At 73.3% G+C, this 56337-nt stretch carries 55 protein-coding genes and 1 pseudogene (2 of these 56 cut by a window edge); 36 read left to right on the top strand and 20 right to left on the bottom strand.

What is annotated here, in order from left to right:
* Both E4P39_RS13385 and fabG read left to right on the top strand, forming a co-directional pair.
* Positions 1–857, top strand: the 3' portion of a protein-coding gene (locus E4P39_RS13385) for an acetyl-CoA C-acetyltransferase (protein ID WP_135137070.1). It extends 358 nt beyond the left edge of the window; 857 of the gene's 1215 nt are visible here — the last part of the coding sequence; the start codon falls outside the window, past its left edge; its stop codon occupies positions 855–857.
* Positions 854–1606 (top strand): 3-oxoacyl-ACP reductase FabG, encoded by a 753-nt coding sequence (fabG, locus tag E4P39_RS13380; protein ID WP_135137069.1) that lies wholly within the window; start codon positions 854–856, stop codon positions 1604–1606. The genes E4P39_RS13385 and fabG overlap by 4 nt, the downstream gene beginning before the upstream one ends.
* A gap of 1 nt (position 1607) precedes the next feature.
* On the opposite strand, the gene E4P39_RS13375 is transcribed toward fabG, so the two are convergent.
* Complete coding sequence (locus tag E4P39_RS13375; protein WP_135137068.1) at positions 1608–2477, bottom strand: DUF1206 domain-containing protein; 870 nt, start codon at positions 2475–2477, stop codon at positions 1608–1610.
* Between the two features lie 4 nt (positions 2478–2481).
* Complete coding sequence (locus E4P39_RS13370; RefSeq protein ID WP_135137067.1) at positions 2482–3312, bottom strand: DUF1206 domain-containing protein; 831 nt, start codon at positions 3310–3312, stop codon at positions 2482–2484.
* A 101-nt stretch (positions 3313–3413) separates the two neighbouring features.
* On the opposite strand from E4P39_RS13370, the gene E4P39_RS13365 reads away from it, so the two are divergent.
* Both E4P39_RS13365 and E4P39_RS13360 read left to right on the top strand, forming a co-directional pair.
* Complete coding sequence (locus E4P39_RS13365) at positions 3414–4061, top strand: hypothetical protein (RefSeq protein WP_135137066.1); 648 nt, start codon at positions 3414–3416, stop codon at positions 4059–4061.
* A 44-nt stretch (positions 4062–4105) separates the two neighbouring features.
* Entirely contained in the window at positions 4106–4408 is a 303-nt protein-coding gene (locus E4P39_RS13360; RefSeq protein ID WP_135137065.1) for a DUF6191 domain-containing protein, read from the top strand.
* Here the strand turns inward: E4P39_RS13360 and E4P39_RS13355 are convergent.
* Positions 4390–5073, bottom strand: coding sequence for an alpha/beta fold hydrolase (locus E4P39_RS13355; protein WP_135137064.1), 684 nt, complete (start codon positions 5071–5073; stop codon positions 4390–4392). The two genes, E4P39_RS13360 and E4P39_RS13355, sit on opposite strands and share 19 nt — an antisense overlap.
* A 133-nt stretch (positions 5074–5206) precedes the next feature.
* Between E4P39_RS13355 and E4P39_RS23235 the strand changes: the two genes are divergently transcribed.
* Positions 5207–5329, top strand: coding sequence for a hypothetical protein (locus E4P39_RS23235; RefSeq protein ID WP_280790857.1), 123 nt, complete (start codon positions 5207–5209; stop codon positions 5327–5329).
* Positions 5330–5339: 10 nt separating this feature from the next.
* On the opposite strand, the gene E4P39_RS13350 is transcribed toward E4P39_RS23235, so the two are convergent.
* Positions 5340–6113 (bottom strand): hemerythrin domain-containing protein, encoded by a 774-nt coding sequence (locus E4P39_RS13350; protein WP_135137063.1) that lies wholly within the window; start codon positions 6111–6113, stop codon positions 5340–5342.
* A gap of 231 nt (positions 6114–6344) precedes the next feature.
* Here E4P39_RS13350 and E4P39_RS13345 point away from each other — a divergent pair, with 231 nt between their 5' ends.
* From E4P39_RS13345 to E4P39_RS13320, 6 genes are all read left to right on the top strand, one after another.
* Positions 6345–7145 carry an alpha/beta hydrolase gene (locus tag E4P39_RS13345; protein WP_135137062.1) on the top strand — a complete coding sequence of 267 codons (801 nt, stop codon included), beginning with the start codon at positions 6345–6347 and terminating at the stop codon, positions 7143–7145.
* On the top strand, positions 7142–9409 hold the full coding sequence (locus E4P39_RS13340) for a SpoIIE family protein phosphatase (protein ID WP_245159809.1): 2268 nt from the start codon (positions 7142–7144) through the stop codon (positions 9407–9409). The genes E4P39_RS13345 and E4P39_RS13340 overlap by 4 nt, the downstream gene beginning before the upstream one ends.
* A gap of 73 nt (positions 9410–9482) precedes the next feature.
* On the top strand, positions 9483–9788 hold the full coding sequence (locus tag E4P39_RS13335) for a hypothetical protein (RefSeq protein ID WP_135137061.1): 306 nt from the start codon (positions 9483–9485) through the stop codon (positions 9786–9788).
* 219 nt (positions 9789–10007) lie between these two features.
* Positions 10008–11168, top strand: coding sequence for an acyl-CoA dehydrogenase family protein (locus E4P39_RS13330; RefSeq protein ID WP_135137060.1), 1161 nt, complete (start codon positions 10008–10010; stop codon positions 11166–11168).
* Positions 11168–12241 (top strand): acyl-CoA dehydrogenase family protein, encoded by a 1074-nt coding sequence (locus E4P39_RS13325; RefSeq protein ID WP_135137059.1) that lies wholly within the window; start codon positions 11168–11170, stop codon positions 12239–12241. The genes E4P39_RS13330 and E4P39_RS13325 overlap by 1 nt, the downstream gene beginning before the upstream one ends.
* A 3-nt stretch (positions 12242–12244) precedes the next feature.
* Positions 12245–13465 carry a CoA transferase gene (locus E4P39_RS13320; protein ID WP_135137058.1) on the top strand — a complete coding sequence of 407 codons (1221 nt, stop codon included), beginning with the start codon at positions 12245–12247 and terminating at the stop codon, positions 13463–13465.
* Between the two features lie 4 nt (positions 13466–13469).
* Here E4P39_RS13320 and E4P39_RS13315 read toward each other — a convergent pair whose 3' ends face one another.
* The 3 genes from E4P39_RS13315 to E4P39_RS13305 are packed head-to-tail and all read right to left on the bottom strand — an operon-like array spanning position 13470 to position 16348.
* Positions 13470–14804 carry an MFS transporter gene (locus E4P39_RS13315; protein WP_245159808.1) on the bottom strand — a complete coding sequence of 445 codons (1335 nt, stop codon included), beginning with the start codon at positions 14802–14804 and terminating at the stop codon, positions 13470–13472.
* Between the two features lie 13 nt (positions 14805–14817).
* On the bottom strand, positions 14818–15573 hold the full coding sequence (locus E4P39_RS13310; protein ID WP_135137057.1) for an SDR family NAD(P)-dependent oxidoreductase: 756 nt from the start codon (positions 15571–15573) through the stop codon (positions 14818–14820).
* A gap of 46 nt (positions 15574–15619) precedes the next feature.
* A complete protein-coding gene (locus tag E4P39_RS13305; RefSeq protein ID WP_135137056.1) occupies positions 15620–16348 on the bottom strand; it encodes a GntR family transcriptional regulator in 729 nt (242 codons plus the stop codon).
* A gap of 206 nt (positions 16349–16554) precedes the next feature.
* Here E4P39_RS13305 and E4P39_RS13300 point away from each other — a divergent pair, with 206 nt between their 5' ends.
* From E4P39_RS13300 to E4P39_RS13265, 8 genes are all read left to right on the top strand, one after another.
* A complete protein-coding gene (locus E4P39_RS13300) occupies positions 16555–17574 on the top strand; it encodes a TAXI family TRAP transporter solute-binding subunit (RefSeq protein ID WP_135137055.1) in 1020 nt (339 codons plus the stop codon).
* A 191-nt stretch (positions 17575–17765) separates the two neighbouring features.
* Complete coding sequence (locus tag E4P39_RS13295; RefSeq protein ID WP_245159807.1) at positions 17766–18176, top strand: YggN family protein; 411 nt, start codon at positions 17766–17768, stop codon at positions 18174–18176.
* On the top strand, positions 18173–20422 hold the full coding sequence (locus E4P39_RS13290; RefSeq protein ID WP_135137053.1) for a TRAP transporter fused permease subunit: 2250 nt from the start codon (positions 18173–18175) through the stop codon (positions 20420–20422). Before E4P39_RS13295 ends, E4P39_RS13290 begins: the two co-directional genes overlap by 4 nt.
* A 30-nt stretch (positions 20423–20452) precedes the next feature.
* Positions 20453–21292 (top strand): DUF6282 family protein, encoded by an 840-nt coding sequence (locus tag E4P39_RS13285; protein ID WP_135137052.1) that lies wholly within the window; start codon positions 20453–20455, stop codon positions 21290–21292.
* Positions 21289–23496: an Ldh family oxidoreductase gene (locus E4P39_RS13280; RefSeq protein ID WP_167761844.1), complete on the top strand. Its 2208-nt coding sequence runs from the start codon at positions 21289–21291 to the stop codon at positions 23494–23496. The genes E4P39_RS13285 and E4P39_RS13280 overlap by 4 nt, the downstream gene beginning before the upstream one ends.
* Complete coding sequence (locus E4P39_RS13275; protein ID WP_135137050.1) at positions 23489–24745, top strand: MFS transporter; 1257 nt, start codon at positions 23489–23491, stop codon at positions 24743–24745. Before E4P39_RS13280 ends, E4P39_RS13275 begins: the two co-directional genes overlap by 8 nt.
* A 37-nt stretch (positions 24746–24782) precedes the next feature.
* On the top strand, positions 24783–25466 hold the full coding sequence (locus E4P39_RS13270) for a dimethylmenaquinone methyltransferase (RefSeq protein ID WP_135137049.1): 684 nt from the start codon (positions 24783–24785) through the stop codon (positions 25464–25466).
* Positions 25463–26356 carry an NAD(P)-dependent oxidoreductase gene (locus E4P39_RS13265; RefSeq protein WP_135137048.1) on the top strand — a complete coding sequence of 298 codons (894 nt, stop codon included), beginning with the start codon at positions 25463–25465 and terminating at the stop codon, positions 26354–26356. Before E4P39_RS13270 ends, E4P39_RS13265 begins: the two co-directional genes overlap by 4 nt.
* A gap of 6 nt (positions 26357–26362) precedes the next feature.
* Here the strand turns inward: E4P39_RS13265 and E4P39_RS13260 are convergent, their stop codons facing one another.
* Both E4P39_RS13260 and lhgO read right to left on the bottom strand, forming a co-directional pair.
* Positions 26363–27586 (bottom strand): MFS transporter, encoded by a 1224-nt coding sequence (locus E4P39_RS13260; protein WP_135137047.1) that lies wholly within the window; start codon positions 27584–27586, stop codon positions 26363–26365.
* 88 nt (positions 27587–27674) lie between these two features.
* A pseudogene (gene lhgO / locus E4P39_RS13255) lies at positions 27675–28899 on the bottom strand (L-2-hydroxyglutarate oxidase).
* A 135-nt stretch (positions 28900–29034) separates the two neighbouring features.
* Here lhgO and E4P39_RS13250 point away from each other — a divergent pair.
* The 4 genes from E4P39_RS13250 to E4P39_RS13235 are packed head-to-tail and all read left to right on the top strand — an operon-like array spanning position 29035 to position 32362.
* Positions 29035–29922 carry a dihydrodipicolinate synthase family protein gene (locus E4P39_RS13250; RefSeq protein ID WP_135137046.1) on the top strand — a complete coding sequence of 296 codons (888 nt, stop codon included), beginning with the start codon at positions 29035–29037 and terminating at the stop codon, positions 29920–29922.
* Between the two features lie 28 nt (positions 29923–29950).
* A complete protein-coding gene (locus E4P39_RS13245) occupies positions 29951–30805 on the top strand; it encodes a fumarylacetoacetate hydrolase family protein (RefSeq protein WP_135137045.1) in 855 nt (284 codons plus the stop codon).
* 4 nt (positions 30806–30809) lie between these two features.
* Positions 30810–31598 (top strand): SDR family oxidoreductase, encoded by a 789-nt coding sequence (locus E4P39_RS13240; protein ID WP_135137044.1) that lies wholly within the window; start codon positions 30810–30812, stop codon positions 31596–31598.
* A complete protein-coding gene (locus tag E4P39_RS13235; protein WP_135137043.1) occupies positions 31598–32362 on the top strand; it encodes a fumarylacetoacetate hydrolase family protein in 765 nt (254 codons plus the stop codon). Before E4P39_RS13240 ends, E4P39_RS13235 begins: the two co-directional genes overlap by 1 nt.
* A gap of 24 nt (positions 32363–32386) precedes the next feature.
* On the opposite strand, the gene E4P39_RS13230 is transcribed toward E4P39_RS13235, so the two are convergent.
* Positions 32387–33154: an IclR family transcriptional regulator gene (locus tag E4P39_RS13230; RefSeq protein WP_209306523.1), complete on the bottom strand. Its 768-nt coding sequence runs from the start codon at positions 33152–33154 to the stop codon at positions 32387–32389.
* Positions 33155–33165: 11 nt separating this feature from the next.
* Between E4P39_RS13230 and E4P39_RS13225 the strand changes: the two genes are divergently transcribed.
* Positions 33166–34488 carry a tripartite tricarboxylate transporter permease gene (locus tag E4P39_RS13225; protein ID WP_280790856.1) on the top strand — a complete coding sequence of 441 codons (1323 nt, stop codon included), beginning with the start codon at positions 33166–33168 and terminating at the stop codon, positions 34486–34488.
* Between the two features lie 46 nt (positions 34489–34534).
* Here the strand turns inward: E4P39_RS13225 and E4P39_RS13220 are convergent, their stop codons facing one another.
* Entirely contained in the window at positions 34535–35227 is a 693-nt protein-coding gene (locus E4P39_RS13220; protein ID WP_245159806.1) for a TetR/AcrR family transcriptional regulator, read from the bottom strand.
* Positions 35228–35345: 118 nt separating this feature from the next.
* Here E4P39_RS13220 and E4P39_RS13215 point away from each other — a divergent pair, with 118 nt between their 5' ends.
* From E4P39_RS13215 to E4P39_RS13175, 9 genes are read left to right on the top strand one after another with little or no spacing between them, the layout of a single operon-like run.
* On the top strand, positions 35346–37514 hold the full coding sequence (locus E4P39_RS13215) for an acetate--CoA ligase (RefSeq protein ID WP_135137040.1): 2169 nt from the start codon (positions 35346–35348) through the stop codon (positions 37512–37514).
* Between the two features lie 52 nt (positions 37515–37566).
* The gene (locus E4P39_RS13210) at positions 37567–38304 is read left to right on the top strand and encodes an enoyl-CoA hydratase-related protein (protein WP_135137039.1); all 738 of its coding nucleotides are present in this window, start codon (positions 37567–37569) and stop codon (positions 38302–38304) included.
* Positions 38305–38330: 26 nt separating this feature from the next.
* A complete protein-coding gene (locus E4P39_RS13205; RefSeq protein ID WP_135137038.1) occupies positions 38331–39470 on the top strand; it encodes an acyl-CoA dehydrogenase family protein in 1140 nt (379 codons plus the stop codon).
* Complete coding sequence (locus E4P39_RS13200) at positions 39467–40546, top strand: acyl-CoA dehydrogenase family protein (RefSeq protein ID WP_135137037.1); 1080 nt, start codon at positions 39467–39469, stop codon at positions 40544–40546. The genes E4P39_RS13205 and E4P39_RS13200 overlap by 4 nt, the downstream gene beginning before the upstream one ends.
* The gene (locus E4P39_RS13195) at positions 40543–41751 is read left to right on the top strand and encodes an NAD(P)/FAD-dependent oxidoreductase (RefSeq protein WP_135137036.1); all 1209 of its coding nucleotides are present in this window, start codon (positions 40543–40545) and stop codon (positions 41749–41751) included. The genes E4P39_RS13200 and E4P39_RS13195 overlap by 4 nt, the downstream gene beginning before the upstream one ends.
* 57 nt (positions 41752–41808) lie before the next feature.
* The gene (locus tag E4P39_RS13190; RefSeq protein WP_135137035.1) at positions 41809–42003 is read left to right on the top strand and encodes a hypothetical protein; all 195 of its coding nucleotides are present in this window, start codon (positions 41809–41811) and stop codon (positions 42001–42003) included.
* Positions 42000–43043, top strand: a complete 1044-nt coding sequence (locus E4P39_RS13185) for a hypothetical protein (protein WP_135137034.1) — start codon at positions 42000–42002, stop codon at positions 43041–43043. Before E4P39_RS13190 ends, E4P39_RS13185 begins: the two co-directional genes overlap by 4 nt.
* Positions 43044–43089: 46 nt before the next feature.
* Positions 43090–44298: an MFS transporter gene (locus tag E4P39_RS13180; protein ID WP_209306521.1), complete on the top strand. Its 1209-nt coding sequence runs from the start codon at positions 43090–43092 to the stop codon at positions 44296–44298.
* Positions 44295–45323 carry a hypothetical protein gene (locus E4P39_RS13175; RefSeq protein ID WP_135137033.1) on the top strand — a complete coding sequence of 343 codons (1029 nt, stop codon included), beginning with the start codon at positions 44295–44297 and terminating at the stop codon, positions 45321–45323. Before E4P39_RS13180 ends, E4P39_RS13175 begins: the two co-directional genes overlap by 4 nt.
* Positions 45324–45371: 48 nt before the next feature.
* Here E4P39_RS13175 and E4P39_RS13170 read toward each other — a convergent pair whose 3' ends face one another.
* From E4P39_RS13170 to E4P39_RS13160, 3 genes are all read right to left on the bottom strand, one after another.
* Positions 45372–45992 carry an antibiotic biosynthesis monooxygenase gene (locus E4P39_RS13170; RefSeq protein WP_135137032.1) on the bottom strand — a complete coding sequence of 207 codons (621 nt, stop codon included), beginning with the start codon at positions 45990–45992 and terminating at the stop codon, positions 45372–45374.
* Positions 45993–46151: 159 nt separating this feature from the next.
* Positions 46152–47396 (bottom strand): polyhydroxyalkanoate depolymerase, encoded by a 1245-nt coding sequence (gene phaZ, locus E4P39_RS13165; RefSeq protein WP_135137031.1) that lies wholly within the window; start codon positions 47394–47396, stop codon positions 46152–46154.
* A 232-nt stretch (positions 47397–47628) separates the two neighbouring features.
* Positions 47629–49182: an HNH endonuclease signature motif containing protein gene (locus tag E4P39_RS13160; RefSeq protein WP_135137030.1), complete on the bottom strand. Its 1554-nt coding sequence runs from the start codon at positions 49180–49182 to the stop codon at positions 47629–47631.
* Positions 49183–49240: 58 nt separating this feature from the next.
* On the opposite strand from E4P39_RS13160, the gene E4P39_RS13155 reads away from it, so the two are divergent.
* A complete protein-coding gene (locus E4P39_RS13155) occupies positions 49241–49981 on the top strand; it encodes an alanyl-tRNA editing protein (protein ID WP_135137029.1) in 741 nt (246 codons plus the stop codon).
* 129 nt (positions 49982–50110) lie between these two features.
* Positions 50111–50983 (top strand): GDSL-type esterase/lipase family protein, encoded by an 873-nt coding sequence (locus E4P39_RS13150; protein ID WP_167761842.1) that lies wholly within the window; start codon positions 50111–50113, stop codon positions 50981–50983.
* 35 nt (positions 50984–51018) lie between these two features.
* Here E4P39_RS13150 and E4P39_RS13145 read toward each other — a convergent pair whose 3' ends face one another.
* From E4P39_RS13145 to E4P39_RS13125, 5 genes are all read right to left on the bottom strand, one after another.
* Positions 51019–52203, bottom strand: a complete 1185-nt coding sequence (locus E4P39_RS13145) for an LLM class flavin-dependent oxidoreductase (RefSeq protein WP_135137027.1) — start codon at positions 52201–52203, stop codon at positions 51019–51021.
* Between the two features lie 206 nt (positions 52204–52409).
* Complete coding sequence (locus tag E4P39_RS13140; RefSeq protein WP_135137026.1) at positions 52410–53303, bottom strand: hypothetical protein; 894 nt, start codon at positions 53301–53303, stop codon at positions 52410–52412.
* Positions 53300–53851: a hypothetical protein gene (locus tag E4P39_RS13135; RefSeq protein ID WP_135137025.1), complete on the bottom strand. Its 552-nt coding sequence runs from the start codon at positions 53849–53851 to the stop codon at positions 53300–53302. Before E4P39_RS13135 ends, E4P39_RS13140 begins: the two co-directional genes overlap by 4 nt.
* Before the next feature lie 116 nt (positions 53852–53967).
* Positions 53968–54405, bottom strand: a complete 438-nt coding sequence (locus E4P39_RS13130; RefSeq protein WP_135137024.1) for a hypothetical protein — start codon at positions 54403–54405, stop codon at positions 53968–53970.
* A 52-nt stretch (positions 54406–54457) separates the two neighbouring features.
* Positions 54458–55492, bottom strand: coding sequence for a glutathione S-transferase C-terminal domain-containing protein (locus E4P39_RS13125; RefSeq protein ID WP_209306520.1), 1035 nt, complete (start codon positions 55490–55492; stop codon positions 54458–54460).
* 109 nt (positions 55493–55601) lie between these two features.
* Between E4P39_RS13125 and E4P39_RS13120 the strand changes: the two genes are divergently transcribed.
* On the top strand, positions 55602–56267 hold the full coding sequence (locus E4P39_RS13120) for a hemerythrin domain-containing protein (protein WP_135137022.1): 666 nt from the start codon (positions 55602–55604) through the stop codon (positions 56265–56267).
* Here the strand turns inward: E4P39_RS13120 and E4P39_RS13115 are convergent.
* Positions 56242–56337 carry the final stretch of a helix-turn-helix domain-containing protein gene (locus tag E4P39_RS13115; protein ID WP_167761840.1) on the bottom strand. It continues 2184 nt past the right edge of the window, so only the last 96 of its 2280 coding nucleotides appear in the window; the start codon falls outside the window, past its right edge — the gene reads right to left on this strand; the stop codon is at positions 56242–56244. The two genes, E4P39_RS13120 and E4P39_RS13115, sit on opposite strands and share 26 nt — an antisense overlap.

Genomic DNA, 56337 nt, shown 5'->3' with positions numbered 1-56337 from the left:
ACGCGCCGTTCTACTCGACCGCGATGCGCTGGGGCGTCAAGGCCGGCCCGGGTGTGCTGCTGCAGGACGGGCTGGCCCGCGGCCGGGTCACCGCCGGGGGCCAGCACCACCCGGTGCCCGGCGGCATGCTCGAGACGGCGGAGAACCTGCGCCGCGAGTACGGGATCGGTCGCGAGGAGCAGGACGAGTACGCCGTCCGCAGCCACCAGCGCGCGGCCGCTGCCGTCGAGGCGGGGCGGTTCGCCGACGAGATCGTCCCGGTGACCGTGAAGGGCCGGAAGGCCGACACCGTCGTCGACCGCGACGAGCACATCCGGCCCGATTCCAGCGTGGAGACGCTCGCCAGGCTGCGCCCGATCATGGGCCGGGACGACCCCGAGGCGACCGTCACGGCCGGCAACGCCAGCGGCCAGAACGACGGCGCCGCGATCGCGATCGTCACCCACCCCGACAAGGCCGCCGAGCTGGGCCTGCGCCCGCTGGCCCGGCTCGTGTCCTGGGGCGTGGGCGGCGTCCCGCCGAAGACCATGGGCATCGGGCCGGTGGCGGCCACGGCGAAGGCGCTGGCGCTGGCCGACGTCAAGCTCGCCGACGTCGACCTCATCGAGCTCAACGAGGCGTTCGCCAGCCAGGTGCTCGCGGTGGCCCGCGAGTGGGGCTTCACCGAGGCCGACTGGGAGCGGACCAACGTCAACGGCTCCGGCATCTCCCTGGGGCACCCGGTCGGCGCGACCGGTGGGCGCATCCTGGCCACCCTGCTGCGCGAGATGGACCGCCGCGGGGCCCGCTACGGCCTGGAGACGATGTGCATCGGCGGCGGCCAGGGCCTGGCCGCGCTGTTCGAGCGGGTCTCATGACGGGCCGCGTCGCGATCGTCACCGGGGCGGCCCGGGGCATCGGGGCCGCCACCGCGCAGCGGCTGGCCGCGGACGGCTTCGCCGTCGCCGTGCTCGACCTGAGCGAGTCGGACGCCAAGGACACCGTCACCGCGATCGAGGCCGCCGGCGGGCGCGCGCTGGCGGTCGGGGCGGACGTCGGCGACGCGGAGCAGGTGCAGGCCGTGGTCGACCGGATCGCGGCCGAGCTCGGTCCGCCCGTGGTGCTGGTCAACAACGCCGGCGTCACCCGCGACAACCTGCTGTTCAAGATGACCGACGAGGACTGGGACCTCGTGATGCACGTGCACCTGCGGGGTTCCTTCCTCATGACCCGCGCGGCGCAGAAGCACATGATCGAGGCGCAGTGGGGCCGGATCGTCAACCTGTCCAGCACCTCGGCGCTGGGCAACCGCGGCCAGGCCAACTACGCCACCGCGAAGGCCGGCCTGCAGGGCTTCACCAAGACCCTGGCCATCGAACTCGGGAAGTTCGGCGTCACGGCCAACGCGATCGCCCCCGGCTTCATCGTCACCGACATGACGAAGGCGACCGCCGCGCGGATCGGCCAGGAGTGGGAGCCCTACGTCGCGGCCCGCGCCGCCGCGATCCCGGTCGCCCGCGCGGGCCGTCCCGAGGACATCGCGCACACCGTCTCGTTCCTGGTGAGCGAGGGAGCCGGCTTCGTGTCGGGCCAGGTCCTCTACGTCGCCGGCGGCCCGAGAGCCTGAGTCAGGACGACGGGTCGCGGTCGGGGTAGCGGGCGCGCGCGAGCGCGTAGAGGCCGAACGCGGCGAAGCCGACCGCGACGCCGGTGAGCAGCCAGGGCCCCGCCGCGGCCACCCCCGCGATCGCGGTCATGGCGCCCTCGAGGCCGGTCGCCGTCGACACGTCGGCGGAGGTGGCCGCACGCCACAGCAGCACACCGACCAGTCCGAACGCGATGCCCTTGGCGACGTAGCCCACGCGCCCGAGCGTCTCGATCAGCGGCTCCCACCGGTCGGGGGCGGCCGGCAGGTCGATGTCCTTCATGAAGCCGCCGGTGACGCCGCGGATCAGGGTGTAGATCCCGACGGCGACCACCCCTCCGGCCACGGCGCCCACCAGCAGGGCACCACCGGGGACGCCGAGGGTGGTGTCGGTCAGCTCCCGCAGCCGTTCGTCGGCCTCGTACTCGATGCCCACCGCGAAGAGCAGCGCCGTGATCCCGAGGACGGCGTAGACCAGCGCCTTGGCCAGGCACTTGGCGCAGACGAGCGCGGTGCGCTGCCGGTGCTCGGGGTCGAGCAGTCCGTGCCACCAGAGCAGCACCTCGCCGGCCTGCCAGAGCGCGAGGGCGAGCATGCCCAGCCCGATCGCCCAGAGCAGGGTCGAGCCGCCGGGGCCGTCGGCGACGGTCTGCAGGGCGCCGGTCTGGTCGGCGTCGGCCCCGCGGGCGCCCCAGGCCAGCCGCGCGGCCAGGTAGCCGATGAGCAGGTGCATCACGCCGTAGGCGATGAGACCGACCCGCGCGACGTGGGTGAGGACCGGGTGGTCGGTGACCTCGCGGGCCCGGCGGACGACGCCGTGCACGCGGTCGAGCAGGGAGCGGGAGGCGACCACCGGCCTAGGTGCGCTCGGGATAGCGGGCGCGGACGAAGCAGAAGGCGCCGAAAGCGGCGATGCCCACCGCGACGAGCGTGAGCAGGATCCGGCCGAACGGCAGCTCGAGCACCCCGCGCAGGGCACCGTCGAGCCCTTGGGCCTTGGACGGGTCGAAGGTGACGGCGGCCCAGATCAGCAGCCCCCCGACGCCCGCGAGCCCGATCCCCTTGCCCGGGAAGCCGATCTGCCCGAGGCGCGTGACCAGGCGGACCGCGCCCGGGTCGCAGCCGGAGGTGTCGATCTGCTTGAGGAAGTGCTTGTTGAAGCCCTTGCGGACGTGCCAGACGCCCACGCCGATCAGGATCAGCCCGGCGGCCCCGACGAGGAACTGCCCGCCCGGCCAGCCGAACACGCCGGCCGTCGTCTCCTGCTGGGACGAGGAGCTCGACTTCCCGGTGCCGGTGGCGTAGCGGATGGCCAGCACCGCGAGGACGACGTAGATGACCGCCTTGACCAGCGAGTTCCCCGACTTCCGGAGCGCCTTGGTGCGCGCCTTGCCCGACGCCGACCAATCGCTCCGCCAGCGCAGCACCTCGGCCGCCTGCCACACGGCGAGCGCGATCAGCCCGATGGCCACGACCCACAGCACCGGTTTGCCGACGGGCGACTCGGCGAGGGTGGCCATCGCGCCGGACTGGTCGGCGGACTCCCCGCCACCAGGGAACCAGGCCAGCTGGATCGCCAGCCAGGCCACCAGCAGATGGACGACGCCGTAGGCGATCAGCCCGACCCGCGCCAGGTGCTCGAGGGCATCGCTGTTGCCGGCCCGTCGGGCGGCGTCCTGCGCACTCACGAGCGGCTCCTTCGACAGTGGGACGGTCAGCGGTTCAGCGTCGCACGCCTCGCCACCGCGGCGCCTGCGGAGCCGCCGCGCGGGTGAGGGAGAATGGCCGCGTGGCGAACGGCGGAATCGGCATCCTGACGGCGCAGGCGACCCCGGAGACGGCCCGGCGCATCTGGCCGTGGTGGCTCGCGCTCGGGTTCGGCGCGATCGCCGTCGCCGTGGCCGCGCTCTTCCTGGTCGGCGACGGCGCCCGCCTGCTGCTCGGGGCGGCCGGTCTGGCACTGACCGTCCGTGGTGCGCTGCTCCTGCGTGCGGCCACCGCGAAGACCCTGGCGCCGGAGCTGGTCGCCCGGGCCCGCGGCCTCGGAACCGCGGCTCTCGCGGCGGGTGTGGTGGCCGGCGTCGCCGCGCTCGCCTCCTCCGCCGCCGACCGCGTGCTGCTGGTCGCCGTCCCGCTGGTGCTGCTGGCGGCCGGCGCCGGGCAGCTGTCCGGCGGCCGCGACGGACGCCGCGGCGGCCGGTCGCTGCTGGTCGTGGCGGTGCTGGTGACCGGTCTGCTCGTCGCCCTGGGGATCGCGCAGGACTGGGACCGGGCGGCGGACACCGCCACGGTCCTCACGGCCCTGATGCTGGCCGGCCTGGGCGTTCCGCTGCTGGTCGCCGCCCTCCACCTCCGGACCATCGCCGCACGCCCGCTCCCGGCCGCTCCTGCCGGGTGCGCGGGCTGCGCCTGCGGCGCCGGGGGCTGCGGCAGCTGACCCGTTCTCCCCGTCCGGAGCTGATGCGGCGCTACGGTCGGCGGATGGGTCCGGGTGTCCTGTTCGCGTTGACCTTGCCGGGGCTGGTCGTGCTCCTGGTGGGCGTGGCGGCGGCCGAGCACCTCTGGTCGCGCTTCGGCCGGCGCAGTCCGCTGTACCGGCGGGAGCGGCATGCGCTCTCCGCGGGTGGGATGGACGTGTTCTCCGCGGCCCTCTTCCCTGGGAAGTCGATCGACCTGGAGCAGCAGCGGGTGCGCGAGCTCACCCGGGACGACGTCGAGAGCGGGGCGCCGCCCAACACCCGCATCGACCTCGACTCCGGCGTCGTCTACGTCGAGCGCAGGTAGCCCTCCAGCCGGTCGGCCAGCTCGACCGGGCGGCTCAGGGCCACCAGGTGGCCGCCCGGTACCTCGTCGACTCCCACGCCGAGCCGCCCGGCGGCCACCTTCCGCTGGAAGTCCGCGGGGAAGAACCGGTCGTCGCGCCCGGCCACCACCCCGGTGGGGACGTCGGGCCAGCGGCGGAGCGGCCACGGATCGGCGAACGGGCGGTCGGCCTGGGCGAAGGGCTGCGACTGCGCCGCGGCGGCGACGTCGGCCGGGACGTCGTGGAAGAACGCGGCGGACAGGTCCCCCGGCTCGTGGGGCAGGCCGTGCCGCTCCGCGTGGTCGGCCATGGCGCGGGCCTGCCCGGTCACCGACCACCAGTCGCCGCCGGTCTCGCCGGGCAGCGGGACCATCGCGTTGACCAGCACCAGCAGCGCGACCGGCACCCGCGCGCACACCAGCGGCGCGGTGAGACCGCCCATCGACTGGGCGACCAGGACGACCGGGCCCCGGTTCCCGATGGCCGCGACCACCGTGTCCGCATACGCGGCCAGCCCGGCGGACTCGTCGTCGGCCGGCAGGTCCACGGCCACGGCCTCGTGACCCCGGCGTTCGAGCTCGGCCACCAGCCGGTGCCAGTACCAGGCCTGCCCGCCGGCGCCGGGCACCAGCACGAACGTCGTCATGGTGCGTCCGACCGGAGCGGCGTCCCGAACTGAGCGGTCCAGGCCGTTCCGGAAATGCAACTCTCAGGACACCTTCGCGTCATCGGCGCTTCCTACCGTCGGACGCGAGGGATCGACGAAGGGGGAGCGAGCCATGAGCACCAGCACGCAGGAACGCCCGGCGCGCGAGCGGGCCACCTGGGTCTGCGACAACTGCCACAGCCGTACGGCCGGGCTGCGCAAGCGCTGCGCGGACTGCGGCACCTCCCGCTACTGATCCGAGCCGGTCAGCGCGCCGGCGGCGCACCCCGCAGCCGGACGACGGCCGCCCGGTAGCGCCGGCCGCCGAACAGCCGCCAGGCGGAACGGGTGGCGGGTGACAGCCCGTCGAGCAGCCGCGCCCGATCGGCGGCGGAGGAGTCCTCCATGGCGAGGCCGAGCACGAGGAGTTGTTCCCGGGCGCTGAGCCGGCAGTCGGCGGACTGCGCGATCGCCGCCCAGTCCTCGGGCTCGAGGTGGGTCTCCAGCAGCGGCAGGAGGGTGTTCTCCTCGTCGTCGGTCTGGGCGTCGACGGCGTCGGCGAGCGCGCGGCACGCGGTCGCGAACGCCCGCCGCGCCGGGGGAGTGGCAGCGACGCCCCACTGCCGGGCGGCCGTGGCGACGTCACGCAGCATCTGGTCGATCCGCGCGCAGCGCGCGGTGCACTCGGCCAGCTCGGCGCGCACGTCCTCGAGTGCGGCGTCCGGCACGGTGCGCAGGAGTGCCGGCCAGACGGCGTCGCGCTCGACCCGATGGTGGTGCAGCAGCACCTTGCCGACGAGTTCGGCGTGCCGGGCGAGCGTGGCGGTGCGCTCCGCCTCGTCGTCCGGCGCCCAGGCAGCCAGATCGGCCAGCAGGCGCAGTTCACGCCGGACCAGCCGGTGCACCACGCGCTGGTAGGCGACGGCCCGGCAGGTCGTCCCGTCACGGAGCGACGGCGTCGTTCCGGAGCCGGGGGCGTCGTCGCCCGCTGGGCGCGGGGCAGGGATGAGGGCGGTCGAACGGACCGCGGCTGCGGTCATGCGTACACCTCGTTCGGCGGTCGTGCCGGGGGACACCGGCGGTCCTGCCGGAGCTGATGCCGGGCAGGGTAGGGCTGACCGGAGGAGGCGCGACAGGGGTTTTCGGATACCGTCCGGGTGCCGGATCGCCCGGCGCCCGGCGAGTCGTACCCCGCTGTGTGCGGCCGAGCCGGACCAGTTCGTGATCTTCGGACCGGCGACAGGCGGGCGGGCGTCCCCTAGGGTCTTCGCGTGGGAACAGTGCTCGAGCGCAATGCCGTACGGGTCACCGGCGTGCCGGGCGGGCGGCCCATCGTCTTCGCCCACGGATTCGGGTGTGACCAGGGCATGTGGCGCTTCGTGGCCCCCGACTTCGAGGTGGACCACCGCGTCGTCCTCTTCGACCAGGTGGGTTCGGGCAACTCCGACCTGTCCGCCTACGACCCGGAGAAGTACGGATCCCTGAGCGGCTACGCCTCCGACCTCGTCGAGATCTGCCGCGAGCTCGAGCTCTCCGACGTCGTGTTCGTCGGCCACTCGGTGAGCGCGATGATCGGCGTCCTCGCCGTGCAGCAGGCCCCTGAGCTGTTCGGCGTGCTCGTGATGGTCGGGCCCAGCCCCCGCTACGTGAACGACGGCGACTACACCGGCGGCTTCTCCCGTACCGACATCGCGGGGCTGCTGGACTCGCTGGAGAGCAACCACCTCGGCTGGTCGGCCCAGATGGCGCCGGTGATCATGGGCAACCCGGACCGGCCGGAGCTCGGCGAGGAGCTGACCAACAGCTTCTGCCGCACCGATCCCGGCATCGCCAGCCAGTTCGCGCGGGTCACCTTCCTGTCGGACAACCGCAAGGACCTCTCCGCCGTCACGATCCCGACGCTGGTGCTCCAGTGCAGCGACGACGTCATCGCCCCTGAGGTCGTCGGCCGGTACGTGCACGAGGCCATCCCCGGCAGCGTGTTCACCAAGCTGGCCGCCACCGGGCACTGCCCGAACCTGAGCGCCCCGGAGGAGACCACCGCCGCCATCCGGGCCTTCCTCTCGCCGTGAGCTCCGCGGGGACCGACCCGTCCGGAGTCGACCCGCCGGGACCCCTCGACCGGCTCCTCGACGAAGATCCGGCCGACCTGTACGAGAACGCGCCGATGGGGTACCTCTCGACGCTGCCCGACGGCCGGATCGTCAAGGTCAACCGCACCTTCTGCGCCTGGACCGGCCGGTCGCCGGACGACCTCCTCGGGGCGCGGTTCCGGGACCTGCTGACCGTCGGCGGCAAGGTCTTCCACGACACCCATCTGGCTCCGTTGCTGCGCATGCAGGGAGCGGTGCGGGAGGTCGCGCTCGACGTGCTGCGCGCCGACGGCTCGATGCTGCCGTGCCTGGTCAACGCCGTCGAGCTGCGCGACGAGGACGGATCGGCCGTGCTCGTGCGGGCGACCCTGTTCGAGGCGACGGCGCGACGGCGCTACGAGCGCGAGCTGCTGGCCGCGCAGCGGGCCGCCCAGGAGTCGGAGGCACGGTCGCGGACCCTGCAGCAGGTGGTGTCCGACCTCGCGGCGGCGTCGTCCGCGGAGGACGTCGCGACGGTGATCGTGGAGCGCAGCCGGGCGGCGCTCGACGCGCGCGGGGCGGCCCTCGTGCAGGTCGACGAGGCGCCCGACGGCACGGACGGGCTCCCCGGACTGCGTCCCGTGCGCTCTCTGGGCCTGCCCGCTGCCCTGCTGGCGGCGCTGCGGGAGGCAGCGAGCGGGCAGCTCGCGCTGGAGCTGGCGCAGGGCGTCCGATCGGTGCCGCTGGACGAGCGACTGCGTGCCGCGCAGCCCGGGGTCGCCGAGGCGATGGCGGCGGCCGGGTTGGTGTCCCTGGTGATCGTGCCGGTGACGGCCGACAGCCGACGGCTGGGCGTGCTGATCCTGGGCCTGGGTCACGGGGGGCCGGGCGACCTGATCAGCCTGACCGAGCCGGACGCGCGCCTCGGCCTCACGGCCGCCGAGATCGACCTGCTCTGGACCTTGGGCCGCCAGGCCGGGCAGGCGCTGGAGCGGGCCCGGCTGCACGAGCAGACCGTCCGGCAGGCCGAGCGCGCCGCCTTCCTGCTGGACGCCGCCCGGCTGCTCGCCGCCGCCTCGGACGTCACCGACACGGTGGAGCGGGTGGCCGAGCTCGCCGTCGACCGGCTCGCCGACCTCTGCGTCCTCGACCTGGAGTCCGAGCAGGGCCCGCACCGGGCCGCCGCCCGGCACCGGGACCCGGCGCGCCAGCACCTGGCCGACGAGGTGCGGGAGCGGCACCTGCCGCAGCGCGCGGCGACGCATCCGAGCACGCGGGCGCTGCAGCAGGGCGGCACGCAGTGGGTCCGGGTGGTGGACGAGGCGTTCCTGGCGGGGGTGACGTCCGACGAGCGGCACCTCGAGGCGATCCGGGCCATGCAGCTGAGCAGCGTGGTCGCCGTGCCGCTGATCGCCGACGGCCGCCGGCTCGGGGTGCTGACGCTGGCGACCGACCGGCGGCGGACGCCGTTCACCGAGGCCGACGTGGAGGTCGCCGAGCAGCTCGGCCTGCAGGTGTCGCTGGTCCTGGCCAAGGCGCAGCGCTACGAGCTCGACGTCCGCACGTCGCACACCCTGCAGGCCAACTTGCTCCCGCCGCCCCCGCCCGAGATCGCCGGACTGGCGACGGCGGTGCGGTACCTGGCGGCGACGCAGGGCGTGGAGGTGGGCGGCGACTTCTACGACGTCGTTCGGCTGCCGAACGGCCAGGTGGCGCTGGCGGTCGGGGACGTCGTCGGCCACGACATCACCGCCGCGGCGACGATGGGCCAGCTCAACAGCGTCTTCCGGGCCCTCCTGGTGGACGGGCCGTCGCCGAGCGCGATGATCGACCGGCTGCAGGCGAGCTGGTCGCTGCTGGGACTGCAGCGGATGGCGACGGCGCTGTTCGCGGCGCTGGACCCGGCGACCGGGCAGCTGGCCATCGCCTCGGCCGGGCACCTGCCGCCGCTGCTGATCACCGCCGGGCATGCCGAGTTCCTGCCGGTGCAGCCGAGCCGGATGCTGGGCGCGCCGCCCGCCCCGGCGCCGGCGCTGGAGTGGGCCGGTGTCCTGCCCGTCGGGGCGACGATGGTGCTCTTCACCGACGGGCTGGTGGAGAGCCGGACCGCGGATCTGGACGAGGGGCTGGCGCACCTCCTGGAGGCCGCGACGAGGTGGGCGGCGTTCGGTCCCGACGAGCTGTGCGACCGGCTGCTGGCCGACCTGACCGGCGCGCACCGCGCCGACGACATCGCCCTGCTCGCGCTGACCCGGCTGCCCTGACTTCTCGCGCGGCCCTGTTGCGTCCGCCGCCGTGGGGGGACGATGCGGAGGGGACCGGCGTCAGGGGGAGGGCATGGACGCGGCAGAGAATCCGGTGGCCCAGGCCATCGACGGCGCGACGGGTGACTGGTCTATGTCGGGGGACGCGATGCGGTGGTCACCCGAGCTGGCCGAGCACGGTCCGGCGGGCAGCGAGCTGCCGGGGCTGGACGCCGCGGCCGGGATCGGGGCCGGGCTCGGGCTCGACATGGACTCGGTGCGCCGGCTGGTGACGGGTGCACTCACCTCGCTGGGGACGGTGGCGAACGACGTCGTCACGGAGTTCCGTTCGCTGACCCGCGGCCCGGCCGAGGACGACGCCCCGGACGGCGGGGGCTGACCCCGGCACCTACGCTCCGGATCGGTCGGGAATCCGCCGTGGAGGAGGCCGTGTGGAGCCGGAGGACGTCGTCGGTGTCCTGCTGCGGGAGACGGTCTCGCTGACGGTGGCGCAGCAGCCGCCAGCGTCGGGTGGGGCGCCGTCCGAGCCGGGGCTCCACGTCTGGTGGGCGCCCTGTACAACCGTGCGGGGAACCACCACAACGACGTGGGGAGTCACATGAGCAACTCGTTGACCCTGGCGCCTGCGCCCCGGTCCGACGCCGCCGAACAGGTACGGGCGGAGGTGCGCGAGTTCCTCGCCGCCGAGCTGGCCGCCGGCAGCTTCGAGACGCACGTCGACACCTGGCTCGGCGGCGTCGACCCGGCGTTCTCGAAGAAGCTGGGCGAGCGCGGCTGGCTGGGGATGACCTGGCCCAAGGAGTACGGCGGTCACGAGCGCTCGGCGATGGAGCGCTACGCCGTCACCGAGGAACTGCTCTCGGCCGGCGCCCCGGTGGCCGCGCACTGGATCGCCGACCGGCAGTCGGGGCCCAACCTGCTGAAGTTCGGCACCGAGAAGCAGCGCCGGGAGATCCTGCCCCGCATCGCCGCGGGGGAGTGCTTCTTCGTCATCGGGATGAGCGAGCCGGATTCCGGCTCCGATCTCGCCTCGATCCGCACCCGCGCCGCCCGCAACGGGGACGGCGACTGGGTGGTCAACGGCGCGAAGGTCTGGACGTCGAACGCGCACCACTCGCACTACGGGATCTTCCTGGTCCGCACCTCGCCGTCGGACTCCGCGAACCGGCACGCCGGCATGTCGCAGCTGCTCGTCGACCTGTCGCTGCCCGGGATCACGATCAACCCGATCCGGATCCTCGACGGCGGTCACCACTTCAACGAGGTCGTGTTCGACGACGTCGTCGTCCCGGGCGACATGCTGCTGGGCGAGGAGGGCAACGGCTGGCACCAGGTGACCGCCGAGCTCGCGTTCGAGCGGTCGGGACCGGAACGGTTCCTGTCGACATATCCGCTTGTCGCCGAGTTCGCTCGTCGAGTCGGCGACTCGGGCGACCCGGCGGCCGTCGCGACCCTCGGCCGCATCTCTGCCCGGCTGCTCGCGCTGCGGCAGATGTCGCTGCGGATCGCCGCCGCCCTGGACCGCGGCGAGCTGCCGAACATCCCGGCAGCCCTGGTGAAGGACGTGGGGACGACGTTCGAAGCGGACGTCATCGAGGAGATCCGCAAGGTCGTCGACGTGACGCCGTCCCTGGACTCCCCGGACCCGCTGGGCCGTGCGCTGGCAGAGGCGCAGCTGCACGCGCCGGGCTACACGCTGCGCGGCGGGACGAACGAGATCCTGCGGGGAATCGTCGCTCGTGGATTGGGGCTGCGCTGATGGCGAGCGATCAGGACCTGGTGGTCGAGACCGTCCGGGACATCCTCACCGGCTTCGAGCCGTTCGTGCTGACGCCGGAGCGGCGCTGGGACGAGGGCCTCTGGAGCGCGCTCGCCGAGGCCGGGCTGACCGGTGTGGGTCTGCCGGAGGAGGCGGGCGGCTCCGGCGGCGAGCTGGCCGACGCGGTGGCGATCGTGCGGACGCTGGCTGCGGGCGCCGCTGCCGTGCCGGTGGCCGAGCAGCTGCTGGTGGCCGGGCCCGCGCTGGTGGCCGCCGACCTCGACCTGCCGTCGCCGGAGGAGCCGATGACCTTCGCAGTCGCCGACGCGGTCACCGTGCACCCGGTCGACAACGGCGACGGTCCGGGCCGGTTCACCGTGAACGGGACGGTGACCGACCTGGCGTGGGCCGGCGTGGCCAGCCACGTCGTCCTCCTGGCGCCGGCTTCCGCCGGGTCGGACGGGGCGCTGCTGGCGCTGGTCCACGTGGCGGACCTCGAAGCGACCGACGCCTTCAACCTCGCCGGTGAGCCGCGCGGCTCGCTGGTGCTGGACCAGGTCGCCGCGACCGGGGCTCTGCTGAGCGCCGCGCAGGCGCAGGAGCTGCGGGCGCGCTTTGCGCTGGCCCGGGCGGTGCAGCTGGCCGCGGCGCTGGAGCAGGTGCTGGCGTGGACGGTGCAGTACGCGGGGGAGCGGCAGCAGTTCGGCCGGCCGCTGGGCAAGTTCCAGGCGATCCAGATGGAGCTGGCCGAGATGGCCGGCGAGGTGACCGCGGTGACGGCGCTGACCGATGCGGCCGTCCAGGCCCTGGACCGCGGGTCGGCGGACGTCGTCCTGGCCGCCGCGGCTGCGAAGGTGCGGGCGGGGGCGGCGGTCGAGGTCGTGGCCCGGCTGGCGCACCAGGTGCACGGCGCGATCGGGTTCACGCAGGAGCACAAGCTGCATCACCTGACCCGGCGGCTGTGGTCGTGGCGGGACGAGGCCGGCAGCGACCTGGCGTGGTCGCGCGTCCTGGGCGCCGGGTTGCTGGCCGGCCCGGACGACTTCTGGCCGGCGCTGACCCGCGTGGTCTGACCGGTGACCTCGCCCCGGGGTCCGCTGGCCGGCCTCACCGTCGTCGAGCTCACCTCGACGTTCCTGGGTCCCTACTGCGCGCTGCTGCTCGCCCAGATGGGGGCGCGGGTGGTGAAGATCGAGCCGCCGGAGGGCGACATCATCCGGTACGTCGCGGACGAACGGCAGGTCGGACTGGGGTCGGCCTTCCTGAACTTCAACCGCGGGAAGGAGTCCGTCGTCCTGGACCTCGCGTCGCCTGCGGGCCGGGAGACGCTGGATCTGCTGATCGACTCCGCGGACGTCTTCCTCCACAACATGCGGCCCGCGGCGATGCGGAAGCTGCGCATCGATCCCGACACCGTCCTCGGGCGCAATTCCCGCGTCGTGTACTGCCACGCGGTCGGCTACGGCTCCGGCGGCCCCTACCGTGACGAACCCGCCTACGACGACGTCGTGCAGGGGGTGTCGGGCCTCGCCGCGGTGCAGGGCGGCAGTGCCGAGCCGCAGTACGTGCGCACTCAGGTCGTGGACAAGACGGTGGGCGTGATGGCGGTCGCCGCGATCCTGGCCGCCCTGCACGAGCGGTCGGTCTCGGGTCGGGGCCAGGCCGTCGAGGTGCCGATGTTCGAGTCGATGGCGAGCTTCCTGCTCATGGAGCAGCAGGGCGCCCGGGTGTACGCCGGCCGGCGCGGCGGCACGGGGTACGCGCGCACCGCGTCGCCGTACCGCAAGCCCTATCGCACCGCCGACGGGATGATCGCCGCCCTGCTCTACACCGACGCGCAGTGGCGGTCGTTCTTCCGGCTGATCGAGCGCCCCGACCTGGCCGACGATGCCCAGCTGCAGAGCATCCGGGGCCGGACGGAGCGGATCGACGAGCTGTACCGGCTGGTGGAGGAGGAACTGGCCAGGCGCACGACCGCGGAGTGGCTCGAGGTGCTGCGGAGCAACGCCATCCCCTCGATGCCGGTGAACAGCATCGAGGACCTCTTCGACGACGAGCACCTCCGTGCCGTCGGGTTCTTCGAGGACGTCGAGCACCCCAGCGAGGGCCCGCTCGTGCACGCCCGGCTGCCGTGGACGTTCTCCCGCAGCGGCGTGCCCTCCGTTCCGGGTGCGCCCTCGCTCGGGCAGCACACGGAGGCGACGCTGGCCGCCCTCGGCCTGGACGACGCGGCGGTCCGGTCGGCGGCCGGCCGGCCGCACCACCCGCCGGAGCCGCAGGCGGGCCCACCCGCCTGAGGGGTCACCCCCGCGTCGTCCCTCTCCGGCCAAAATGGCCATCTTGGCCATCGTCGGCGTCCGCCGCCCGTTCCGAGGCCACGAGCAGGACGGCGGCGACGAGGGCGCAGCCGGCGATCACGGTGAACGCGGCGCCGTACCCGAAGCCGGTGATCAGGGCGCCGGCGGTGATCGGTGCGACGACGCGGCCGAACTGCCCGGCCAGCGCCTGGTGGGCGGACACCGAGGCGAAGACGCCGGCCGGCACGTAGGCGCCCAGCAGCACCGGGCGCGAGATGTTGAGCACGCCGAAGCCCACGCCGAACAGGAGCACGAAGACCACGGTGGCCGCGGGCTGGGGCAGCAGGAAGAGCATCGCCACGCCGACGGCCTGCCCCGCCACCATCGCCGCGGTGACATGCCCGATGCCGAGCCGCGCGGCGAGCACGGTGAGGACCACGCGCCCGGTGACGGACAGGGCACCCAGCCCGCCGGCGGCCACCGCGGCCAGCCCGGGCGGCGCGCCCGTCTCGAGCAGGTAGGCGACCAGGAACACCGCGACCGCGGCGTTCGAGATCATCTGCAGCGCGCTCGCCAGCGTCAGCCAGCGGACCGGCGGCCGTCGCCACGCCGCGCCGGGGCCGCGGTAGGGGGAGAGGTCGCCGTCGTCGTCGGGATCGGGCGGCGCGGCCGCCGCGGTCGGGAGGAGGTCGTCGTCCGGTCGACCGTCGGGCACCAGGCCGAGGTCGGCCGGCGACCGGCGCAGCAGCAACGCGTGGGGCAGCGCACAGGCGGCGACGACCCCGGCCAGGACCAGCAGCGCCGGCCGCCAGCCGACGACCTCGATGAGGAGCTGGGACGCCGGCAGGAAGATCGTCGAGGCGAACCCGGCCACCACGGTGAGCGTGAACAGCGCCTTGTGCCGGTCACGCCGGAACCACGTGTTGATGACCGCGTAGGCCGGCTCGTACAGGACCGCGGCGCTGGCCAGCCCGATGCCGGTGAAGGCGACGTAGAGCTGCAGCAGGCCGTGCGCCTGCGACCAGGCCACCACCGACGCCGCACCCAGCAGGCTGCCCGCCGTCATCACCCAGCGCGCACCGAACCGGTCGAGCCACCGGCCGACCACCACGCCGCCGATGCCGGTCAGCGCCAAGGCGAGCGTGAGCGCACCGGACAGCTGGGCGGTGCTCGCCCCGAGCTCCTCGCGCATCGGCACGAGGAAGACGGCGAACGAGTAGTACAGGACGCCGTAGGAGACCGTCTCGGTGACCGCGAGCGCCCAGACCATGCGCCAGCCGGGGAACTCCCGGCGGCGCACGGCGACCGGCCGCTCCCGCGACCCGGGGCGTCCGCCCACGGTCAGCGGGGGGTCAGGTACGCCGGGCGAGCTTGCCCGAGCCGGCCTGGTCGAGCGGATAGACCAGGACGTCGGCGATCACGACGTGCGGCGGCTGGTTCGCGATCCAGGTGACGACGTTGGCGATGTCGGCCGCCTGCAGCGGGGTGACGCCCTGGTACACCGCGCCGGCCGCCGCTTCATCGCCGTGGAACCTGACGACGGAGAACTCGGTCTCCACCATGCCGGGGTCGACCTCGCTGATCTTCACGCCGCTGCCCAGCAGGTCCATGCGCATGCCGCGGGTGATCCGCTCGACCGCGGCCTTCGTCGCGCAGTAGACGGTGCCGCCGGGATAGACCTCCCGGCCGGCGTTCGACCCGATGTTGATCACGTGACCCGCGCCGCGCTCGACCATCCCGGGCAGCACCGCGCCGGAGACGTTCAGCAGCCCGCGCACGTTGGTGTCGAGCATCTGGTCCCAGTCGTCGGGGTCGTCCTTGTGCAGCGGGGTCTTCCCCCGGGCGAGCCCGGCGTTGTTCACCAGGACGTCGATCGGCGACCACTCGTCGGGCAGGGAGCCGAGAACCTCGTTGACCTGGGCCCGGTCGCGCACGTCCAGCACCAGCGGCAGGACGTCGCCGTCCTGCTGCGCCTGCAGCTCCTGCAGGCGCTCCGTGCGGCGGGCGGCCGCGATGACGCGGGCGCCCTGCGCGAGGAAGGCATCGACGCACGCGCGCCCGATGCCGCTCGATGCGCCGGTCACCAGCACTACCTGATCCGTGGCCATGGGTCTCCTCGTTCGACGTGGGGCGGGCGTGGGCGGAACGGTCTGCTCAGTGTGTGCCGACGTGCGGAGGCGCGGCAGCGGGCGATCTGGGAGCGGGCGGCAGGACGGCGTCCGGTCGGTCCGAGCCCCGCGTCTCGAGGTAGGCGTCCCGCGACATCGAGATGTGCGCGTGCATGGCCAGGGCGGCCGAGTCGGCGTCGCCGGCAGCGATCAGGCCGGCCACCTCGCGGTGCTCGATCCAGGCCTTCGGGGCGAGGGTCGCGACGAGCGGGGCGAAGAACCAGCGGCTGCGGAGGGAGAGCTGCTCCCCGAACTCGAGCAGGATGTGGTTGCGGGCGGTCTCCAGCACCCCGCGGTGGAAGCGGGCCGTGTGGGCCCCCATCCGCTCGGGGGAGGCCCCCCGGCCCAGGTCCTCGTCCGCCTCGTCACAGATGCGCACCAGCGCGGCGGCGTCCTCCGGAGTGCACCGCTCGGCGGCGAGCCGGGCCGCGGACCGCTCCACCAGTTCCCTGGCCTCGAAGAACTCGTGCACCTGCTCCGTCGTGGGCTGGTTCACGAAGGCGCCGTAGCGGGGCCGCAGCGTGATCCAGCCGTCGCGGTGCAGCCGCTGCAGCGCCTCGCGCACCGGGCCGCGGCTCACCCCGAGCTGGGCGGCGAGCCGTTCCTCCACGAGGTGGTCACCCGGGGCCAGGACCCGGCTGATCAGCATCTCCTGCAGCCGCTCGTGGACCAGCTCGCGGAGGGGAAGGGCACGGATGGGCTGCTCGTCCGACACGGTCAGTGACCTCCACGGCTCGCACCGGACCTGCCTCGCTACCAACATCGTAAACAGTAGACAACGAAAAGTGTGAAGTGGTTCACTCCGGTCACTGGTTCATAACTTCAGCCGCCCCGACCGGCACGAGCGCGGATGGCGTGCCACGGTGCGCATGCCGACTGTGGCCCCACGGCGGTCCGGACGCACTCCCAGGAAGGCCGACGATGACTTCCAGCTCACCCGTTGCCCCACGGCAGCGACCCCGTCTGCTCCTCGCCGCGGGGGTCGCCGCGAGCGTCCTCCTCGCCGCCTGTGGCGGAGGCGACGCCGACGAAGGCGGAGGCGGCGGCGGCGAGCCCGCAGCCGAGGAACGCAACGAGAACCTCACCTTCGCCACGGGTGGCACCGGCGGCGTCTACTACCCCTACGGCGGCGGCATCGCGAACGTGATCAGCGCCGAACTGCCCGGCGTGGTGGTCACCGTGCAGGAGACCAACGCCTCGGTCGACAACATGAAGCTGCTCGAGTCGGACCAGGCCCAGCTCGCGCTGGCCCTCGGCGACGTGGTCTCCGACGCCGTCAACGGCGAGAACACCTTCACGGAGCCGATCGACGTCTGCTCCCTCGGCAACCTCTACAACAACTTCGTCCACTTCTTCACGACCGCCGACACCGGCATCGAGACGATCGAGGACCTGAAGGGCAAGCGGGTCTCACCCGGTGCCGTGGGCTCGGCCTCCGAGGTCACCGCCGACCGCATCATGCAGGCGGCTGGCCTCGACCCGCAGACCGACATCGAGCGCTCGCAGCTGGGCGTCGCCGAGACCGTCGCCGCCATCCAGGACGGCACGGTGGACGCCGGCGCATGGTCCGGCGGGCTGCCGACCGGCGCGATCGTCGACCTGGCGAGCACCGACGAGCTGGTCCTGATCCCGACCGGTGAGTACGCCGAACAGCTGGCCGAGGAGTACGGCGACTACTACTTCGAGGAGGAGATCCCGGCCAACACGTACGAGGGTCAGGACGAGGCCTCGCCCCAGGTGGTCTCGCCGAACATCCTCGTGGTCCGCACCGACATGGACGAGTCGCTGCAGGAGGACATCACCCGCGTGATCTTCGAGAACAAGGAACAGCTCATCACCGTGCACCCCGCGGCCGAGGAGCTGGATCCGGCGACAGCCGGTGAGGTCTCGTTCATCGAGACCTGCCCCGGCGCCCAGACCTTCTTCGACTCGGCCGGCTGAGCCGGCCGGTCCGAAGGTCCGTGGACGTCGCCGTGCTGCCGGGCGCCGGAGTTCGCTCCGGTCCCGGCAGCACGGAGGGCAGGGGCCGGCCGTCGGGCCGACTGCTCCAGCTGGTCGTCCTGCTCGTCCTCACGACGGTCGTCGCGGGCCTCGCATCAGCGGTCGCCGCCAGCGGGAACGGGGAGCAATCTGTGACCGTGCGCGCAGCGGACGGCCAGCTCATCGCGCGGGTACCGCTACGCGGTGACCGGTTCGCCGTCAGCTACCGCAACAGCGTCTACGGAACGCTCGCCGAGGAGCGCTACCGGGTGGACCCGGACGGCCGGTTCGAACTGGTGGAGATCGCCGCCGACCAGACGGCGGTGCTGGAGGAGTACTACGCCGTCCCGGGCGCACCCCGCCCGGCCCCGGACGGGGACCGCCGGGCCTACGTGGCAGCCCCCGACCCGGAGCGGCCCGCTGTCTTCGACGACCTGAACATCGCTGCCACCGATCTCGGCGAGCGGACGCTCTGGGTGCCCGGCTCGCCACCCGTACCTGTCTGGAAACGCGTCGTCAGTGACAACCCGACCGTGCTGCTGGAAATCGAGGAGACGAAATGAAGCTGCCAGGTCTCAGGCGGGCGTCAACTCCCGAGGACGAGCAGCAGGAGGTCGACGCCCGGCAGCACCACCTCGCCCACTCCGCCGGCCACCGCCCCGGGGGCATCGTGGACGTCGCCACCCTCGACAAGTCGCCGAACGCCCCCAAGCTCGACGACGCCTCGGCGATCGACGAGGAGGCACTGCTCGCCGAGTTCGAGGCGGAGAAGCCGGCGCGCGTGCTGTCGGGCATCCCGTACATGATCACGGCGGTCTTCGGCATCGGGTTGTCGCTGTACGCCCTGTACTGGGTGTTCAACCCGATGCCGCGCCAGGTGTACCTGCCGAGCTTCCTGAGCGTGGGTCTGTTCCTGACGTTCCTCACCTATCGCGGCTGGGGACGCTCGGAGAAGTCGAAGGCGGCGGGCGGCGCGGACCACCCCAACGTCCTGGACTGGGCGCTCGCCCTCGTGTCGCTGGTCCCGGCGGTCTACATCGTCTCGGACTGGCAGGCGTTCTTCCGGCGGGCCGTCGTCCCGACCGACCTCGACCTCATCATCGGCATCGGCCTGGTGCTCCTGTGCCTGGAGGCCGCGCGCCGGACGGTCGGGATCCTGGTCCCCATCGTCGTCGTCGGCTTCATGATCACGGCCTACTTCGGCTCGAGCCTGCCCCGTCCCTTCACGACGTCGGACTTCGGCGTGCCCCGGCTCATCGGGCACAACGTCATGGGCACGCAGGGCATCTTCGGCACCCCGCTGGACGTGGCGGCCACCTACATCATCCTGTTCACGATCTACGGCGCGGTGCTCGCCGCGTCCGGCGCGACCCGGTTCTTCATCGACCTGTCCTTCGCGGCGTTCGGACAGTCGCCGGCCGGCCCGGGCCGGACCGTGACCCTGTCCGGGTTCCTCCTCGGCACCGTCTCCGGCTCGGGTGTCGCGACCACCGTCACCCTCGGTGGCATCGCCTGGCCGCTGCTGAAGAAGGCCGGCTACCCGGCCGAGCACGGCGGCGGTGTGCTGGCCGCCGCCGGCATCGGCGCGATCCTGTCGCCCCCGACGCTGGGTGCGGCCGCCTTCCTCATCGCCGAGCTCCTCCAGGTGTCCTACCTGGAGGTCCTCGTCTGGGCGACGATCCCGACGATCCTGTACTACCTCGGGATCATCCTGGCGATCGAGATGGACGCTCGCCGGCACAAGACCCACACCGTCGAGCTGGAGACCCAGTCGCCCTGGAAGCTGCTCTTCCGCTTCGGGTACCACTTCAGCTCGCTGGCGGCGATCGTCTTCTTCATGGTGCTCGGCTACACGCCGTTCCGCGCCGTCGTCTACGCCACCGCGCTGGCGTTCCTGCTGAGCTTCCTCGACCGCCGCCAGTGGATCACCCCGAAGCGGGCGCTCCACGCGCTCCGGGAGGGCGCCATCGGCGCGCTCTCGGTCATCCCGGTGATGGCCGTCGCCGGCATCATCGTCGGCGTCATGACCCTGACCGGGCTGGCGCTGCGGCTGGCCGGCATCATCGTCGACCTCGCCGGCGGCAGCCTCGTCTTCACGGCGGTCCTGTCGGCCGCGGTGGTCGTGCTGCTCGGGCTCGCGGTCCCGGTGACGGCGAGCTTCATCATCTCGTTCGTCGTCATCTCGCCGGCGCTGCAGCAGGTCGGCGTCGAGCCGTTCGCCTCGGCGATGTTCATCTTCTACTACGCCGTCCTCAGCGAGGTCTCGCCGCCGACGGCGCTGTCCCCGTTCGCGGCCGCGGCCATCACCGGCGGCAAACCGGTGAAGACGATGTGGCTGACGTGGAAGTACACGCTCCCGGCCTTCCTGGTGCCCTTCATCTTCGTGCTGTCGGAGAACGGCGTGGGCCTGCTCTTCGAGGGCGGCGTGACCACCGTCCTGATCGCCTTCGTCACCTCGGTCTTCGCCGTCAGCGCGCTGGCCGTGGTCACCGGGTCGTGGCTGCTCGGTCCCGCGAAGATCCCGGAGCGGGTGCTGTTCCTGGCCGCGGCGGTCGCGTTGCTGGTGATGGAGCCGCTCTGGATCGGGATCGGTGCCGCCTTCCTGGCCGCCGGTGTCGTCGTGCACCTGATCGGACTCAAGAAGGGATCGGGGGGGAACGGGTCGGCGCCGGACGGGGAACCGGCAGCGGACACCGCTGCCGTGACCACGCCCACCGCGACCACGCCCACCGCGACCACCCCCACGACCGGCGCGGCCAGCACCGCCGCCGAGGACTCCTCGCCGACCGACCGGAACCAGGGCCGCTGACGTGGCGGCCGGACCGCAGCGGGCGAGGTCGTGATCTCGGGAGTCGCCGACCTGCACGTCCACGGCGCGCCCAGCCTGGTGGAGCGGCACGGCTTCGACCACGAGGTGCTGGGCGCACACGGGTCGGTCGGCGTCGACTTCGCGGTGCTCAAGGCGCACGAGGGCTCGACGGTCGAGCGCGCGGTGCTCGCGGGGCAGCGGAGCGCGGCCGCCGGCGTCACGGTCGCCGGCGGGATCGTGCTCAACTCGCCCGTGGGGGGCGCGAACCCCGACGCCGTCGAGGTGGCCGCGCGTCTCGGCGGGCGGGTGGTGTGGATGCCGACGGTCTCGGCACCCGCCCACATCGCGTCGGCCGCCAACCCGGAGCTGTCGGTGCACAAGGGGCTGGCGTTCCGGCAGGTGGACGTGCTCGACGACGCCGGCGCGCTCCTCCCCGCGTGGCAGGACGTCCTCGACGTCGTCGCCGCGCACGACCTGGTCCTGGCCTCGGGTCACCTGACCTGCGCGCAGTCGCTGGTGCTGTTCCGCGCGGCGACGGCGGCCGGCGTGACGCGGATGCTGCTCAACCACCCCCGGATGCCGTTCCTGCAGTGGGACGACGCCGCCGCGCCGGAGTTCGCCCAGCTCGGCGTGGTGCTCGAGCTCGGCATCCTGCCCGACATCCTGACCACGGACGGTCCGCCGTCGACGACGCTCGGGGACGTCTACCCCCACGACATGCTGGCCTTCGGGGGCGATCTCGGGCACGCCCACTACCCGACGATGGAACAGGCCCTCCCCGGCTGGCTGGCCGACCTCGAACGGTGTGTGGGGGAGTCCGACACCGAGCTGATCATGACCACCGTCGGCCGGCGGCTGGTGCAGCGGTGATCCGGATCGCGCTCCTCCCCGGCGACGGCGTCGGGGAGGAGGTTCTCGAGGGCCCGTCGCGGCTCCTCCGCGGGCTGGCCGACCGGGGGCTGCTCGAGGTGACCGGGCCCTGGCCGGTGGGTGCGCGAGCTGCCGCCGCGACCGGAGGGGTCCTTCCGGAGGAGACGCTCGCCGCCTGCGACGACGCGGACGCGATCCTGCTCGGCGCGGTGGGCGAGGACCCCACGGTGCCGCCGGAGGTCTGCCCGCGGCCCGAGGTGGCGCTGCACCGGCTCCGGGCGCGCTACGACCTGCGCATCTCGGTGCGCGACATCCCGGTCGACGAGCACAGCGACCTCACCGTGGTCCGCAACCTGATCGGCGGCTCCTACGGCACCGGGCCGGCCGACCGCACGTACTCCCAGGACGGCGGGGAGGCGGTCGACGTGCTGCGGCTGACGCCGGAGCGCATCGCCGAGGTGGTCGAGCTGGGCGTCGACCGTCTGCAGCAGCGCCCTCCCGGCTCTGGTGGCGGCGGGCTGGTGTCGGTCGACAAGGCCAACCTCTACGCGACCGGACGGCTGTGGCGGCAGACCGCCGAGGCGGTCGCACGCGCACGGGGCGTGCCGGTCGAGCACCGCTACGTCGACCGCGCCGCCTTCGAACTCGGCTCGGGAGCCGAGGTTCCGGCGGTGATCGTCACCGAGGGGCTGCTCGGCGACATCCTCAGCGACCTCGCCGCCGGCCGCGCGGGGTCGCCGGCGCTCTGCGGCTCGGCGTCGATCCACCCCGGCCCGCCGGTGCAGGGGCGATGCCAGGGGTTGTTCGAGCCGGCCCACGGCTCGGCGCCCCGCCGGGCGGGCCTCGGCCGGGTGGACCCCCTCGGCGGGTTCCTCGCACTGGTCGCGCTGCTGCAGCACTTCGACGAGACCCGCGCGCTGGGCGACCGGTTGCGGGCGGCCACGCACACCGTGCTGCACCAGGGGCCGTGGACCTACGACCTCGTCCCGGAGGGCGTCGCGCCGGCCGCCACGACGGAGGTCGCCGACGCCGTGCTCGCCGCCTTCGAGTCGGGCGCGCACGCCGAGGACGCACGGGTCGAGCCCGCAGGGGTCGAGGCGGTGCAGGTGCTGCACGAGCCGGAGGTCCGGGTGCCGGCCGACGTCCTGGAGTCGTGGACGGTCGGCGTGCTGGAAGCCGTCGGCGTCCGCCCCGCGTACGCCCGCGACGTCGCGCGGGTGCTCGGCTACGCCGACCTGTCCGGCATCGACTCGCACGGCATCGCCCGGCTGCCGGCCTACGTCACGCTGATCGGCGCCGGGGTCATCGCCGCGGACGGCGAGGCGACCGTGCACTCCGACGGCGGTGCCGTCGCGCTGATCGACGGGCACGACCTGCTCGGCCACCCGGTCACCACGCTGGCGCTCGGGGAGGCGGTCGAGCGGGCGCGGCGATTCGGCGTCGGCTGGGTCAACGTGCGGGGCAGCAGCCACCACGGCGCGAGCGGCTCCTACGTCTACGACGCCGCGAAGCTCGGGCTGGTCGGCCTGGCCGCCACCAACACCGGGCCCGTCGTCGCGCCCACCGGGGCCACCCGTCCCTGGTTCGGCACCAACCCGCTGGCGCTCGGCATGCCGGTGGCGGGGGAGGAGCCGATGGTGTTCGACATGGCGACCTCCGCGGTCGCCGGCGGCAAGTTCGAGATCGCGCTGCGGCTGGGCAAATCGATCCCGCTGGGGTGGGGCCTGACCCCAGAGGGACAGCCGACCACCGACCCGAGCGCCGTCTACCCCGGCAAGGGCGCGCTGCTCCCGCTGGGCAGCGACCGCGAGCGCTCGAGCCACAAGGGCTACGGCCTGGCGCTGCTGGTCGAGCTGCTCACCGCCGTGCTCGCGGGTGGGCCCATGGGACCGGGCGTGGGCAACCTCACCGCCCGGGCGGCGACCGGTCCGCCGCGGACCAGCCACCTCGTCGTCGTCCTCGACCCGGCGCGTCTCGGCGACCCGGCGCGCATGCAGGCCGAGACGCAGCGGATGCTGGCCGAGCTGCGGGCGCTCGACCCGGTGGAGGCGGACCTGCCGGTCCGGACGCCGGGCCAGCGCTCGGCGGCCGAGCGGGCGCTGCGCCGGGCCGAGGGCGTGCCGCTGGACCGGGAGACGCACCGGGCCCTGGTCGCGCTGGGCCGACAGGTGGGCCGGCCGCTGGAGACCGCCGGCCGTGCCTGATCCGCGGCCGGGGCGCACGGCCCGGTCGACGACGATCCGGGCCACGCTGCAGGCCGTCGCGGTCTCTGTGCTCGGCGTCCTGCCCGCGTTCCTGACCGGTGCCCTGGCCGTGCAGATCCGGGCCGACCTGGATGTGGGCCTCGGCCTGTTCGGCTTCGCGGCGGCGACCCTCTTCGGGGTCTCCGGGCTGTGCGCGCGGCCGGGCGGCCGGCTGGTGCAGCGGCTGGGGGCGCGGAAGGGGACGGCGCTGGCCGCGGTCCTGTCGATCCTCTCGCTGACCGCGGTGATGCTCGCGCAGTCGCCGGTGTGGCTGATGGCCGGCCTCGCCATCGGCGGCCTGGGCAACGCGGTGGCGCAGCCGTCGGCCAACCTCGGCATCTCGGAGTTCGTGACCGAGCAGCGCCTGGGCGTGGCGTTCGGCATCAAGCAGTCGTCGATCCCGGCGGCGACGCTGCTCGGCGGGCTGGCAGTGCCGGGCATCGCGCTGGTGTTCGGCTGGCGCTGGGCCGTGGCCGCCGCGGTGGCCCTGGCGGTCGCGCTGCTGATCTGGTCGCAGGTCAGCAGGCGGGACGCCCCCGGCCCGGCTCGTGCGGCCGAGACCGGGGAGCCCGACAAAGGACTGCCGCGCGGTGGCCTGGTCGTGCTGACGCTGGGCGGTTTCCTCGGCTCGGCGGCCGCCACGCCGACCGGCGTCTTCCTCGTCGACTCCGCGGTGTCCTCAGGTGTGGCGCCGGGGACGGCGGGTCTGCTGTTCGCCGCCTGCTCCGTCCTCGGCATCGTCAGCCGGGTCGGGTTCGGCCTGCTGGCCGACCGGCACGCCGAGCGCAGCCGCTACCTCTTCATCGCGAACCTGCTCGCCGGCGGGGCGATCGGCTACGGGCTGCTGGCCACCGGCGAGGTGCCGATGGTGGTCGCGGGCTCGGTCCTCGCCTACGTCATGGGCTGGGCCTGGACGGGCCTGTTCCACTTCGCGGTCATCAAGGACAACCGCGCCGCGGCAGCCTCGGTCACCGGCTTCGTGCAGACCGGTCTCTCCCTCGGTGCGGCGACCGGACCGCTGTTCTTCGGGATCGTCGCCCAGACCTTCTCCTACACCGCGGCCTGGCTGACCGCCGCCGTCCTGAGCCTGCTCGCCGCCGTCACCATCCGGGTCAGCCGCCGGATGGTGCGGCGCGCCCGCGGGCTCCCGATCGCCGGGCTGTGGCGTCGCCCCCCGGTCCAGGGCGCCGGCATCCAGGCGCCCACCTGATCCGTACCTCCACCCCGACGCGAGGAAGAAGGCCTTCATGAGCACCTGCCGGCTGTACCCGCCCGGCCCCCGACCGGATCCGGCCCTGCTCGAGCAGTGCCGGGACCTGCCGACCAGCATCCTGTCCGACAGCATGGAGCGGGTGGGCGGCGTCCGTGGCGTCCACTGGGTGCCCGGTGGCCGCTGGCCCCGGGTGGCCGGCCCGGCCCTGACCGTCCGCACCCGGCCCGGGGACAACCTCGTGGTGCACCGGGCCCTGGACCTCGCCGTGCCCGGGGACGTGCTCGTGGTCGACGGGGGCGGGTCCCAGGAGCGGGCGCTGCTCGGCGAGATCATGGGGCGCTACGCCGTCACCTGCGGGCTGGCCGCGCTCGTGGTCGACGGTGCCGTCCGGGACGCCGAGGGCCTCGCGGCGGGACCGATCCCGGTGTTCGCGCTCGGCATCAACCACCTCGGCCCCTACAAGGACGGGCCCGGTGAGGTGCACGGGCCGGTGCAGGCCGGCGGCACGGTGGTCCGCTCCGGCGACGTCGTCGTGGGGGACGGCGACGGCGTCGTCGTCCTCCCGCACGAGCGGGCGGCGGAGGTGGTGGCCGTCGGGCAGGCACGCCTGCGCGACGAGGAGGAGCAGTTCGCGCAGATCGCCGCGGGCACGTTCGACCGGGCGTGGGTGCTGCGGGCGCTGTCCGAGGTGCACGTGGTCGGGGAGGGACCCCGATGAGCCGGCGCTGGGGACTGATCGGCTTCGGGGAGGCCGGCCGGATCATCGGCGGGGCGCTGGCCGCGTCGGGGGTGGACCTCGCGGTGCACGACCGGATGCTGCTCGACCCGGCGCGGGGCGCGGCGGTGCGCGAGGCGGTCGTCGCCGCCGGCGCGACCCCCGTCGACGACCTCGCGGAGTTCGCCGATCGCGACGTCGTCGTCTCCCTGGTCACGCCGGCGACGGCGGTTCCCGCGGCCCGGGGGTTCGCGCCGCACGCGGCCGACGGTGTCCTCTACGTCGACCTGAACTCCACCGCGCCCGGCGACAAGCAGGAGGTCGCCGCCTCGCTCCCGGGCGCCCGGGTGGTCGACGGCGTCATGACCGGCGGGGGCATCCAGCTGGACGCCCAGCGCATCCCGATCTCGCTCGCCGGTCCGGACGCCGCCGAGGCGGCGGACCTGCTGAACGGCGCCGGCCTCAACGCCGCCGTCGTCGGGGAGGAGATCGGTGCCGCCGCGGCGTTGAAGATGCTGCGCAGCGTCGTCATCAAGGGCATGGAGGGGCTGTGGGTCGAGGCCCTGCTCGCCGCCCGGGAGCGCGGGGTCGTGGAGCCACTGCTGGCCATGATCGAGGAGACGCTGGACCGCTACTCGGCCCGCGACTTCGCCACGATGCTGGTCACCACCCACGTCGGGCACGCCGGCCGCAGGCAGGTCGAGGTGCGCATGTCCCGGGACACGGTGGCCGGCACCGGTGTCCCGCCGCTGCTGTCCGACGGGATCGTCGCCCGCTACGAGCAGGATGCGCGGGGGCTGGCCGCTGCGGGTGCGGAGCCCGGCGTGGTGCCCCCGACCCTGCACGCCGCCCTGGAGATCCTCGGCACCCTGCCGGGCGCCCCACCCGGCTGACCCGGATCAGCGGCGCGCTGCCTTCCGCTGCAGCTGGGCGGCGACCAGTCGGGGGCGCTCGCGCATGAGCATCCGGCGGCCCTGGACGACGACCACCCCGGCGAGCAGCGCCATTCCCGCGTTGGCGTACCAGGCGACCGAGTAGGAGGTGGCCGAGGCGACCAGCCCGAACACGAGCGGACCGAGGGCGGCGCCGGCGCCCATCCCGCCCTGCGTGATCGAGGTGGCGCGGGCGGCCATGCCCGGGTGCATCCGGGCGACCGCGAACGTGGACAGCCCGGCCCACGCCCAGCCGGTGCAGTAGCCGATGACCGCGCCCGCCGCGATGAGCACCTCGACGCCCGTGCCGAGCAGCGCGTAGGCGAACCCGCCGAGCACCATCTGGGCGGCGACGACGTTCAGCCACTTCGTCCGGACCTTGTCGGCCAGCCAGCCGAACGCGATCCGGGACGCCGCCCCGGTGCCGCTGGCCACCGCGGCGAGCACACCCGCGGTGGCCGGGGAGATGCCGCCGTCCACGGCGGTGGCGACGAAGAACGACCCCAGCGCGTTGCCGGAGCCGGCACCCAGCATCACCCCGGCCGACAGCACGAGGAGCGGGGCCCGGCGGAAGGGGCCGGCGGCCTCCGTGGGCGTGGCCGTGCCGGACGGCGGCAGCCGGTGGCCACCGGGCACGGTCAGCACCACGAGCAATGCCAGCCCGGCCCCGATGGCGAACGCCGGCCGCCAGCCGAGCGGGATCGCGACGACCGGTACCGCGATGCCGGCGATCATCGTCGACAGCGGGATCGCCGCCTGCTTGGTACCGAAGGCCAGCCCGTGCCGGGTGGCGGACACCGCGCGGGCGATGAGGTCGTTGCTCGCGGGCTGCCCGACGCCGTTGCCCCAGCCGGCGACCACGAGCGCCGCGACCAGGGCCACCGTGTGCTGCGCCGCCAGCGCGATGACCAGCATCGAGGCGGCACTGATCACCGCGGACAGCCGCACCACCGGCGACGTGCCGAAGCGGCGCACGACCATGCCCGCGGTGAACGCCGCGAGCCCCGAGGTGAAGAAGAAGCAGGCCACCAGGGTGCCGAGGAGGGAGACACCGAAGCCGAGGTCCTCCCGGATCTGCACCCACAGCACACCGACCATGTAGACGGGGAGGACCCCGACGGTGGTCACCGTGACGGCGGCGCCGCCCGCCGAGAGGGAGGACGCCGGCCGGTCGCGGCGGCTCGTGGACACGGGGTTCAGACCGGCCCGCGGGAGCCGTCGACGGGCAGCAGCACGCGGGCGGGACGCTCCTCGAGCGCCCAGGGCGTCGGGACGGTGGTCACGAGTCCGCGACGCGGCCGAGGAGGGTGTCGACGATGTGCTCGGCGATGGCCAGGGACGACGTGGCGGCGGGCGAGGGGGCGTTCCGGACGGCGACGACCGCGCCGGTGCGGCTGATGCGGAAGTCGTCGACCAGGCTGCCGTCGGTCTCCAGCGCCTGGGCGCGGATGCCCGCGGCCGCCGGCACCATGTCCGCCACGGTCAGCTCGGGCACGTAGCGCTGGGCGGCGGCGGTGAAGGCACGCTTGCTCAGCGAGCCGCGCATCTCGGCGACGCCCGTCCTCCAGTGCTGCCGGGCGAAACGGCGGAACCCCGCGTAGCGGACGATCTCGGCGAGCTCCCGCACGGACACGTCGCGACGGCGGTACCCCTCCCGGGCCAGGGCCAGGACGGCGTTGGGCCCGACGAGCACCTCGCCGTCGAACCGTGGGGTCAGGTGCACCCCGAGGAACGGGTAGCGCGGATCGGGCACCGGATAGACCAGGCCGTTGACCAGCGAGCGCTTCTCCGGCACCAGCGCGAAGTACTCGCCGCGGAACGGCACGATGCGGGGCGCGTGCGCGTCGCCGGCCAGCTCGGCCAGGCGGTCGACCTGCAGCCCGGCGCACAGCACGACCTCGTCCACGACGAGTTCCTCGCCCGAGGGCCCCGCGGACCACCACGGTCTCGTCGGCGGTGCCGGTGGTGTGCTGCAGTCCGGTGACCGGAAAGCCGGTGCGGACGGTGGCGCCGCGGGCCTCCGCGTCGGCCGCGAGCGCCCGGGTGATCGCCGGGTAGTCGACGATCGCCGTCGTGGGGGAGTGCAGGCCGGCGATGCCGGTGACGTGCGGCTCGAGCTCCGTGAGCTCGGCGCGGTCGATGACGCGGATGCCCGGCACGTCGTTGGCCCGTGCCCGCTCCGCGATGGCGTCGAGCCGCTGCTGCTCCTCGGCGTCGAGGGCGACGAGCACCTTGCCGATCTCGTCGTAGGCGATGCCCTTCTCCGCGCAGAAGTCCTTCAGCAGTCCGACGCCGCGGCGGCACAGTAGGGCCTTGAGCGAACCGGGCTGGTAGTAGAGGCCGGCGTGCACGACGCCGCTGTTGCGGCCGGTCTGGTGCGCGGCGAGGCGATCCTCCTTCTCCAGGAGGGTCACCTCGGCATCGGGGCGGAGCTCGAGCAGCCGGCGGGCCACCGCCGCGCCGATGATCCCGCCGCCGACGACGGCGTAGCGCTGGGCGGCCATAGTCCTCCGATCGTGTCGTGGCCGGAGCCTCCCCTCCGGGAAGCGGGCTGCCTGAGCAGGCCGTTACGGTGGGCCGGTGATCACCATCACGGACCTCGGGAGAGCCGGCCGGGCCTCAGTGCAGGGTAGTTCCCGATGAGCGACCTCCAGGGCGTGCTACCGATCACACTGACCCCGTTCACCGACGACGGGGACGTGGACGAGGCGAGCATCGACAGCCTCGTCGAGGACTACCTCGGCGCCGGGGCCCACGGACTGACCATCCTCGGCATCATGGGCGAGGCGGCCAAGCTGCTGGACGACGAGCGCGAGCGGGTCCTGCGCCGTTACGTCGGGGCGACCGCCGGGCGGGTGCCCGTCGTCGCAGGGGTGTCGGCCCGCGCGACCCGCATGTCGCTGGACTACGCCCGCCGGGCCGAGGACGCGGGGGCAGCCGCGGTCATGCTGGCGCCGCCGGACAACACGAAGAACCTCGACCTGGTCTTCGAGCACTTCCGCCGGGTCGCCGACGCCGTCTCGGTGCCCGTCGTCGTCCAGGACGAGCCCGTGAACACCGGCGTGACGATGCCGGCACCCTTCCTCGTGCGGCTGCTCGACGAGATCGAGGGCTGTCGCTATCTCAAGCTGGAGGAGACGCCGACCCTGCCCAAGATCACGGCGGTGCGGAACAAGGTGAGCTCGCCGGTGGGCATCTTCGGCGGGCTCGGCGGGGTCTACCTCTACGAGGAGCTGCTGCGCGGGGCCGACGGGATCATGACCGGATTCGGCTTCCCGCAGGTGCTCGTGCGGACCTACGAGCTCTTCGCGGCCGGCAACCGCACCGAGGCGCAGGAGTACTTCTTCCGCCACCTGCCGCTGATCCGGTACGAGGCGCAGCTGGGCGTGGGCGGGGTGACGATCCGCAAGGCCGTGTTCGCCCGGCGGGGGTCGATCAGCTCCCCGCACGCGCGCTTCCCGGCCCCGCCGGTGGACGAACTCACGCTCGCCGAGCTCGACGACCTGATCACCGCCGTCGGTCTCTGACCGGCGCGACCCGAGAGGTAGGACCTCTGTGCGACTCACGTCCCTGCGGCTGGACGGCGCCGAGCCGGCCGCCCTGGTGCGCCCGTCCGGCGCCGTGCTGCTGACCGCGGTGAACGAGGCACTCGGCACCACCTGGGCCTCCACCGTGCAGGAGCTGCTCGAGCTCGGTCAGCTGGATGACCTGCGGAGGTGGGTGGGCGGCGCTCCGTCCGGGCTGCTGGACGAGCTCGCGATCCCGCAGGACCAGCTGGTCTACGCGCCGCTCTACCGCCATCCCCGCAAGATCTGGGGTATCGGGCTCAACTACGTCGAGCACGCGTCCGACCTCTCGGAGAAGGCGCCGTCGACCGAACCGGCCAGCTTCATGAAGCCCGACACCACGATCATCGGGCCCGGCGACACGATCCGGATCCCGCCGCAGTCGCAGCGGACGACCGCCGAGGGCGAGCTCGGCGTGATCATCGGCAAGCAGTGCAAGGACGTGGACGAGGCCGACGCCGCCTCGGTGGTCGCGGGGTTCACCACCATCGTGGACATGACCGCCGAGGACATCCTCGAGAAGAATCCGCGCTACCTCACCCGCTCGAAGAGCTTCGACACGTTCTTCAGCTTCGGGCCGGAGCTGGTGACCGTCGACGAGGTGGACGACGTCGATGCGCTGGAGGTCGCGACCCTCCTGAACGGCGAGGTCCACCGGCGCAACGCCGTCTCCAACATGACCTTCCGCCCATGGTGGCTGGTGGCCTTCCACTCCCGCGTCATGACCCTGCTGCCGGGCGACATCATCTCGACCGGCACCCCCGGTGCCGCGCACATCCGGCCCGGCGACACCGCCGGCGTCTCGATCGCGGGCTTCCGCGACCTCTCGAACCCCGTGGAGTGAACTGATGGATCTGGAACTGACCGGCCGGGTCGCGCTCGTGACCGCCGCCAGCAAAGGACTGGGCCGGGCGATCGCGACCCAGCTCGCCGCCGAGGGCGCCCGCGTGATGATCTCCAGTCGTGGCGAGGAGCAGCTGGCGAAGACGGCGTCGGAGATCGCCGAGGCCACCGGCGCCCAGGTCGAGTACTGCGCGGCGGACGTGTCCGACGCGGCCGACATCACGCGCCTGCTGCAGGAGACCGAGCAGCGCCTCGGGGGTGTGGACGTGCTCGTGAACAACGCCGGCGGCCCGCGCGCCGGCGGCTTCGACGCCCTGGACGACACAGCCTGGCAGGAGGCCTTCGAGCTGAACCTGCTGTCCGGCGTCCGGCTGATCCGCGGTGCGCTGCCGCACATGCGGCAGCAGAAGTGGGGTCGGATCGTCACGATCGCCTCGTCGTCGATCAAGCAGCCGATCCCGAACCTGCTGCTGTCCAACACCTACCGGGTCGCGATCCTCGGGCTGGCCAAGAGCCTGGCGGTCGAGTTCGCCCCGGACGGCGTGCTCATCAACACCGTGGGCCCGGGGCGGATCGCCACCGAACGGACCGCCCAGCTGGACGCCACCAACGCGGAGAAGGCCGGCGTCCCGATCGAGGAGGTGCGCGCGCAGACGGAGCGGAACATCCCGCTGGGCCGCTACGGCACCACCGAGGAGTTCGCCAAGGTCCTGGCCTTCGTCGTCAGCGGCGCCAACACCTACCTCACCGGCCAGCACTTCCTGGTCGACGGCGGCATGGTCAAGGCCATCTGATGCGGATCGCCCGGTACACCCCCGCCAGTGGCGGGCCGGCCACCTACGGCGTGATCGAGGACGACGCGGTCGTCGCGCTGGACGGTTCGCCCTTCGACGGTCTGCGGCAGACGGAGGAGCGCACCCCGCTGTCGGAGGTCACCCTGTTGGCTCCGGTCGAGCCGAGCAAGGTGCTGTGCTTCGGTCGCAACTACGCCGAGCACGCGAAGGAACTCGGCAACGAGGTCCCCGAGATCCCGGTCGTGTTCAGCAAGTTCTCGACGGCGGTGGTCGGGCCCGATGCCGAGGTCCCGTACCCGGAACTGACCAGCAACCTGCACTTCGAGGGCGAGCTGGCGATCGTCATCGGCCGTCGCTGCACGCGCGTGCAGGCCGACGAGGTGGCCGACGTCGTGTTCGGCTACACGGTCGCCAACGACCTCACGATGCGCGACATGCAGCGCGCGGAGAAGCAGTGGACGCGGGCCAAGGGCTTCGACGGGTCCTGCCCGCTGGGCCCCTGGGTGGAGACCGAGATCGACCCCGGCGCGCTGTCGCTGCGGACGACGGTCAACGGGGAGGTCCGGCAGGACGGCACCACCGCCGACATGCTGCTCGACGTCGCCGCGTGCCTCGCCTGGGTCAGTCAGACCATGACGCTGCTGCCCGGTGACGTCGTGCTGACCGGGACGCCGGCCGGAGTGGGCGCCCTTCAGCGTGGCGACGAGGTCGCGGTGACGATCGAGGGCATCGGCACGCTGACCACGCGCATCGCCGCGGACTGACCCGCGGCGGCCCCCGGTCGCCGGTCAGCGTCCCCCGGCGCGCTCCACGGTGGCCTCGACGGCCGCCGGCGTGGCGCCCAGCGCTTCGGAGACCAGCCACGCGGTCTCCTTGACCCGTCGACCGAGCTCCTCGGCGCGGGCGTCGGCCATCCGGATCTCGGGCACCGAGAGGCCGAGCGCGCCGATCACCCCGCCCGTGTGGTCGAAGATCGGTGCGGCGACCGCCCGGATGCCCGGGGTCCGCTCGGACACCGAGCCGGCCCAGCCGCGCGCGCGTGTGGCGGCGAGCTGTGCCCGCAGGGCCCCGGCATCGGTGATCGTCCTCGGAGTGACGGCATCGATCGGCCGGGACAGCCACGCCTCCTGCTGCTCCGGCGGGAGCACGGACAGGATCGCCTTCCCGGGCGCGCCGTGCGGCAACGCGATGGGCACACCGATCTCGGTGTAGGTACGCCTGAGTTCCTGGTGGCTCTCGACCTGGTCGACGACGGCCCGTTCTCCGCTCGGCAGCAGTTCGTGCAGCCCGACCGTCTCGTCGACCTCGTCGCGCAACGCCGTCATCAGCGGCAGTGCGGCGTCGCGCAGCGTGGTCGGTAGCGCGCCGCTGCGGGCGAGCTGCACGAGCAGGGGCCCCAGGCCGTAGCGGCGGTCGCTGGTCTGGCGGATGAGCCGGTTCGCCTGCAGGGCGACCAGCAGCCGATGGGTGGTCGTCGTGGACAGCCCGGTCGCCCGGGCGATGTCGGTGATCCCGAGAGCCGGACGGCGGGCGTCGAAGCACCGGAGGATGGCCACCGCCCGGTCGATTGGGCGAATCGGCCACGGTGGCCAGCACCTTCGACGGCTATCCGATGGCCAAGCAGGGCCGAGCGGGACCGGCGCTCGTGATGGCCGCGGTCGCCTCGTTCGTCGCCGGGACCATCGGCGCGGTCCTGATCAGCGTCGCGGCACCGTTGATGGCGTCGGTCGCCTCGAGCTTCGGTCCGCCGGAGCTCTTCCTGGTCGTCATCCTGGGCCTGCTCACCCTCATCGTGATCGTGGGCAAGAACCGCCTGCTCGGAGCGCTGTCCGCGCTCCTGGGGTTCGGCCTGGCGACGGTCGGCATCGACATCGGCGGCGGCCAGCAGCGGTACACCTTCGGCTCGACCGAGCTCATCAACGGGATCGACTTCATCCCGGTGGCCATCGGCCTCTTCGGCGTCGGGGAGGTCCTGCACACGCTGTGGCGCGGCGGGCACCTGGAGAAGCTCGGCTACTTCAGCGTCAGCTCGCGCAGCAAGGGCTTCTGGCCGACGAAGCAGGACCGGCGCGAGTCGCGCGGCCCCATGGTCCGCGGCTCCTTCCTCGGATTCCTCGTCGGCACCACGCCCGGGGCCGGCGCCACCGTCGCCTCGCTGATGTCCTACAACCTCGAGAAGTCCATCTCCAAGACGCCCGAGAAGTTCGGCAAGGGCCACATGCCCGGACTGGTCGGCCCCGAGGCGGCCAACAACGCCGCGTCGGCCGGCGCGATGGTGCCGCTGCTGACCCTGGGCATCCCGGGCTCCGCGGCGACCGCCGTCCTCATCGGTGGGTTCCTGATGTGGGGCCTGCAGCCCGGCCCCCTGCTGATGGAGCAGAACCCCGAGTTCGCCTGGGGCCTGATCGCCAGCATGTACCTGGGCAACATCATGTTGCTGATCGTGAACATCTTCTTCATCCCGGCGTTCGCCAGCATCGCCCGGGTGCCGTTCCGGATCCTCGCGCCGATCATCCTGGTGGTCTGCATCGTCGGCACGTACACGGTGAACGGCAGCATGATCGAGGTCGGCGTCATGCTGGCCTGCGGCGTACTGGGCTTCTTCATGCGGCGTTACGGGTTCTCCCCGGCCGCCCTGATGATCGCCCTGGTGCTCGGTCCGCTGGGTGAGGAGACGTTGCGGCAGACGCTGCTCATCTCCGACGGAAGCTGGGGCATCTTCGTCGAGCGGACGACGTCCATCGTGCTCCTCGCGGTGATGGCGTTCATCGTGCTGGTCCCGGTCCTGGCGCCGATGATCCGGAACGTGGTCCGGGCCCGGCTGGCCGCCTACGGCCGGCGGCGGGCCGAGTCGAAGGCAGCCCGGGAGGACGACAAGGCCGGGGTCTGATGCCCCTGTCCCTGGTCACGACCCTCGTCGAGACCAGGGACAGGGCTCAGGGTGCGGCGGCGAGGCCGAGCGACCGTGCCCAGAGACCGGTCATCGTGGCGACCAGCCGGTCCTCATCGAAGTCGGCCCCGAGCACCAGCCAGTAGTGCACCAGGCCGTTGACCATGGCGACCAGCGCGTGTGCGCTGTACTCGGCGTCGAGGTCGGCGGCGACCAGGCCGTCGGACTGCAGTTGCTCGATGCTGTGCCGGACCCGGCCGACCATGCGCTCCCGGGCTGCCTGCCGGAGCGCGCGCACCTCCGGGTCGAAGGTGGTCACCTGCTCGAAGAGCGCCATCAGGGCGGTGTTCTGCCGGTACATCGCCACGAAGCGGCGGTTGGCCCGGTCGATGCGCAGCACGGCGTCGGACGTCGAGGAGGGGGACCTCCGCGCGCCGCCCGGCTCACCGGCGCCGCCGCCGAGGGAGGCGTACAGCTCGTCCATCGTGGCGGCGACCAGCGCGCGGAAGATCTCGGTCTTGCTCCCGAAGTAGGTGTAGAAGCTGCCGTGGGCGGCCCCGGCGGCGGCCGAGATGTCGGTGACCCGCGCGTCCAGGAAGCCGTCGCGCTCGAAGACCTCGCGGGCCGCGGCCAGCAGCCGGGTGCGCATCCGGCGGCCGCGCTCGGTCGTCGGGAGCGACGGGTCGGGGGACCCCACCGCGCCGTCCACGGGGTCGGATCCCGGGCCTGGGGTGGGCACCGCGCGCATCCCTCCCGCAGAACGCCCGGCGGACTGCCCGGGCCAGGTTGACACTGACGTCGGTGTCAACTTAGCTGCTGGGGACCCCTCCCGTCGCCCTCCCGGAAGGCGCTGCCCGATGACCGAGCCGCCGTCGGGATCCGCCCCGGAACCGCCGCAGGGGGCCCGGCCCGACGGCCTGCAGGCGCTGCTGCGGCCGCGCGGCATCGCGTTGCTCGGGATCTCGGGTCGCTCGGAGAACCTGATGGCGCGGCCGCTGCGCTACCTCGTCGAGCACGGCTACGCGGGCGGCATCTACCCGGTCAACCCGAACTACCAGGAGCTGGTCGGGCAGAAGTGCTACCCGACGCTGGCCGACGTGCCCGGCCCGGTCGACCTGGTGCTCGTGCTGGTCGCCGCGGAGCGGGTCGAGGACGCCATCCGGCAGGCGGCGGCGGTCGGGGCGAAGGCCGCCGTCGTCTACGCGTCCGGTTTCGCCGAGGTCGGCCCGGAGGGCGTGGCCCTGCAGCAGCGGCTGACCGCGGTGGCCCGCGAGACCGGGGTGCGCGTGCTCGGCCCCAACTGCCAGGGCTTCCTGTACGCACCGACCGGCGTCGTCGCGACCTTCACCGCCGCGGCCGACCGGCCCCTGGCGCACGACAGCGGGGTGGCCTACGTCGGGCAGAGCGGGGCGGTCGGCGGGTCGGTGCTCGACCTGGCCACCGACATGGGCCTCGGGCTGGCCGCGTGGGCGAGCACCGGCAACCAGGCCGACCTCGACCTGGTGCAGGTGTCCGGTGAGCTGCTGGCGGACCCGGCGGTCCGGGTGCTCATGCTCTACGTCGAGGCCGCCGACGACGGCGTCGCCTACGCCGCGCTGGCGCGCCGGGCGCGGGAGATGGGCAAGCACCTCGTGGTGCTGCGCTCGGGGCGCTCCAGCGCCGGCCGGCGCGCGGTGGCCAGCCACACCGGGTCGATGCTGGGTGACGACGTCGCGTTCGTGCTGACCTCCCAGGAGCACGGCGTCGTCCTGGTCCACGACATCGACGAGCTGCTGGCGGTCGCGGCCGTGCTGGCCACCGGCAAGCGGTCGGAGGGACGGCGGGTCGCCGTCGTCACCACCTCGGGCGGCGCGGGGAGCCTGGCGGCCGACCAGTGCGAGGACCTCGGCCTGGAGATGCCGGAACTGGCCGCGGCGACGCAGGACCGGCTCCGCCCGCTGATCCCGGCCTTCGGGGCGCTCACCAACCCGGTGGACGTGACCGCCCAGCTGTTCAACCGCGGCGCGCACGCCTTCGGCGACGTCTGCCGGATGGTCGCCGACGACCCGTCCGTCGACGTGGTGGCCGTGTTCGTCACGATGGTCGTCGGCGACGCCGGCGCCCGGCTGGCCGAGGACCTGGTGGCCACGGCCGGCAAGCTGCCCGTCCCGCTGCTGGTCGGCTGGATCGCCGGCCAGGAACTCACCACCGAGGGCCGTGCGGTCTTCCGCGAGGCCGGCATCCCCATCTTCGGCTCGGTCGGCGACGTCGCCCGGTGCGCGGCCCGCATGGCCCCACCCCGCCACCCCGGCACCGTCCCGGCGCTGCCGCCGGCGCCGGCGCCGCCGTCCGCGGAGATCCGGGAGCTGCTGCAGGCGCCGGTCGTCGACGGGTCGGCGCTGCTGCGCGCGATCGGGATAGCGCAGCCCTCCTCGACGCTGGTCACCACCCCCGAGGCGGCCCGTGAGGCCGTCGCCGCGCTGCCCGGCCCGGGCGTGCTCAAGCTGGCGGCGGGCGAGCTGGCGCACAAGAGCGACGTCGGGGGGGTGCGGGTCGGCGTCCCGGCGGAGCAGGCCGCGGCGGTCTTCCGCGAGCTGCTCGACTCCGCGAAGCGGCACCACGTGCCGGACGTCGAGGGCGTGCTGGTGCAGGAGCTGATCCCGCCCGGCACCGAGCTGATCCTCGGCGCCACCGCCGGGCGGGACGGCTTCCCGCCGGTGATCACGGTCGGGCTCGGCGGTGTGACGACCGAGCTCTACCGGGACATCGCCTCCGGGCTGGCCCCGGTCACCCCCGAGCGGGCCTGGGCGATGCTGCGCAGCCTGCGCGCGTGGCCGCTGCTGGCCGGGTTCCGCGGTGCCGAGCCGGCCGACGTCCCGGCCGCCGTCGACGCCGTGATGCGGCTGTCCCAGGCCATCGTCGCGGGCGGGGACCGGCTCACCGAACTCGAGGTCAACCCGCTCATCGTGGCAGCGCGCGGGCGCGGTGCCACCGCCGTCGACGTCCTGGTCAGCACGAGCGGGCGCGGCGTTCCGCTCGGCGAATGAGGCTGCAACGCACCCCGCCCGACCCGACCCCTAGAGAGGCAGGACATCCCCCGTGGGACAGATAACGCTCGAGAAGCAGGGCGGCGTCGCCGTCTTCACCGTCGACAACCCCGACGTGAAGAACGGGCTGACCCCGGAGATGGGGCTGCAGCTGTCGGCGCTGTGCGACGAGGTGGACGCCGATCGGGCCGTGGGCGCAGCCGTGGTCCGGGGTGCCGGGGGCATGTTCTGCTCGGGCGCCGACCGCCGCCGCTGGAACCCGGGCGCGGACCAGGCCGAGGACCAGAACTACAAGGAGCTCGGCGCGGTCTACACCGCCTTCAAGCGGGTCGGCAGCCTCTCGATGCCGACGATCGCGGCCGTCCGCGGGGCGGCCGTCGGGGCCGGGATCAACCTGGCGCTGGCCACCGACCTGCGCGTGGTGGCGGAGAACGCCCGCCTGCTGGCCGGCTTCCTCCGGATCGGCCTGCACCCCGGTGGCGGTTACTTCACCATCTCCTCGCGCACGGCGGGCCGCGAGGCCACCGCCGCGATGGGGCTGTTCAGCGAGGAGATCGACGGCGTCCGGGCGGCCGAGATCGGCCTGGCCTGGAAGGCCGTGCCGGACGACCAGGTCGAGGACCTGGCGCTGGAGCTGGCGGGGCGGGCGGCGAAGGACCCCGAGCTCGCCCGCGAGGCGGTGCGGTCCTTCCGTACCGAGGCCGGCCCGCCCGGGATCGGCTGGGACGCCGGGCTGCACTTCGAGCGGGCCACCCAGATGTGGTCCATGCGGCGGCGCGAGACGGCCTGATCCCCCCGGCGACCCAGGAGCTCCGCATGCAGTTCGGTCCCACCCCGCTCAGCCCCGCCGAGGCGGCGCTGCGTGCCGAGGTGCGCGAGTTCCTGGCCGCGGAGCTGCCCCCGGACCACCGGCCGGCGCTCGGGTTCGCCGGCCGGCACGACCCGGCGTTCTCGCGGAAGCTCGCCGCCCGCGGGTGGGTGGGGATGGCGCTCCCGCCCGAGTACGGCGGGCACGGGCGCAGCGCGGTCGAGCGGTTCGTCGTCGCGGAGGAGCTCCTGGCTGCCGGCGCCCCGGTCGGCGCGCACTTCGTCGCCGACCGGCAGACCGGCCCGGCCCTGCTGCACTACGGCACCGAGGAGCAGCGGCAGCGGTTCCTCCCGGGCATCTCGGCGGGGGAGATCTACTTCTCCCTCGGCATGAGCGAGCCCGACTCCGGCTCCGACCTCGCCTCCGTCCGCACCCGCGCGACCAGGGTCGAGGGCGGCTGGACCGTCACCGGCACCAAGGTGTGGACCAGCGAGGCGCACAACAACCACTTCTTCGCCGTCCTCTGCCGGACCTCCCCGATGGAGGAGGGGAAGAAGCACGCCGGGCTCTCCCAGCTGATCGTCGACCTGCACGCCGACGGGGTGCGGATCTCGCCGATCCCCTACATCGACGGCTCGCACCACTTCAACGAGGTCGCGCTCGAGGACGTCTTCGTGCCCGACGACATGGTGCTCGGCGAGATCGGGTCCGGCTGGCAGCAGGTGACCAGCGAGCTGGCCTACGAGCGCAGCGGCCCGGACCGGTGGCTGTCGACCTTCCCGGTGCTGCGCGAGTTCCTCCGCGAGAAGGCCGGCACGGGTGTCTCCGACGAGGAGGCGACGGTCGTCGGGCGGCTGGCCGCGCGGTTCTGGGCGATCCGCCAGCTGTCGCTGTCGGTCGCCCGGGCGCTGGACGCCGGTGCTGCGCCGGCGATCGAGGCGGCGCTGGTCAAGGAGGTCGGGACCCGGTTCGAGCAGGACCTGGTGGAGGCGCTGCGGGTCGCGGCCGAGACCGAGCTCGACCAGGGCTCGGGGTCGCTGTTCGGCGAGCTGCTCGCCGAGGCGGTGCTCACGTCGCCGAAGTACACGCTGCAGGGCGGGACGACGGAGATCCTGCGCTCGGTGGCGGCGAAGGGGCTCTCGGCATGAGCGACGACCGCGCGATGCTGACCGACGTCGCCACCGGCCTCTTCCGCGATCTGTGCACCCCCGAGGACGTCGTCGCCGCCGAGGCGACCGGGTGGAGCGAGCGGCTCTGGTCGGCGCTCGCCGAGTCCGGCTTCCCGTACGTGTCGGTGCCCGAGGAGGCCGGCGGGTCCGGGGGCGACATCGCCGACGCGTGCGCGCTGCTCACCGTGGCCGGGCGCTTCGCCGCGCCGGTGCCCCTGGCGGAGACCGGTCTGCTGGGCGGCTGGCTGCTGGCCGCGGCGGGCCTGGAGCTCCCGGAGGGCCCGCTCTCGGTGGCGGTCGGCCGGCCCGGGGACGCCGTCGAGCTCGCCGGCGGGCCGGGCGCCTGGCGGCTGACCGCGCGGGTGCAGCGGGTGCCGTGGGGCGGCCGCAGTGAGCGGGTCGCGCTGCTGGCCGACGCCGGCGGCGACCGGTACGTGGTGTCCGCGCCGGTCGCGTCGGCGGGCGTGACCGGGGGCCGCAACCTGGCCGCCGAGCCGCGGGACACCCTGGAGTGGACCGACGCCGGACTGCCCGACGACGCCGTGGGGGTCGCCCCCGCCGGCGTGACCGGCGATGCGCTGCGGCTGCGGGGTGCGCTGAGCCGGGCCGCACTGATCTCCGGGGCACTGGCGCGGGTGAGCGAGCTGACCGTCCGGTACACCGGGGAGCGGCACCAGTTCGGCCGTCCGATCGCCCGGTTCCAGGCGGTGCAGACTCACCTCGTGACGATCGCCGAGGAGGCGCAGATGGCCGGGCTGGCGACCGAGGTGGCCACGCTGAACGCCCGGCCGGAGCCGGGCTTCTTCGACGTCGCCGCGGCCAAGGCGGCGGCGAGCGAGGCGGCGACGATCGCGGCGCGCGCCTCCCATCAGGCACACGGGGCGATCGGGATGACCAAGGAGTACGAGCTCGGCCAGCTCAGCCGGCGGCTGTGGTCCTGGCGGGACGAGTTCGGCAGCGAGCGCTACTGGAGCCGCGAGCTCGGCCGCCAGCTGGCGGAGGCCGGCGCGGACGAGCTCTGGCCACGGATCTCGACGGGACTGGGCAACGCATGAGCACCGAATGGGAGATCGCCGTCGTCGGCGGGGGTGTCGCCGGGCTGACCGCGGCGCGGGTGGCGGCGGAGGCGGGCCGGCGGGTGATCGCCTACGACCGGCTGTCGCCCGGCGGTCAGCTCGTCAACCTGACCACGCTGCACGACTACCCGGAGCCGGGCGGCTCCGCGGAGCCCTGGGCGCTGATCTCCGAGCTGGTCGCCCGGGCGGAGGCGGCCGGCGTCACGATGAGCTTCGACGAGGTGACGCGCGTGCACGCCGGGGCGCCGGCGCGCCTGGAGACGTCCGGCGGCGAGGTGACGGCGGGCGCCGTGGTGATCGCGACCGGGCTGACCAACGGGCGCCTCGGGCTGCCCGGCGAGGAGGCGCTGGTCGGCCGTGGCCTGTCGACCTGCGCCGGCTGCGACGGTCCGCTCTACCGGGGCAAGGCGGTCGCGGTGGTCGGGGACGACGAGTGGACCGCGGAGGAGGCGCTCGAGCTCGCGGAGCTGGCGTCCTCGGTGACGGTGCTGGTGCCCGGGACGCCGCGCTGGTCACCCGAGCGCGACCAGCGGCTGACGGCGGCCGACCGGGTCGAGGTGCTGACCGGCGCCATGGTGACCGGGCTGCGCGCCGACGGCGTGCTGCAGGGCGTCACGGTCCGGACCGGCGACGGCGAGCGCGAGCTCCCGGTGCAGGGCGTCTTCCCGTACGTCGGGCGGAGCGGGCCGGTCGGGCTGGTCGACGGCCTACCGGCGGACGCGGAGAAGCGTCTCCTGACCGAGGACGGCGTGCGCACCGCCGTCCCCACGGTGTTCGTGGCCGGTGACGCGCGTGCCGGCGCCGCCCAGACGCTGCTGTCCGTCGTCGCCGACGGGGCAGCTGCGGGCCAGGCCGCCGTCGCGGCACTGAGACCGGCGGGTGGGGGGCCGGCGGGCGGCGGGCTGCGCATCGTCGATCCGACGTTCGGCGTGCTGCCGGACGACGCCGACGTCGAGGTGCGGGCGGGCGGGACCGCCGACTGGACCCAGGTCGCGCTGTTCACCAACTCCAAGCCCAACGCCACCGAGCTGCTGCGCGGGGTGGGGGAGCGGCTGCAGGCGCACTGGGACCTGCGGGACCTGGGCTTCGCCAGCAAGGACAACGCCTCGGCGGCGGCCGACAAGGACACCATCGACTGGCTCTCGCAGAACTACAAGATGGTCGTGGTGGCGGTCGGTGATTAGGGCTCGTGCTCGTCGTGGAGTCTCCACGACTCGGTCGAACTGGAGAAGCGTGGCGTCGTGGCACCGCTGCTGGTGACCTCGACGTTCCTGCCGCTGGTGGAGGCGCAGGCGAAGGCCCGGCGGGTGTCGCCGCGGCTGATCGTGGTGCCGCACCCGGTGGGCGGGCTGAACGAGGGGGAGCTGGCCGCGAAGATCGAGACCGCCGCGGCGGAGCTGCTGACGCTGGCCGACGAGGCGCGGGGGGCCGAGTGACCGCCGGGGGGACGACCGAGGTGCTCGAGCTGCCGGGCGTCACCGAGGAGAACTGGCACGAGGTCGCCTGGGAGCGGGGCTGGGGCGACGGGCTGCCCACGGTGCCGCCGACCCCGGCGCGGGTGTCGGCGGCGCTGGCCGCGCTCGAGGGCATCGAGCTCGAGCTGGGGCCGGTGCCGCCGTCCGGGCTGGTGCCGACGCGGGAGAGCTTCGCGGCCAACGCCGTGATGGCCGGGTGCCGGCCCGCCGACCTGCCGGTGGTGCTCGCGGCGGTGCGGGCGATGCTCGCGCCGGAGTACAACCTGCACGGCGTGCTGGCCACGACGCACCCGTGCGCGCCGCTGGTGATCGTCAACGGTCCCGTGCGCCCCGCCCTGGGGATCAACTGCGGGACGAACTGCTTCGGACAGGGGACGCGGGCCAACGCCGTCATCGGGCGGGCGGTGCAGCTGGTGACGACGCACATCGGCGGCGCGCGCCCCGGCTCGATGGACCGGTCGACGCAGGGCAACCCGGCGAAGTACTCGTGGTGCTTCGGTGAGAACGAGGAGGAGAGCCCGTTCGAGCCGTTGTCGGTGCGCCGCGGGTTCGCGCCGGGTGAGTCGGTGGTGACGGTGGCGGCCTGCGAGGGGCCGCACAACATCAACGACCACGGCAGCACGACCGGCGAGGGCCTGCTGATGACCATCGCCGGGACGATGGCGCAGACTGGGTCCAACAACCTGTACGTGAAGGGCCCGCACTTCCTGGTGCTCGGGCCGGAGCACGCGGCGACGCTGCACCGCGACGGGTGGACGGCGGACGAGCTGCGAGAGACGTTGTGGGAGCGGGCGCGCGTGCCGGTGTCGAAGGTGTCGGAGGAGAACCACCGCCAGTTCGAGGACTGGGGTGTGAAGCCCGACGGCGACTTCTTCCCGGTCAGCACCGGCCCCGACATGCTGCACGTCCTGGTCGCCGGGGGTGCGGGGAAGCACTCGGCGTGGATCCCGTCGTTCGGGGCCACGGCGGCGGTCTCGCGTCCCGTCCCCGTGCGCTCGTGACCGCCGTCGCGCGGCCGCCCGCACTCGCTGCTGACGGGGACCGCCGGTGACGGTCGCCGGCACGGTGTCGCTGCGGTCGGTCGCACCGACCGTGTTCCTGCCGTCGATGCTCTATGGGCTGGGTCAAGGGGCGATCGCGCCGGTCATCGCCCTGACGGCGCTGGATCTAGGTGCCGGTGTCGGGGGCGCCAGCGTCGTCGTCGGCGCCGTCGGCCTCGGTCACCTGCTGGCTGACATCCCGGCGGGCCAACTGACCGCGAGGATCGGCGAGCGCCGCGCCATGCTGTGGGCGACGCTGCTCGTCTCGGCCGCGCTGGTCGTGTGCGTCCTGGCTCCGGCGGTGTGGGTGCTGGGTGTGGCCGTCGGCCTGACCGGCGCGGCCACCGCGGTGTGGCAGCTGGCCAGGCAGGCCTACCTCACCGAGGCCGTCTCCCCGGACATGCGGGCCCGGGCGCTGTCCACCCTGGGCGGGGTGCAGCGGATCGGTACGTTCGCCGGCCCCTTCCTGGGTGCCGGTGCCATGGCGCTGGGCGGGACCGACGCGGCGTACGGGGTCCACATCGCCGCGGCGGCCGCCGGTGCCCTGCTGCTGCTGTTCCTGCCGGACGTCCCCGGACACGGGGCCGGGACGTCCTCGGCCAAGGTCGGGCTGGCCGACGTCGTCCGTTCGCACCGCAAGGTCCTGCTCACCGTGGGGACGGCGGCGTCGTTCGTCGGCGTGGTCCGGGCCGCGCGGCTGGCGGTCATCCCGATCTGGGGCCAGAGCATCGGGTTGGACGCCTCGACCACGGCGCTGATCTTCGGCCTCAGCAGCGCGGTCGACATGCTGCTGTTCTATCCGGCCGGCAAGGTGATGGACCGCTACGGCCGGATGTGGGTGGCCGTTCCGGCCATGCTGCTCATGGGCCTGGGGTTGATCGCCGTGCCGTTCACCTCGGGGGTCGTGACGTTCGCGCTCGCCGCGGCCCTCATGGGGCTGGGCAACGGCATGAGCAGCGGCCTCGTCATGGTCCTGGGTGCCGACGCCTCGCCCAGCGCGGGCCGGGCATCCTTCCTCGGCGTTTTCCGGTTGCTCGCCGACCTCGGCCTCGGTGCAGGTCCGCTGCTGCTCGGCGGGGTGGCGGCGGTCGCCGGGCTCGCCAGCGGGGTGTGGTTCGTGGGTGGCGTCGGGCTGCTCGGTGCGGTGGCGATGTGGCGGTGGGTGCCGCGCCCGGACCGCGCACCCGAGCCGCGGGTCGAACAGCCCGTCCCGTGACCTCGTCGGACCCGCCTCTCGTGGCGGCCGACGCCGACCCGTCGGTGGTGCTCGACGACCTGCTGGCGACCGGGCACGGGGACGGGCTGCCGGTCGTGCCGCCGACCGCTGGCCGGCTCACGGCGATGCTGGCCGGCGTCCGTGCTCCGGACGCGGTGCTCGGACTCGTGCCGCCGCTGTTCGGCGAGCTGACGGTGGGCGCCGTCGGCTGGTACGCGGTGCTGGCCGGCTGCCGGCCGGTGCAGCTGCCGGTGGTGGTGGCCGCTTGCCGGGCGGCGCTGGACGACGCGTTCAACCTGCTCGGCATCGCGACGACGACCGGTGCGCCGGCGGTGGCGGTGCTGGTGCACGGTCCGGTCGCGGCGCGGGCGGGCCTGACATCGGGTGCCGGTGGGCTGGGCACCGGCAACCGGGCCAACGCGTGCGCGGGCCGGGCCGTCTCGCTGGCGCTGGCCGGGATCGGCGGCGCGACGGCGGGCCTGACCGACATGGCGACCATCGGCTCGCCGGCGAAGTACACATGCTGCACGGCGGAGGTCCCCGGCGGGCCGCTGCCCTCGCTCGCCGTCCGGCGGGGGTTCGCGGCGGACGCGGACGCCGTGACCGTGGTGGGGGCCGGGAGCGTGGTGGAGGTGCTGCCGGCCGAGGGCTACCGCGACGTGCCGGACGTCCTGGCGCCGGCCGCGGCGGCGATGGCCGGGGTGGCCCTGGCCGCGGGCGATCCGCGCCGGGCCCGCCTGGGTGAGCAGTTCCTGCTGATGCCGCCGGAGCTGGCGGCCTACACCGCGCAGCGCGGATGGGACACCGAGCGGATCGCGGGATTCCTGTTCGAGCGGGGGAGCGCGCTGCTGAGATCGGGTGCGGCCGGTCTGGTGGCGGCCGATGCGCTCGGCGGGTTGACGGTGGCCGCCTCCGCGGCGGACGTGCACGTCGTCGTCACCGGGGGAGCGGGCGTGAAGATGCTGCTCCTGCCCGGGTGGATGGGCGGAACGCGTTCGGTCTCGGCGCCGGTACTGCCTTTGTGAGAGCTGGCCGGTCCCCGTGCTGCGACGGGGAACCGGCCGGGAACCCCCTCAGACTGTCTCGGGTACTCGCAGGTGGGCGAGGGCCAGGTCGAACTCGGCGATGTCCAAGACCTCCATGCCGAGCTGCTGGGTGAACTCGTCCCGCATCTTCGAGACCGCCTCGCGCGATCCGCTCATCGCGTCCCGGGTCATGTAGGTCGCGGCGAGGGCGCACATGCCGTTGTCCCGGTTGACCATCACGCTGACGCTGCAGAACCCGTCCAGGTCCTCGAGGCGGGGGAGCAGCGCCATGCGGACGGTGTCGACGACCCGGTCCATCTCGGCCGGATCGGCGCGGGTCCAGGTCACGCGCGTACAGGCGCCGTCCGGTGCCTCGTGCATTCGGTGCAGGATCGCGATCTCCCACTCGTTGATCTCGCGCTGCCCGTCGTACATCTCCGCCAGGCGCTCCCGCATCGGGCGGACGGCCTCCTCGGTCGCGTGCATCGCGCTCTCGTCGGCCCAGGCGGTCGTGACGATGCAGCGGCCGGATTCGCGGTCGCAGAGCATCGACAGGCCGACGCAGCCGCTCATCTGCTGAACGGCCGGCATGACTTCGTCACGCACGTACCTGACCGCGTCGTCGATCTTCTGCGGATCCCCTCGGACGGTGGTTGATCGGGCGTACATGCCACCACTCCTCTCGGTTGCCGGCGACGCCCCGCGGCATCGCCGCGCCGTCCACCGTCCTCGCCGGACGCACCGGTGGCAACGCTCCCGGGCGTGCCGGAGTGGGGCGTCCTGGCGTTCCGAAGGGGCCGCTGAGGGGCAGCCGAGGGAACCAGCAGCTCAGGCGGGCGCGGCGACCGGTTCCTCGACGCGGGAGGCCTCGATGAAGGACCGCAGGACGGGGTAGACCTCGGCCTCCCAGCGGGATCCGCTGAAGACGCCGTAGTGGCCTACACCGGACTGCAGGTGGTGGTGCTTGCGCTCCGCCGGGATCCCGGTGCACAGGTCGTGCGCCGCCAGGGTCTGCCCGGGGGAGCAGATGTCGTCGCGGGCGCCCTCGACCGTGAGCAGCGCGGTGCGCCGGATGGCACCCGGGTCGACGTGCTGGCCACGCCAGGTGAACCGGCCGGTCGCCATGTGGTGCTCCTGGAAGATGCGCCCGACCGTCTCCAGGTAGAAGTCGGCCGGGACGTCCATGACGGCGCCGTACTCGTCGTAGAAGTCGCGGATCGCCGCCGCCCCCACCTCGTTGCCGGCCACGAGCTCGCGGTAGAGCCGCGCGTGGGCGGTCAGGTGCCGCTTGGGGTTCATCGACATGAAGGCGGTCAGCTGGACGACGCCCGGGTAGACCCGCCGGCCGGCGCCGGGGTACCGCGCCGGGACGGTGGAGATGAGTCGCTTCTCGAAGAAGGAGAGCGGCTTGGTCTCGGCCGCGGTGTTGACCCGGTTGGGGTTCACGCGGGTGTCGACCGGGCCGGCCATGAGCGTGACGCTGCTCGGCTGGGCGGGGTCGTCCGCGGCGGCGAGCAGGGCGACGGCGGCCAGCACGGGGACGGCGGGCTGGCAGACGGCGACGACGTGGGTGTCCGGCCCGAGGTGGCGAAGGGCCTCCACGACGTGCTCGATGTACTCGTCGAGCCCGAACTTCCCCTGGTCGGCGGGGATGTCCCGGGCGTTGTGCCAGTCGATGACGTAGACGTCGTGGTCGGACAGCAGGGTCGTGATGGTGGGCCGGATCAGGGTCGTGAAATGCCCGGACATGGGCCCGACGACGAGCACGCGGGGCTGGCCGTGGACCGACGGCTTGGCGAAGTGCAGGAGGGTGGCGAACGGGGTCGTCGTCGCCGGGCGCTCGAACACGTCGACCGACTGGCCGTCGACGCGCACGGTCTCGATGCCGTAGGCGGGGCGGTCGTGCGTGGGCCGCGCCTTGGCGACGATCTCGCACGCGGCCCGGAGGTGCCGCACACCGGGCGTCCGGGCCAGCGGGGCGGGCAGCGCGTGCAGGGCGCGCGCGGTCAGCTCGGAGGCGGCGACGACAGGCGCGCCTGCTCGACGGTTCATTTCGTAAGCGGTGTAGAGCACGGGACCTGCCTGTCGTCGGCGCGGAGAGCTGAGCGTGACGCGCGTCACGTGGATGAAACTTAACCGCCGTTCACGAGAAACGCGCGGAGGACCCCCCTCCGTCGACGGGGAGACACCTCGCACGGCACTGTCGCCCGGGGGGCAGCAGGCGCCCCACGCGCCCCAGCCGCACCCGGGTCACCCCACGCGGGAGTCGCACGCCCTGCCCCCGGCGGCGGCGGCCGGGCACGCATCACCGGGCGGCACGGTCGGCTGGAGCCTCCTCCTCGAGCCAGGGCGGGTCGGGTTCGGGGTCCCACGTCCAGCTCGGGGGGCGGGTGACGCGGGAGACCCCGCTCGGCGTTCGGACGAGCAGTCGTCCGTCGGCGAGGAGCTCGAAGCGCCAGCCGCGGGCGAACGTCTTGATCCGGTGATGCCGCCGGCACAGGCAGCAGAGGTTCCAGCAGGCGGTGGCCCCGCCGTCGGCATGGGCGACGGCGTGGTCGATGTCGCAGCGCCCGGCGCGTCGCCGGCAGCCGGGCATGCGGCAGTGCCGGTCGCGCACCTCGGTGAATCTCTGCTGCGGAGCGGTGGGGCGATATCCATGGCTCGGTGGTGGTGGCCGCAATCCGGGGCCGTCCGCCGGCCGATCGGGGTCTCGGTCGTGGTGTCCGCCGGCCCGTGGCCTGTCACCTGGGGGCGAGGAGGTCGTGGGCCGGCGGCCCCGGCGCTTCGAGCGCCGGGCGGTGCCGAAGGCCCCGCGGCGGAGCTCGTTGCGGGTGGCAACGGCGACGAGCCGGCCGGTCACCGGATCACCGATGGCGACCCGGACGCATCCGCCCGCGGGAGCGGATCGCACACCCAGCATGTCCAGCTGCTCGAGCAGCTCCCGGCACTGCGCGGCGGTGACCACCTCGCCGGCGATCTCGGCTGGGGGCGGGCACGGGGAGTCGGCCGACAGCGCAGAGAGGGGCGCGTGGATGTCGAGCCGGGCGGTGACGGGCGGCCGGGTCGTGTCCCACGGCCGGAGGATCAGGTCCTGGGCTACCGCGGCGCGGATGACCCCGATCGGACGCTCGTCGCCGTCGGCACGGAGCAGGTCGGCGTACTGGCTGATCGCGTCGACGCACGCGGCCGCGCCCGCGACGGACAGATCGACGATGAGCTGGCTCATGCCGTCGCGGGTGGGCTGGTGACAGACGCCGGCTCGGCGGGCGGCCTCGGCTCGCCGCTTGTCCATCGCCTGGGCGTCGAGCCGCGCGAGGACCCGGCGAACCCTGGCTCGAAGCTGAGCGACGGTGAGGTGCTCGGCGTCGGGAAGCACGCGCTGCTCGATCGCGGTGGCCACCTTCGGCGTGGCCGGACCGAGCAGGTCGACCATGGCACGCATCTTGCGGACGTCGATGCGCCCGGCGTACAGCTCGCTCCAGGTGCCCCTGAGCTTGGTGGTCAGCAGGATCGACTCGATGGCCAGGAGTTCGGCCTCCCGCTCCGAGCAGCACCGGATCATCGCCAGCTCGGTCACGAACGTCTCCGACACGTCGGCGAGCACCGGCGACTGCCGCAGGCGGGAATCGAGCCCGGGACCACCGAGCTGCCTGAAATCCTTGTCGCGCTCGATGCTGCGGCGCCGGGCCAGGGCGGCGACGGAGGCGGCACGCTCGGCGACGTGGCGGGACTCGCGGGCGTCGGCGGCCCAGATGTCGGCCACGAGCTCGAGGTCGCTCAGCGGCGCGGCGACGTCGTCCGGTCGGTCGTGGATCGGGTCGCCGTCGTCCGGGATCGGAGGTGGCTGACCGTCGAACACACACCGCACGTTAGAGGCGCCCTATGACAGTTTTCGCCCTCCAGGGCACCATGCAGGCGTGACCAGCGAAACGGACCGGCACGGCCACACCCACCGCCTCGACCTCGCCGACTCCACGGTGCGCGAGTGGGACGCGACCGTGCTCGCCGCCGACCCGGAGCAGGGGATCGTGCTGGACCGGTCGGCGTTCTATCCCGGCGGCGGTGGGCAGCCGCCGGACGAGGGCGTGCTGCTGTGGGGCGGGGTGCGCACCCGCATCGCCGGTACCCGCAAGGGCGACGAGCTGTACCTGATCCCGGTCGAGGGCGACCCGGTCCCGCCTCCGGGAACGGCGGTGCGGGGAGCGCTCGACGACGAGCGCCGGACGGCCCTGATGCGGACGCACTCCGGGCTGCACGTGCTCACCGGCGTCGTCTTCCGCGACTTCGGCGCACTGGTGACCGGCGGCAACATGGAGCCGCTCACCGCGCGGATGGACTTCGACCTGGCCGAGGTGCCGGCGGACTTCAAGGAGCGCGTCGCTGCCGCCGTCAACGAGGAGATCACCGCGGACCGGCCGATCGAGGTGAAGACGCTGCCGCGGGACGAGGCCTACGCGATCCCGGACATCATCCGCACGGCGACCGACCTGCTGCCTCCGGACATCGACGTGGTGCGGATCGTCGACATCGTCGGCCTCGACACCCAGGCGGACGGCGGCACGCACGTGGCGTCGACGGCGATGGTCGGCCGGATCGAGGTCGTGAAGATGGAGAACAAGGGGCGGGGCTTCCGCCGGCTGCGCATCAGGATCGTCTAGTCGCTGTCGCCCGGGCCCGTTACCGGGAGAGAGGACGTTCCGTTCCGAGACGGCCGGTCCTAGCGTGGCGGGGTCATGACCCCGACCGCGGTCGGAGAGCCCGCCGGCCGCTCGCCCCGAGGAGCGCCCATGTCTTCTTCCCTGCGCCGGCGGGTGGGTCTTGTCGCCATGGTGGTGGTGGCGGCCGTCGGTCCGGTCGCCGTGAGCACCCCGGCGCTCGCGACGCCGGCAGGGAAGGACGACTCGGAGAGTCGGGACCGCACCTACCTGGCCCTCGGTGACTCGGTGCCGTTCGGCCTCATCGGGAACGCAGTGGAGCTCTACCCGGACCCCGACAACTTCGTGGGCTATCCCGACCTGATCGCCGACGACTGGGACCTGCGCCTGATCAACGCCAGCTGCCCGGGGGAGACCACGGCCAGCTTCATCGACGCCGACGCCCAGAGCAACGGTTGCGCGAACTCCCTCGACCCGTCCGGCCTGGGTTACCGGGATCGGTTCCCCCTGCACGAGGACTACGAAGGCGCACAGCTCGACTACGCGCTCGAGGTGCTGGACGACTCGCCCCGCGTCCGGCTCGTCACCATCCAGCTCGGCGCGAACGACCTGTTCCTCTGCCTGGGCACCGGTCAGTGCACGACGCCGGCCGAGGCGGAGGTCATGGCCGACCAGCTGGAGGAGAACCTGGACGTCATCCTGGACACACTGCGCGACGAGGGGGACTACCGCGGGCGGATCGTCGTGCTGACCTACTACGCGCTGGACTACACCAACGTGGTGGAGGTCGATGGCTTCGTCCGGCCACTGAACGAAGCCATCGCCGAAGCCGCCGACGACAACGATGCGGTCGTCGCGGACGCCTTCGAGGCGTTCGAGTCGCGTGCCCTCGAGGCCGGGGGCAGCACGATCGCCGCGGGGCTCCTGTACCCCGACGACGTCCACCCGACGGCCGAAGGCCATCGCCTGCTGGCGCGAGCCGTGGAACGGGCCGTCGGGCACTGACGAGCATCCGGAAGAGCGGGTGCCCCCCGACGGACCTAGCCCTTCTTCGCAGCGAGCTCCTGCTGGTAGCGCTCGGTCATGGTGGCGACCGCCTGCATCTGCTGGGCGGCGTAGTCCTCCCGCTTGCCCATGGCGTGCTCCTTCGCCTGGAGGCTGGCCTGGGCATGCGTGGTCTGACCGCCTTGGAAGTGCGGCATGACGTGCTGGGCGATGAGCTCGTAGGAGCGCCTGGTCGCCTGCGGGTTGGCCCACTCGTGTGCGAGCAGGAGCATGGCGCCGAAGCCGCCATGGGACTGGTCCCACAGCCGCTGGACCTGGGCCCGGGCGTCCTCGACGGTGCCGATCGCGCCGACGCCGGCGTCGTTGATGAAGTCGATCATCTCCTTGACGTCGCCGCCCTCGACCGCCATCTGGGGAAACGCGGCGGTCTTCTGGAAGTAGCGGAACCACGTCTCTATGCCGTGCTCGACGTCGCGATAGGCCTGGTCTCGGGTCTCGGCGATGTGCATGAGCCCGACCAGTCGCCAGGCCGCGCGCGAGATGGTCTGGTGGTGGGTCTGCGCCTGCTCCTCGACCACGCCCCAGTGGTGCGCCAGCGCGTCGAAGCCGTCCTTGGTGAGGGTGGCGCCGATCGACAGCAGCCCGATGCCGTGCCGGCCGGCCATCCGCGGTCCCGTCGGGGACGCCACGGCAGCCACCGCGACGTCGAAACACGGCTGGGTGTAGGGCCGCAGGTGCAGCCTGGCGTTCACCAGGTTGTGGGTCTTGGTCTGCTGTGTCACCGTCTCGCCGCGCAGGAGCCGCATGATGATGTCGAGGTTGACCTCGAGCAGTTCCCGCGTATCGGTGGGGTTGAGACCGAGCATCATCGAGTCGGTCGGCAAGGACCCCGGGCCGCAGCCCAGCATGGCCCGGCCGCGGGTGAGGTGGTCGAGGAGCACCATGCGCTCGGCCACCCAGAGCGGGTTGTGGTATGCGATCGAGGTCACTCCGGTGCCCAGCTTGATCCGCCGGGTGTGCTGGGCGGCGGCCGCGATGAAGATCTCCGGCGAGGCGATGATCTCGGTGCCGGCCGAGTGGTGCTCGCCGATCCAGGCCTCGTCGTAGTCCAGCCGGTCCAGGTGGGCGACCAGGTCGAGGTCGCGCTGCAGGGCCGTGGTCGGGTTCTCCCCGGCCGGGTGGAACGGGGCCAGGAAGATGCCGAAGCGCAGGCGGTCCACGGGTTCTCCTCAGGTCGGCGGTGCCCCGAACGTAAGCCGCGGCATACCTCGACGCGAGGGGTTCGGGAGTCGCACGGTCCGAGGCATCCGCTGGCGGTCGGCGCGTCGCAACGACGAGGTCTCAGCGCCCTACCGGGGCGCTGCGGTCGTGGGCGGGGACCGCTCGCGTTACGGGACTGGAGATCGTCGATCGCCCGGACGGTCGGTCAGTTGTACGGGTCGGTGAGAACCGGGCGGGCCTGGAGGACGTCGAACGTGACCGGCGGGCCGTCGGTGGTGGTGGTGCCCGGGACGTTCTGCGGCGCGCTGCCGTTGATGCTGAACGTCGCGCCCCAGGTCACGGTCAGGGAGGCGGTGTACGTGCCCGAGCGGTAGTCGTGCTCGACGGTCTCGTTCGGGTAGGGCCGGCCCGGGTCGGTGCTGACGACGGCCGGGCTCGCGGGGTCGCCGGTGTGCCAGGTGTACTGCGTGGCCCTCGCCTCGATGACGACAGTGAAGCCGCGCACGTCGACGGTGAACGTCTGCGTCGTCGGGGAGTCGGTGTAGAAGATGACCGGCAGTCCGGAGAGCCCGTTCCCCGGTGGCTGGTGCTGCGTCGTCAGGGTCGGCAGCGGCAGCCGCTCGAAGTAGCTGAACACCTCGCCCGGGGAGGGCGGTGGGTTGAGCGGCGTGATGTCGAAGCATCCCTCGCGGAAGTAGCTCCAGTCGCCAATCGGATCGCCTGGCCCGAAGCCGTTCGGGACTGGCTCGACGGCGGGACCCTGGCTCGGAACGATCGGACGACGGTCAACGACGAAGTAGCCCATCACACGGTCGGGCTGCTCAGGGCATTCCCGAACGTCGGTAGGGGAGCAATAGCCCCTGGTCTCGGCGGCTGCAAGACAAGGGTCGAGCAGTCGATACGCGTATTGGAAGTATTCGGGACCGCCGACGCCCACGACCTCGGAGACGCCCGCCCCCTCAAAGCCCACTGTCGCCGCGCTATCTTCGAGCTCCACTCGGCACTCGGTGTCATAACCGCAAGCGGCCGCGGGTGAGGCGACGAGCAGCGCACTCAGGAAAGTCGCCGCGATGAGGAGTCGGCGCAGGGCCCTCGTCATCCGAGCGTCATGCTCAGCACCAGCCAAGACTTGTCCGGCTCCGACCAGGCGAGCGTAATTCCGGAACCCAAATTCGGCTGCATCGGTAGCCCGTCGTCCACGGGTGCGCCGGCCGCATCCATCAACACGACGGCTTCTCGTCGGATTCCGAAGGTGATTGACACTTCATCACCGCTGAATTGGGGCTCTGTGACATCGTTGAGTGATAGTTCGCCGCCCTCGAAGTGGCGGCCGGCGGCCGCCGCTTCGTCGTAATTGTTGGCGATACGCAAGCAGTCACGACACTCCGGACCGAGGTCGCGCAGGGGCTGACCGGCCAACAGCGAACGTTGACGGTTAATCAGGTCGATCCAGTAGCGGAGAAAGGCCTCGGCGCTGGCGGCGTCCTTGGTGCGAGCTTCGTTGGGGACGGGGAAGTCGGCCGGTCCGATCGGCGGCAACGCCTCGGTGGTGGGGGCCGGGCTCGCCGAGGGCAGCGTGTCGTTGGCCTCCGTCGCCTCTGAGCAGCCGCTCAGCAACGCCGTCCCCAGGACGAGCCCGGCGACCACGCCCCGAACCTGGCCGCCCCTCCGAAGATCACGCACCGTCGGAGAGTACGCAGGTCCGAGGCGTGGCCTTACCGGAACTGTGGACATCCCGGCCCCGTTCGCCGCAACGGGTGAACTCAGCCGCGAGCCCAGATGCGGATGGGTGGGGCGACGAGCTGGGACACGCGGCCGCCTGCGGCCAGATGCAGGCTCCATGTCCCGTCCAGGCCGTCGTCGAACGCGGCGCGCAGCCCGGCGGCCCATCGCTCGTCGTCGGAACTCGCCTGGGGCCGCCCCGGGCGGCACAGCGCGAGCGCCAGGTGACCCTCGCCGCCCAGGTGGTCGGCGACCACGCCGGCGTGCACCTGCAGCAGTCCGGCCGCCAGGGCCTGGTCGGGGAGCGGCGGCAGGTCGTCGACCGGGACGATGATCGGCAGGACCAGGCCGTCGGTCCCCAGCCACATGAGCCAGAGGCTGCGCGCGCCGAAGATCGGCGGATCGAGCACCGTGGCCCACCGGTCGGTGAGCTCGGCGGCGGAGCGGATGGGGACCTCGGCAAGCGACGGCTTCGTCATGCCGCCCACCGTGGCAAATTCGGAGCGACGGCGAATCCGTCGTCCACAGGCCTCAGCGGTGCGGTATGCCACCCGGACCGTGCTCGGCCGGGACCTCCTCGTCGGGGAAGACCGGCCCGGGCGGCGTGCCGTCGCCGAACGGTGAGCCGCCGAGCGACTCCCGGCCGTGGGGCGTCAGCCAGTTCGAGGTGTCCGGGCCGCCCGGGATCACCTGCGTCGGATTGATGTCGGTGTGGACGACGTAGTAGTGCTCCTTGATCTGCGGGAAGTCGATCGTGTCGCCGAATCCCGGTGTCTGGAACAGGTCGCGCGCGTAGGCCCACAGCGCGGGGAACTCGGTCAGCTTCTGCCGGTTGCACTTGAAGTGGCCGTGGTAGACGGCGTCGAAGCGGGCCAGCGTGGTGAACAGCCGGACGTCGGCCTCGGTGATCGTCTCGCCCATCAGGTACCGCTGGTCGGCGAGGCGGTCCTCGAGCCAGTCGAGCGTGGTGAACAGCCGGCCGTACGCCTTGTCGTAGGCGTCCTGCGAGCCGGCGAACCCGCACCGGTAGACCCCGTTGTTGACCTCGGTGTAGACGCGCTGCATGACGTCGTCCATCTCGTCCCGCAGCTTCTCCGGGTACAGGTCCGGGGCGCCGTCGCGGTGGTGCGCCGTCCACTCGGTCGAGAGGTCGAGGGTGAGCTGCGCGAAGTCGTTGGTGACCACCTGGCGCGAGGGGACGTCGACCATCGCCGGCACCGTGATGCCGCGGTCGTAGTCGGGGAAGCGGGCGAGGAAGGCCTCCTGCAGCCGCTCGTACCCGAGCACCGGGTCGCGGCCGCCGGGGTCGAGGTCGAAGGTCCAGCTGCGCTCGTCGTGGGTCGGCCCGCACATGCCCATCGAGATGGCCGGCTCCAGGCCCAGAAGGCGGCGGACGATGACCGCCCGGTTCGCCCACGGGCAGGCCCGGGCGGCGACGAGGCGGTACCTGTCCGGCTCCACCGGCCAGCCGTCCGCTCCGTCCGCCGTGATCCGGTCGGGGATGTAGTTGGAGTCGCGCTTGTACTCGCGCTCGACGTAGCCGGATCCGCTGTTGTCCTCGCTCACGGCCCCAGCGTGCTCGATTGCAGGAAATCGCGCCGCGCGGGGCGACTGTGGGGGTGGCGTGGGTCTGCTGTGGGTGTAGCGGGACGGCGGCCGCCGACAGGGTCGAGCCATGACCCAGACCGCAAACACCCCGCTCACCGACGTGCACGACATGGTGGTCGTGCACCGCGCCTTCCGCCGCGAGTTCCGGCTGATCCCCGAGCTCGTCCGCGCCGTCCCCGCCGGCGACACCGCCCGCGCGGCCGTCCTCGCCGGGCACGCCCGGATGGTCCTCACCGGGCTGCACCTGCACCACACCGGCGAGGACGTCCTGCTCTGGCCGAAGCTGCTGGAGCGGTGCACGCCCGACGCCGCCCTCGTCCACCGCATGGAGGCCCAGCACGAGCGGGTCGACGCCGCGATCCAGAAGCTCGGCCCCGCGCTGACCCGCTGGGAGGCCGAGGCCCGCCCCGCCGTCACCGAGGAGGTGGGCGCCGGTTTCGACGAGCTGCGCACCGCCCTGCTCGAGCACCTCGACGACGAGGAGCGGGAGATCCTGCCGCTTGCCGCCCGCCACATCACGCAGGCCGAGTGGAACCAGCTCGGCGAGCACGGCCAGAAGGAGATGCGGATGAAGGACCTCCCGATCCTGTTCGGCGCGGTGTTCGAGGAGGCCACCCCCGAGGAGCGTGCCGAGATGCTCGGGGTCGTCCCGGCCCCGGTGCGCTTCCTGCTGCGGACGGTGTTCGCCCGCCGGTACGAGCGCTACATCAGGCGCGTGCGCGAGGGCCGCTGATCGTGCCGGCGAGCCGGGGGACGTCGTCCGGGCGCAACCCGCGCCCGCGTTCCCAGGCTCGCCGGAACGC

Source organism: Blastococcus sp. CT_GayMR19, from assembly GCF_004570385.1.
GTDB lineage: Bacteria > Actinomycetota > Actinomycetes > Mycobacteriales > Geodermatophilaceae > Blastococcus_B.
This window is presented reverse-complemented; position numbering and strand designations above follow the sequence as displayed.

Coding starts and splice junctions, on each gene's coding strand:
- E4P39_RS13235 (WP_135137043.1), top strand. CDS start 31,598: ATGCGGATCGCCCGGTACACCCCCGCCAGTGGCGGGCCGGCCACCTAC.
- E4P39_RS13250 (WP_135137046.1), top strand. CDS start 29,035: ATGAGCGACCTCCAGGGCGTGCTACCGATCACACTGACCCCGTTCACC.
- E4P39_RS13195 (WP_135137036.1), top strand. CDS start 40,543: ATGAGCACCGAATGGGAGATCGCCGTCGTCGGCGGGGGTGTCGCCGGG.
- E4P39_RS13355 (WP_135137064.1), bottom strand. CDS start 5,073: ATGACGACGTTCGTGCTGGTGCCCGGCGCCGGCGGGCAGGCCTGGTAC.
- E4P39_RS13215 (WP_135137040.1), top strand. CDS start 35,346: ATGACCGAGCCGCCGTCGGGATCCGCCCCGGAACCGCCGCAGGGGGCC.
- E4P39_RS13120 (WP_135137022.1), top strand. CDS start 55,602: ATGACCCAGACCGCAAACACCCCGCTCACCGACGTGCACGACATGGTG.
- E4P39_RS13360 (WP_135137065.1), top strand. CDS start 4,106: ATGGGTCCGGGTGTCCTGTTCGCGTTGACCTTGCCGGGGCTGGTCGTG.
- E4P39_RS23235 (WP_280790857.1), top strand. CDS start 5,207: ATGAGCACCAGCACGCAGGAACGCCCGGCGCGCGAGCGGGCCACCTGG.
- E4P39_RS13290 (WP_135137053.1), top strand. CDS start 18,173: ATGAAGCTGCCAGGTCTCAGGCGGGCGTCAACTCCCGAGGACGAGCAG.
- E4P39_RS13265 (WP_135137048.1), top strand. CDS start 25,463: ATGAGCCGGCGCTGGGGACTGATCGGCTTCGGGGAGGCCGGCCGGATC.
- E4P39_RS13205 (WP_135137038.1), top strand. CDS start 38,331: ATGCAGTTCGGTCCCACCCCGCTCAGCCCCGCCGAGGCGGCGCTGCGT.
- E4P39_RS13200 (WP_135137037.1), top strand. CDS start 39,467: ATGAGCGACGACCGCGCGATGCTGACCGACGTCGCCACCGGCCTCTTC.
- E4P39_RS13130 (WP_135137024.1), bottom strand. CDS start 54,405: ATGACGAAGCCGTCGCTTGCCGAGGTCCCCATCCGCTCCGCCGCCGAG.
- E4P39_RS13150 (WP_167761842.1), top strand. CDS start 50,111: ATGTCTTCTTCCCTGCGCCGGCGGGTGGGTCTTGTCGCCATGGTGGTG.
- fabG (WP_135137069.1), top strand. CDS start 854: ATGACGGGCCGCGTCGCGATCGTCACCGGGGCGGCCCGGGGCATCGGG.
- E4P39_RS13140 (WP_135137026.1), bottom strand. CDS start 53,303: ATGACGAGGGCCCTGCGCCGACTCCTCATCGCGGCGACTTTCCTGAGT.
- E4P39_RS13170 (WP_135137032.1), bottom strand. CDS start 45,992: ATGTACGCCCGATCAACCACCGTCCGAGGGGATCCGCAGAAGATCGAC.
- E4P39_RS13240 (WP_135137044.1), top strand. CDS start 30,810: ATGGATCTGGAACTGACCGGCCGGGTCGCGCTCGTGACCGCCGCCAGC.
- E4P39_RS13325 (WP_135137059.1), top strand. CDS start 11,168: ATGGCGAGCGATCAGGACCTGGTGGTCGAGACCGTCCGGGACATCCTC.
- E4P39_RS13350 (WP_135137063.1), bottom strand. CDS start 6,113: ATGACCGCAGCCGCGGTCCGTTCGACCGCCCTCATCCCTGCCCCGCGC.
- E4P39_RS13335 (WP_135137061.1), top strand. CDS start 9,483: ATGGACGCGGCAGAGAATCCGGTGGCCCAGGCCATCGACGGCGCGACG.
- E4P39_RS13300 (WP_135137055.1), top strand. CDS start 16,555: ATGACTTCCAGCTCACCCGTTGCCCCACGGCAGCGACCCCGTCTGCTC.
- E4P39_RS13270 (WP_135137049.1), top strand. CDS start 24,783: ATGAGCACCTGCCGGCTGTACCCGCCCGGCCCCCGACCGGATCCGGCC.
- E4P39_RS13330 (WP_135137060.1), top strand. CDS start 10,008: ATGAGCAACTCGTTGACCCTGGCGCCTGCGCCCCGGTCCGACGCCGCC.
- E4P39_RS13310 (WP_135137057.1), bottom strand. CDS start 15,573: ATGGCCACGGATCAGGTAGTGCTGGTGACCGGCGCATCGAGCGGCATC.